The sequence below is a fragment of the Nocardia takedensis NBRC 100417 genome, assembly GCF_000308695.1.
Lineage (GTDB): Bacteria > Actinomycetota > Actinomycetes > Mycobacteriales > Mycobacteriaceae > Nocardia > Nocardia takedensis.
In genome coordinates, this window is sequence record NZ_BAGG01000260.1 from 1 (window position 1) to 56,622 (window position 56,622).

Genomic DNA, 56,622 nt, shown 5'->3' on the forward strand with positions numbered 1-56,622 from the left:
GCCAAATCGCGCTGACCCGCTATTTAGCGCGTCAGGGTCCGCACTCCCGGGCGGAGCATCCAGCGATACGGCGACCAGTTCCGGGCTTCCTGTTCGCCCCCTAGGGAGTTGAACGCGACGCCGCCACGGACAGTCTGTCGCCCGCACCCGCCCGCGCGATCTCCACCCGGGCCGACTCCGAGGCCGACCCGGGTGCGGAGATCGACCACTCTCAGGCGGCGACGGCGTGCCGGATGACGATGTTGCCGAGCGAGTTCCGCGCGTGCACGGTCACGATATCGCCGTTCTCGGGCACGTCGACCGGGGCGAGTTCGCTGCGCACCGATCCGGCGGCGGCGTCGGTCTCCAGGCGCACCGCGCTGCCGGGCGCGATCCCGATCTCCAGTTCGCCGGTTGCGGTCTCCACCCGGACCTCGCCGCGCACGACCTCACCGATGCGGATATCGCCCGTGGCGGCCTTGGCGGCGAACGTGTCGCTGATCCGCTCGACCACGATGTCGCCGGCGGCGATGTCGAATTCGGACGCGCCGAGTTCGCCGTGGCCGAGGATGCGGCCGAGTCCGGCGGCGGCCTTGATCCGGGAACCGGTGGGCACCTCGACGGTGACCTCGACCGAGCCGACGCCGCCGAACGGGGTGTAGTCGCGCCACTGGCGGGTGGTGCTCAGGCGCAGTTCACCGGCTTCGAAGTCGACCTGGAGCTTGTCGACGGCGCGCACGTCGGCGGATTCGGTCGCATCGGCGGGCCGGATGGTGACGACGGTGTCGGTGCGGTCGGTGGCGACGACGCGCAGTTCGCCCGCGGCCAGTTCGGCGGTGACGGTGATGGCGGCGGGGGTCTGGAAGCGGTGCATGTCAGTCTCCTCGTTCTAGCGGACCACGGTGGTCCGATCTTTCGCATTCCGGCTCGGGCGGGGCGTTCCGTTCCGGCCGATGAACTAACTATAAGTACAAATATACGTATACGCAAGAGTATGCGTATACGTAGAGGTCGAGGAAGCTTTTCGGGCCGGAGTCGAGGTCGACATGCTGTTCCCGCGCGACAGCACCTTCTTCGACCGACTCGCGGCCTTCGTCGACTACGAACCCGTCGAGGCGATCGACCTGCGGCTGCGCGGCATGATGGCGAGCCTGGGCATCGTCGCCGGACACCCGGACGACGATCGCGGCCACCACACATCCTCCACACGGACCTGGCCGGGTCTGCTCGCTCGCGCGGAAGATCGCTGAGGCCGGTTGACCGGTCGGTCACGCGGTGGATACGGTGCCGGGATGGAGGACGGCAATCGTCACGGAGGTGCGGCATGAGCCCCGACAGCGTCGACTTCCATTTCGATCCCATGTGTCCGTTCGCGTATCAGACCTCGGTGTGGATCCGGCGGGTGCGCGACGAACTCGGCGTCACGGTGAACTGGCGATTCTTCAGCCTGGAATGGATCAATCACGTCGAGGGCAAGAAGTTCCCCTGGCAGCGCGACTGGTCCTACGGGTGGTCGTTGATGCGGGTCGGGGCGGTGCTGCGCCGCCGCGACATGGCCGACCTGGACCGCTGGTATGCCGCGATCGGCGCCGAACTGCACGAACGCGGCGGTTCCCCGCACCGTCGGGAGGTCGCGCGAGAACTGCTCGCGGACCTCGGTCTCGGCGCGGACACCTTGGACGAGGCACTGGCCGACCCGTCCACCCACGACGAGATCCGCCGCGATCACACCCGGGTCACCGACGCGGGCGGTTTCGGCGTGCCGACCCTGTTCTTCGAGGACGGCCAGTGCCTGTTCGGCCCGGTGCTGGTCGATCCGCCGCAGGGCGCGCAGGCGCGGGCGCTGTGGCAGGTGGTCACCGGAATGGCCGCTCTGCCGGGAGTTTTCGAGTTGCAGCGCCCGAAGTCGCCCGCCGATGCCGCGCATATCGCCGAACGTCTGCGGCCCTATGTGCGCGGGCGGGACTGGGTCAGCATCGACCGGGGCCGAGTGATCGATCTCGACGCCGTAGTGAACGGAGAACGCGATGAGTGAACGCGAACGGGTCGTCGGCGCGCTGGTGGGCCAGTGGCGTGCCCTGCGCGAGTTGGTCGAGGGATTCGATCCGGCGCAGTGGGCCGCGCCGAGCCCGTGCCCCGGGTGGACGGCGCACGACGTCCTCGCTCACATCGTCGGCACGGAGTCGATCCTCGACGGCGCGCAAGCCCCCGAACCCACCGGGACGCCCGCACCGTACGTGCGCAACGAGATCGGCGCGCTCAACCAACGCTGGGTCGACCACTTCCGCGCTCTGTCGGACGCCGACCTGCTCGACCGCTTCGACACCGTCGTCGCCGCGCGCACCGCCGCCCTGACGGCGATGACCGACGCCGAATTCGACGCACCCTCCTGGACCCCGGAAGGGCCGGGCACCTACGCCAAGTTCATGCGAATTCGGGTGTTCGACTGCTGGACCCACGAACAGGACCTGCGCGAGATCGTCGCCCGCCCGGGCGGAACGGAGACCGAGGCCGCCGAGATCGCACTCGAGGAGATGGTCGGCAAACTCGGCTACATCGTGGGCAAACGCGCCGCCGCTCCCGCGGGTTCCACGGTGACCGTCATCTTGACCGGGCCGCTCGGGCGGACCGTGCCGATCGGGGTCGACGGTCGCGCCCGCGTCCTGGACGCCGCACCCGAGAACCCGACCGTCACCCTCACCTTGCCCGCGCCCGTGTTCGCCCGCCTCTACGGTGGTCGGGTGACGGTGGACGAGATCGCCGATTCGGTGCGCGTGCAGGGCGATCACCTGCTCGGTCACCGCGTGCTGGAGGCGTCGGCTATCACTATGTGACGCGGCCTCGGCGGATGACCGGCTCAGACGCCGGCGCTGCAGGCCGCGCGCCTCAGATGCCCGGCGCGACCGGGGCCGCGTCCTTGTCGCGGGCCGAATGCCGGGGCAGGAAGTACGCGGGGACCAGGATGACCGCGGTCAGGGCGAAAGCGATCCAGAACGCGTAGCCGAACGCGTCGGCCAGCAGCGGGCCGATCAGCGGCATGGCCTCCGGCGGAACGGTGCTGATCTGGTCGGCGCCACCGCCTCCCGCCGGAATGCCGCGCGCGCCGAGTTGATCGGTGAGCCGCTGCGTCAGCGCCGTCACCAGCAGGGCGCTGCCCAGCGACGCGCCCACCTGTTGGATGGCCGACAGCGTCGGGGCCGCCCGGGAGACGACGGCGTGACTCAGGTTGGAGTAGGCGGCGGCGATGGTCGGCATCATGACCGCGCCCAGCCCCATGCCGCGCACGAACAGCGCCACGCTGAGCCACCCGTAGGAGGTGTCGACGCCGACATGGGTGAACGGGAACGTGCCGATCAGCGCGATCACCACGCCGACGGGGACGACGTACCCCGCACCGATCCGGTCGGCGAGCCTGCCCGCGACCACCATGGCCACGATCGCGCCGAGCCCTTGCGGGGCGAGCAGGAGCCCCGCGCCGAGTGCGCCCTGCCCGCGCACGGTCTGGTAGTACAGCGGCAGCAGCAGCATGCCGCCGAACAGGCCGATGGCGACGAGGAAGACCGCGATCACGCCGCCCGCGAATCGCGGGTTGGCCAGCAGACGCACATCGATGATCGAGGTGGCTCCGCGCCGCAGGCTGTACCAGGTGTAGACGGCCAGTCCCAGGACGCCGCCGATCAGCCACCACAGCACGCCCCATTCGCTGAAACCGCCGTGCGCGCTGGCCCGGGACAGCCCGTAGAGCAGACTCACCAGACTTCCGGACAGCACGATCAGTCCCGGCAGATCGAGTCCGGCGCGTTCGGGCACGGTGTCGCCGTGCGGGAGCTTCCACACCGCCAGCGCGATCGCGAGAATGCCGACGGGAACGTTGACGAGGAAGATCCAGTGCCAGCTGGTGTATTCCACGAGCAGTCCGCCCAGGACCGGGCCGAGCACCGGCCCCAGCAGCATCGGGACGCCGATGATGCTCATGGCGCGGCCCAGCCGGTTGGGTCCGGCGGCGCGGGTGATGATCGCCTGCCCGGCGGGCAGCAGCATGCCGCCACCGAGACCTTGGAGCACCCGGAACAGGATCAGACTCTCGATCGACCACGCCGCCGCGCACAGCGCCGACCCGGCCACGAACAACGTCACCGCGGTGAGCCAGGTCGGTTTCGGCCCGAACCGGTCCATCGCCCACCCGGTGAGCGGGATGACCAGCGCCACCGCCAGCAAGTAGCCGGTGACCACCCACTGTGTCGTCGACAGCGGGGCCCCGAGTTCGGTGCTCAGCGAATCCAGCGCGACGTTCACGATCGTGGTGTCCAGGACCACCATGATCATCCCGGACACGATCACCAGACCGGTGACGATCACGCCGCGGTCGAGCTTGTCCGAGACCTTCTCGGTGGATGTGTCCATATCGGGCTCCAGTTCGTCGGGTCGAGACCGAGGACGTGAACCGCCGCGCTGCGGGCTCGGATCGCCGAAGTCGGTGCCGCCGGGTTGCCGCCACCACGGTAACCCGCTGATGCGCGACGCGGGGGTTCAGCTCGCGAGAACGGACTGTCCGATCACGGCCACAGCAGCGTCGAGGACCAGCCCTCGTCCGCGGCGCGCAGGTAGCGCAGACGCTGGTGACGTCGATCGGGCGCGCCCTGCCAGAATTCGACCTCTGCACTGACGGCGTTGATCGCGAAATGCCAGCCGTCGGCGTCGACGTCCTTCAGGATCAGCACCCGCGCCGACGGGTGCCCCGTCGGCGCCACCGTCGACAACGTCATGGCGTGCGGTTCGGTGACGCCCGCTTCGACCGCGGTCAGGAACCAGTCGCCGAACAACTCGACCGGATCCGCGGGCGCGGACACGGGATCGAACGGCGGCGCGGCGCCTTTCAGGACGGGCAACCCCCGCAGCACCGATCGCAGGTCCCCCCGCCGTCGACGATCGCGTCACCGTGCCCCCTCCCGCCGCCAGGCTGTCGCCGCGAGCCTATCGAGCCGCGACACCTCGCCCACACCCGCCCGATCAGGATTCGACGGCGGCGGGCAGATCCACCCACGCCCTACCGCCGGACCGCAGCGGCACCAGACCTCCGCCGAATCCGTGCGGCGGCGGGATCATTCGTCGGGCGGGTCGTTTACCCTGTTGGGGTCGATTCGGCGCGGTCCGGGTCGAATGATCCGGGTGTTCGGTGGGTGAAGGGCGAGCGATGGCGATGGCGGCGGTGCGGGGCGAGCGTTCGGCGCAGGCGGATCGAGTCGTCGCCGAGGACGCCGTCGATGGGGATCTGCGCGCGTTGTTCGGGCCCTCGGTCGCGGTGTTCGCTGTCCTGGAGGGGCCGGATCATGTGGTGAGGAGCGCGAATCCGGCGTTCTTCGCGGCGCTCGGCGGTAGCGTCGGGGCGCGGCAGGCCGAACTGATACCGGGGCCCGCCGGCCGAGACGTGGTCGCGGCCTTGGACGAGGTCTATCGCAGCGGAGAGGCGCGCGCCACCCGCGACGTGCCGGTCGGCGCGCCCACGCGAGAAGCGTTCTTCGACTTCGTCTACGAACCGTGCGTCGCCGCCGACGGGACGGTGACCGGCATCCGGGTGCTCGGTGTGGAGACCACCCGGATGAAGCACGCCCAGCGGTTGATGGCCGAACAGCGCACCTTGGTCGAGCAGATCGCGCGGCAGGCGCCGCTGGCCGAGGTGCTGGACGGGATGGCGCGCTGCATCGAGAACCTCACTCCCGGAGACGTTCTGGTGTCGGTGCTGCTGGCCGACGCCGACGGCCTGCACCTGCGGCACGGCGCGGCCCCGAGCCTGCCCGACTTCTACAACGAGGCCATCGACGGCATCGCCACCGGCGAAGGCGTCGGGTCGTGCGGGACGGCGGCGCATCGACGCGAGACGGTCATCGTCACCGATATCGGCGAAGACCCGTTCTGGGTGGAATTCCGGGAACTGGCGACGCGTGCCGGACTCGGCGCGTGCTGGTCCACACCGATCCTGGCCCGCGACGGCGCCCTGCTCGGCACCTTCGCCATGTATCACCGCGCGCCCCGGGTCCCGCACGACGGCGATCTCGCGTTGGCCAGGGTTTTCGCCGACACCGCGTCGTTGGCGATCGAACGGCACCGGATCGAGCAGGCCGAATCGGCCGCCGAAGCGCGCGCCGAGGCGGCCCGCGCGGAACTGGCCGAGGCGTTGCGGGCCGAACACGCGTTGCGCGCGGACGCCGAACGCCGGGCCGAGGCCGCCGCCGACCTCGCCGCGCGGTTGCGCGCCGCCGCTGCGGCGCAGGCCGCGAAACCGCATCCCGATCGCTGCCAACTCGGCGGCGACGCCGGGGGCGCGTCGGCGGCGGAGATCAAGATCGCCGACTCGTGGGGTGACGCCGCGTGGGGCTGCCCGATCCACGTCGAGGAAGCCATCCTGAGCGTGCGGTCGGTGTTCATCGCCGACGAGGAACAGGGCGGACTGGCCGCCTATCTCGCCCGCTGACCGCTCACGCCCGGACCGTGGACGGAAGTCCCGGCGGTGCGCAGGCGTCCGACATCGGTGATTCCAGCAACCATTGCAGGCGGACCGGCCCGGCGAGCCTGCCGGACGTCAACGGAGCCAAGGGAATCCACGCTGGGGACAGCGAGCCGGTCAGGCGTTCCGGACGATCGAATGTTGTCGGTGGGGTCTGCCACCATGACACCTATGTCGACACCTGATCCCCTGGCCCCGTTCCAGTGGCTCGACGCATCCCAGAGCCGAGTGGACCCGCTGGGCGAGATCTACAGCATCGGCTTCTTTCGACCCCTCGACCCGTCGGAGGTGGTGCGCCGCTTCAGCAGAGGTGACGACTCCAGTCGGGAGTCGGACTTCGAAGAGCTCAACCACAGGACGGCCGAATTCGTCCGCAAGAATGACAGCGCGCACGGAGGCGGTCACGTGGGCGTGTTCCGGGCCGGTGCGTGGAGCGTGGCCATCGAACCGGTCGAGTGGTGGATGACCGACCGCGAGGTGCTGGCCGAACTGTCGCGTGACTGTGAGGTTCTGGCGATCACCATCCACGGCTACGCCGATCACAGCCTCGAGTACGCGATCGACGGGACGACCGTGACCGGTCACCGACTGGAGCTACCGCATGACCGTTGGGGTAGCGACCCCGACCGGCTCAACGACCACATGCGCGAACTGGGCATGGACCTGGACGGAACCGACGACGACCCTGCCTATGACCCTGACGACCCCGAAGACGACTGGGACATCAGCTACACCTTTGTCGTGCCGAGAACTTTCGCCCTGGCGGAGAAGGTCACCGGAGTGACGTTCACGGCAGACATGCTGGACCAGCCCTTGCTCGTCGGACCTGTCGCTTTCCGGTGGTCACCTCCCGACCACACCACACCGCGTGACCCGGTGCGCATGCTGGTAAGGGGCACGCTGGTGGCGCCAGGTGGGCCGACCGCCGCCTCCGACGTGCCTGCACCGGGTGCTTCGCCGCGATGGCGACGCCGGTCCGTGCCGTCGTCGGTGAGCACGCCCATCCGCTCACGCTGCGCCTGATTCCCGAAGCCGCGTGAGCAGTCACGCGGGTTCGATGCGGTGGCGGCCGACGAGCAGGACGATCGCGAGTACCGGATAGACCAGGATGGGCAGCAGGGTTCCGGGATAGAAGGTCTGGTCGGCGAGGATCGCGGTGCCGGTGAGCAGGGTGAAATCGAACAGTCCGTGCAGGATCGAGTTGACGGCGTTGCCCCGGCTCACCCGGCGGATCAGGTAGAAGAAGTAGCCGGCGAGACTGACCATGATCGCCTGCGGCAGCGCGGAGACGCCGTGGGTGAGGCCGTTGGTCAGGTGCACCGCGCCGAATACCACGCTCGACCACAGCGCCACCCGCCCTTCGGTGAGCCCGTGCTCGCGGAACACCAGCACACCGATGCCGCGGAACATGCCTTCCTCACCCCAGCCGACGAACTGGGTGGCGATCAGCAGGACCAGCACATACAGCCAGCCCTTGTCCGCGAGCGCGGCGTAGTTGATCCCGCCGACGATGGCGACGACGAACACGATCGGGACCACGCGCACCCACCGCCGGGTCGGATGATCCTCGTGTAATACCGGTTTCAGCAAACCCAGGTAGCCGATGACGGCGTAGGTGAACACCAGCGCGACGCCGAGCGGAATGATCATGCCGTAGACGACCCCGCGGGTGGACAGGAAGTCGTCCTCGCCGGTCAGCCGCTCCATCAGGATGCCGCCGCCCTGAATGATCGCCAGATAGGCGATCACGACGGCGGCGAACAGGGGATAGGACAAGCGTCGCGACTTCTCCTGAACCACCGTCTCCACCTCACCAGTACTCATCCGGCAACCATAGGGACAACCAGGTTCCACCGCATGCCGAATCGTGGTGCGGGTAGCGAGGATCGCTCGTCGGTCGACTCTCCCCCTATAGAGGGGGACATTGTCACAGTGACGTGGCCGGCGCGTAGAAAGCGCGGCACATCAGCGAAATCCCACAACCGAGGTTCGGAGCCGAGCCGGCCGGAGCCCGGCATCACTACGGTCGGCGCACTTACCCTTCCGTGTGCATGAACCGAGCCCCTAGCCTGACCTCCGATAAGTGAACCTTATCGGAGGTCAGGCTTTGTCATCCTCTCGAAATCGTCGGCCGACACTTTCGTTTCGTTTGGTTTATACAAACCCAACGAAAGTGCAACGCAATGTCAGAAAAAGTGGGCTCGCCGGTACGGTCGTACCACTTCGGTGATTTCCGCTCGGCGGTCTGATTCGGGTCGCGCTACCCCCCGGGTAGCGTCGTCGCGGTGCTCGCCGGCGACGAATTCGGCGATCCCGTGCTGGTCATCCGCTCCGAAACCGATCACCGTCCCGCGAACGAGGTGCAGTGGGAATGGCGGACGGCGCGGTTGCCTCATGACGACGAGTACGTGACCGCGTTCGTGGTGTGCGCGATCGGTGCGGGTCGAGCAGACGGTGCGCACTTTCGGCGGCAACGGACTACCTGAGCTGGCCTCGCCGAGGAGTGGGCGGGGTGGATCGTGCTGCTTGTGCCGCAGTGTAGTCGTCGTCGCTGACGTGGTCCAGCCATGTGACGGCCTGGCCGGTGTGAACCGGACGTGGGCGCAACCGAGGGCGGTCTGCTCGTCGGGATCACGGATGCCGTCGATGTAGACGGCGCCGGTGAAGTAGTCGGCGGGCCCGGTCGCGGTCGAGCCGTCGCTCCTGCTGTATCGCACAACGTCCTCGTTGTCGTCGGGTTCGGGTGCCGGGCGTCTAGACCGTCAGCAGCGCCTTGATGGCGCGGCGCTCGTCCATGGCTCGGTAGCCTTCGGCTGCTCGATCGAGCGGGAGGGTGAGGTCGAAGACCTTGCCCGGGTCGACCTCGCGGTTCCAGATCAGGTCGATCAGCTCGGGGAGATACCGGCGTACCGGCGCCGGGCCGCCCGCGAGGTGGATGCCGGTGCCGAACAGCAGCTCGCCCGGGATGTTCACGTCATAGGAGACGCCGACGAAGCCGACGTGCCCGCCCGGGCGCGTCGAGTGGATCGCCTGCATCATGGCTTCCTGGGTGCCGACGGCCTCGACGACGCTGTGCGCGCCGAGCCCGCCGGTCAAGGCCACCACCTCGGCGGCGCCTTCCTTGCCTCGTGTCTCGACGATGTCGGTCGCGCCGAACTCGCGGGCCAATTTCTGGCGGTCGGCGTGGCGGCTGAACGCGATGATCTGCTCGGCGCCCATCTGCCGCGCGGCGAGGACCGCGAGCAGACCGACCGCGCCGTCGCCGACCACGGCGACCGTCTTGCCCGGACCGGCTTGCGCTGTGTCCGCGGCGAACCAGCCGGTGCCCAGAACGTCGGACGCGGCGAGCAGCGAGGGGATGAGGTCCGCGTCGGGTCGACCGGGCGTGGCGACCAGCGTGCCGTCGGCCAGCGGAATGCGCGCCCGCTCGGACTGGGTGCCGATCGCACCCATGATCGTGCGGTGCACGCAGTGCGATTGGTAGCCCGCGCGGCAGATCTCGCAGGTATTGTCCGACGCCCAGAACGATCCGACGACGAAATCGCCCACCGATACCTTCTCGACCTCGGGGCCGACCTGTTCCACCACACCGACGTATTCGTGCCCCATGACCTGGTGATCGACGTCCTGCACACCGCGATACGGCCACAGATCGGACCCGCAGACGCAGGTTGCGGCGATCCGGATGACGGCATCGGTCGGCTCGACGATCGATGGATCGGCACGGTCCTCGACCACGATCTCGCCCGGTCGTGTCATGACTACCTGACGCATGAGACGCACTCCTCTACTCGTAGTTGTGTCCGCCCGCACCTGATTTCGGGCAGGGTCGAACCGCGGACCGTAGGGCGGTCCGCTCGCGGGCTGGTTGCCTACTTCTCCGGTTTGAGCTGCTTCACCAGGGACCGGGCGATGATCGCGAGCCGCTCGGCTTCGGCGTCGTCACCGGCGGCGGCCGCGCGCCAGTACTCGATCTTGATCGTGACGTACTGCTGTCGGATCCCGATCAACCGCGCTTCTTCGGCCAGCCGTTCGGCCCGCTCGCTCAGCAGCGCGATCTGCTCGCCGGCGGCGGCCGTGCCGAGTTGTCCGTTCGTCACATAACGCCGCATGTCACCGACGGACATGCCGGTGGCGGCCAGACACGCGACGCCGACGAGCAGGTTGAGGTCCTCGTCGGTGTACACCCGATGCCCGCTGGTCGCTCCCCGGCCCACCGGCGCGATCACCCCGATCGACTCGTAATACCGCAACGTGCTGGCGGGAAGCCCGGTCACCGCCGCCGCTTCCTTGATCGTGTACGTGTGCTCGCCGATCTTCGCTGCCACCCCCTCCACCGTAGAAACTTCGAGCACTCGAAGTCAACGGAAGTTTCCGCAGGTCGGGGCACAGCATGCGGTGTGATGTGCGGCCCGGCCGGTGGCGAGATCCGGTCATCGGCCCGTTGTCCCTCCAGGTCGAGATCCGGGGCGGGAAGACAGGATCTCGGGCAGGGGTGATCGGCGGGGCTTGACCTTCACATCGTGGCAAGGTCTTCACTGGGTGCCGAGGAGGTGGTCCCGATGACTACGACACCGAGGAATCAGTACGACAGTCGCTTGCGCGACGCGCTGGGCGCCGTCGACTCCTCGACGCGGCTGCGGGCGGCGTTGGCGGCGGGCACGCGGCCCGATCCGGGGCTGCTCGAGGCGTTGGTGGAGCGGTGCGCGGTCGAGCCGGATTTCTTCGTCCGCGACATGTTGACGTGGGCGTTGACGCGGTTGCCGCGCGAACTGACGGTGCCCGCGTTGGTCGCGGAATTACAGTCGGGGTCCGGGCAGGCGCGGGCCCAGGCGCTGCATACGCTGTCCAAGATCGGGGATGTCGGCGCGTGGCCCGCGCTCACCGCGGCGGTGCTGCGCGATCCCGATGACGAGGTGGCTCGTAGCGCATGGCGGGCCGCTGTGGTGCTGGCTCCCGAGGCCGAACGGCCGTGGTTGGCCGAGGAATTGACGTCGCAACTCGGCCGCGGTGACGGCGAGATGTGGCGGAGTCTGAGTCGGGCGTTGGTCGCGCTCGGCGAGGTGGTCGAACCCGTGCTGGCCGACGCGCGCGTCAGCCCCGACCCCACCGTGAGCGCCCACGCCCGGGCGACGTCACGCATGCTGGCTGATCCGGACGGCACCGACGATCCGGTACTCGAGGAGGCGAAGAGAGTGGTCGCGTTGGGTCCGGAACGCGTGGCGGCGCTCGACCCGCACGGGGCGGGGCAGCATGCTGATCGGTGAGGTGGCGCGCCGCTCGGGAGTGAGCACTCGGATGCTGCGGCATTACGACGCGCTCGGGTTGGTGCGTCCCACGGGGCGCACGGTCGGCGGCTACCGCGAGTACGCCGACGCGGACATCCGGCGGATCTTCCACGTGGAGAGTCTGCGGTCGCTCGGGTTGTCGCTGCGTCAGATCGGGCGGGCACTGGAGGATCCGGCCTTCACCCCGTCCGATCTGGTGGCCGATCTGATCCGGCGCACCGAGGAACGGGTGCGCCGCGAACAGGAACTGCTGGCCCGATTGCGCGCGGTGGACGCCTCCGCGCCGACCGAGTGGGAAGGCGTGCTGGGCACCATCGAGTTGTTGCGGGCGTTGACTTCCCCCGATCCCGCCCGCCGACAGCAGGCCGTGCTCGCGCCCGCCGACGACGTGCCGGTGCCGTTGGAACTGCTGGCCGAGGCGGTGCTCGCCGAAGCCGACGCGAATGTGGCGGGCGCGCTGCGGTGGGCGTTGGCGCGCACGGGCGCCGACGGGGTGGCGGCGATGGCGGCCGCGCTGTCCTCCTCGGACGAGCACATTCGCCGTCGCGCGGTGCTGGCCCTGAGCGAGATCCCCGGGGAGGAGTCGAGCGCGGCGCTGGCGCCCGCGCTCACCGACCAGGACCCGGCCGTGCGCCGCCACGCCGCGCTCGCGCTGGGCGGGCGCGGCGTCACCGATGCCATGCCGGTGTTGCTGGGCATGGTGGTCGACGGAATCAACGATGTCGAAGCCGCCGAAGTGTTGGGCTCGCTCGCTTCGAACCACGGTTTCGAAGGCCCGATCGTGGAGGCGCTGTTCGAGGAACTCGACGCGCATTCGACGGCGGTGCGGATCCGGGTGGCTCAGGCGCTGGCCGAGATTCCGAGTGAGCACGCGCTGCGGGTGCTGCGCATGCTGTCCCGTGACGGTGACGCGACGGTGGCCATGATCGCGTCGGCCTTCGTCACCATGCGCGCACCCGACACCGACCCGGCCTCGTGAACCTCCCGGCTCGGGTCGGCCACGGCGCGAGGTCAGCCGCGCTGCTGGGCGGCGACCGCTTTGAGTTCGGCGAAGCGCACGATATTGCCCGCCGCGCCCCAGGTGCCTTCGGCCTGTTCGTGCACGAGCACCCAGACGCGCAGCGCGTCGGCTTCGCCCAGGCCCACCGCTGCCAGCACATCGGAGGTCACCTGTTGGACGAGTCCGGCCTTGCGACGATCCGACAGGGCGCCTTCGGGGACGGTGACGTCGACGCGGAAGCGGGGCAGTTCGTCACCCGCGCTCAGGAAGGAGCCTTCGGGGACTTCGTCGATGCGGCACCACGCCTGCGCGCGGAAGAACTCGGTGTCGGGCGCGCCTTCCCAGTGCAGCAGGGTCGCGGCGAGGGTCTTCTGGAGGTCGCGGCGGGATTCGGGCGCCACGATTCCGGCGGGCAGGGTGAGCTGGATCATCGGCATGGGAACTCCTCGGTTATAACGACCGTTATACAACGCGAACGCTACGCTATGACGATCGTGATAGGCAAGGGAGGTCGGCAGATGACGCAGGCGCGCGAGCTGATGGTGGCGGGTGCCGCCGACATGCTGCGGCGGCGCGGGCTCAACGCCACCACGGTGCGGGAACTGGCCAAATACTCCGGCGCGCCGCTCGGCTCGACCTACCACTACTTCCCGGGCGGCAAATCCCAACTCGCCGCCGAGGCGGTGGAATTCGCCGACGCCTACATCACCCGCATGCTGCGAGCCGAGTTGGCGGCGGGGCCGGTGGCCGGTCTGCGCTCGTTCGTGGCGCTGTGGCGCACGGTGGTACTCGACAACGATTTCCGCGCGGGCTGCCCGGTGCTGGCGGTGTCGGTGGAGGAGCAACCCGAGACCGACGACGCGCCCCGCCGCGCGGCCGCGGCGGCCTTCGACCGGTGGATCGACCTGATCGCCGGGTCGTTGCGGGAGCACGGCGCGCACGAGAGCGACGCGCACGCCACGGCGACCGCGATCGTCGCCGCGATCGAGGGCACGGTGGCGATGTGCCGGGCCCAACGCAGCACCGCCGCACTGGATCACACCGCCGACGCGCTCGAGGTCCTGGTGCGCCGAACACTCGGGGACGGGCATAGTCTGGACCAGAGCTGAACGGGTGTCGGACGGGGAGAGTCGGGTGTGCGAACAGGACGCCGTAGTGGTGGCGGTGCCGGAGGCGGTGCGCACCGAATTGCGGCGCGGGGTGGGCAGTGTCCTGGTGGACGCGGCGGCGCTGCGGTTGGTGCGGGAACGCTTCGACGACGACCAGGCCGGATCCCTGCGTCGCTACCTGGAGGCGTCGCAGTCGGCGAATACGTTGCGCGCCTACCGCACCGACTGGATCGCCTGGGCCGGGTGGTGCGCGAGCGAGGGTCGGTGCGCGCTGCCCGCCGATCCGCTGGACGTGGCGGTCTATCTGGCCGCGGCCGCCGACGCGCGCCGCGACAACGGCGACTGGGCGTTCGGCGCGGCCACTCTGGAACGCAAGTCGGCGGCGTTGGCGGCCGTGCACGCCGCCAACGGTCTGCCCGCGCCGACCCGCAGTGACGTGGTGCGTCTGACCTTGCGCGGCATCCGCCGCAGTCGCCGCACCCAGCCGACGCGCAAGCGCCCGATCCTGCTGCACACCTTGGACCAACTGCTGGGCGGTCTGCCGGACCCGGGGTGGCCGACCGAACCGGCCCGGCGTCGGGATCGGCTGGTGCTGTTGGTGGGGTTCGCCGGCGCGCTGCGCCGCAGTGAACTGGCCGCGCTGCGGGTCACCGACGTGCGGGTCCACCTGGATCACGGCACCGGCGACCCGATCCTGCTGATCCAGTTGCCCACCACCAAGACCGATCCCACGGGCACCGCAGAACAGCGTGTCGCGCTCCCCCGCGGCAAGCATCCGCGCACCTGCCCGATCTGCGCCTACGCCGACTGGGTGGCGTTGCTCGAGGTGCATCGCGCCCACGGTGACGCCGGTGTGCGCGCCCATCTCGCCTCCGCCGCCGAGCCGGCCCCGAAGATCCATCGCTGCCACGGCTTCTCCGGCACCACCCTCACCGATGCCGCGCTGTTCCCGACGATCACCCGACACGGTGGTCTGGGTTCCGCGCCGATGTCCGGCCGCGCGGTCGCCGAACTGGTCAAACGCTATGCCGCCCGCGCGGGTCTGGACCCGGCGTTGTTCTCGGGGCATTCGCTGCGGGCGGGTTTCGCCACCCAGGCCGCGCTCGGCGGGGCCAGCGACCGCGAGATCATGCGCCAGGGCCGCTGGTCCAATCCGCGCACGGTGCACGGCTACATCCGCACCGCGAATCCGTTGGACGACAACGCGGTCACCCGCCTGGGCCTGTGACGACGGTGGCCGGTCACGGGACCGGCGCGGGTTGCCCGACCCCCGCGGTCCACGCGCGCCAGGCGGTGTCCCAGCCGTCGCGGCCGCGGGCGGTGGCGCTGGGGCCTGCCCAGGCGATGTAGCCGTCGGGGCGGACCAGCAGCGCGGGGCCCGGGTCGGTGCGCCGGGCCTGGGCGAGGGTGGTGTCGACGGGGTCGGCGTCGTGTTCGCGGATCAGCAGGAAGCCGGGTGTGCGCTGCGACTCGGTGACCCGCCCCTCGGCCAGCGGCACTTCGGTGGCGCGGGCGCCGACCGACGGGTGTTGGCCGAGTCGGCGCGGATAGCGCAGGGTGACACCGGAGAAGCTGCCCGCGATGGCGTCGCGCACCGGGCCGATGTCCAGCAGCAGCGGGGCGAGCAGGTCGCGGAGTCGGCGGGCGAGCACGGGCCGCAGGGTGACCGCGCGCATCATCGCCCCGCTCTGCAGCACGGCGCGGCGACCGACCGGTCGACGCTCCCGGTCGTAGGTGTCGAGAACGGCGGGATCGGCTCCGGCGAGGACGAGATCGAGTTTCCAGGCGAGATTGGCGGCGTCCTGAATACCGGTGTTCATGCCTTGTCCGCCCATCGGGGAGTGCACGTGGGCGGCGTCCCCGGCGAGGAAGATCCGTCCGTGGCGGTAGTCGCGGACCTGACGTTCGTCGCAGTGGAACCGGGAGTGCCAGCTGATCTCACGGATGCCGACGTCGTGTCCGATGACCTCGGCGAGCACGCGGGAGATCTCGCCTTCCTCGACGGGCGCGGTGTCGGGCAGTTGACGGTGACGGTCCCAGGTGACCGACCGATACCAGCCGGGTCGGCGCGGGCCGTAGGGGGCGAGGAAGCCGAAGACGTCGCGGGTGCTGCCCAGGGTGAGTCCCGGCCCCGAGGGCCCGTCGGCGAGTCGGACGTCGGCCAGGACCACGGAGCTGAGCACGGATCTGCCGGGGAAGTCGATCCCGAGCAGGGCGCGGATCGTGCTGTGCGCGCCGTCGGCGGCCACGACGTAGTCGGCGCGCCAGGTCGACAGGTCGCCGCCGCCTTTGGGGCGGGTGCTGACGGTGACCCCGTCCGCGTCCTGGTCGATGCCGACGACTTCCGTTCCGCGTCGCACGGTCGCGCCGTGGTCGCGGGCGTAGTTCTCCAGGGCTTCGTCGACGACGGACTGCGCGAGGATCATCCCGTACGGGTAGCGGGAGGGCAGGTGGGACAGGTCCAACGCGGCGCCGGAGAACATCTCGATCCGGTCGGTGACGCCCGCCTCGGCGAGCAGATTCGCGGCCACCCCGCGACTGTCGAGCACTTCCAGGGTGCGGGCCATGGTCACGAAGGCCCGACTGGCGGGGTTGCGGGCGGGCCAGCGTTCCAGCACGGTGACCGAGCGTCTCGACCTGGCCAGATCGCCCGCGACGGTCATCCCGGTCGGCCCGCCGCCGATCACCAGGACCTCGACGCGGCGTTCAGCGGTGGTCATGGCGGTCCTCCGTCGCGTTCGAGGACAGCGGTCCGTTACGGGTCGAGGTGACGGCCATGGCGCTGATCCTTTCCGTGGTCCTTCGGGGGTCGCGCTGCACTCCACGATCGTCGCCGCGCGCGTATCGTGTCCAACGATGCTTTCTGCTGTCTGTCATCGCAGATGGAGATGGGTATGGACCTGCGTCAGCTGGCCTACTTCGTGGCCGTCGCCGAGGAACGCAGCTTCACGCGCGGCGCTCGACGCGAGCACATCGTCCAGTCGGCGGCCTCGGCCGCGGTGGCCGGACTCGAGCAGGAATTCGACACGGCGCTGCTGACCCGCGCGCACCGCACCCTGGAACTCACCGCCGCCGGACGGGTGCTGTTGGCCCACGCCCGGAGTCTGCTCGCCGAAGCCCAGCGGGCGCGTGACGACATCGGTCGACTCACCGGCGGGCTGAGCGGGACGGTCACGCTCGGCACCCAACTCTCGACGGGTTCGTTCGACCTGATCGCCGCCCTGGACGCCTTCCAGACCGAGCATCCCGACGTCGTGGTCCGATTGGTCCTGTCGGTCGGCCCGCTGACCGGTCACGCCGCCGCGCTGCGCGAGGGCCGTCTCGACCTGATGCTGCTACCCGCGCCCCTGCACGGCTCCGCGGTGCTCGGCCCGGATCTGGCCGTGGACACGATCGGCCGCCTGCGCTTGGGCCTGGCGTGTCGCGCGGACGACCCGCTGGCCGCCGCGCGTCGGGTGACCTGCGCCGATCTCGCCGACCGCCGGTTCATCGACTTCCCCGAGGGCTGGGGCAATCGCACCATCGTCGACAGCATGTTCGGCGAGGCGGGCATCGAGCGCGCCGTGCGTCTGGAGGTGGAGGACATCGCCACCGCGCTGGTGATGGTCGAGCGCCGACTGGGGATCGCGTTCGTCCCCGAGGAGGCCATCGCGGCCCGCTCCGGCCTCACCCCGGTCGATCTGGCGACCCTGCCCCAGACGACCGGGTTGGCGGTGGCGGCCTCGCGCGCCCATCCGCCCTCCGAAGCGGCCCTGGCCCTGCACCGCACGTTGCTCGCGGCCGGGAAGCGATCGACGCGACCGATGCGCTGAATTCGATCGTCCGGAAAGCGCCGGATCGGCGAATACCGCAGTGCCGCAACGGCACGAGGCGAAATCGACCTCCGAGGGCTCTACGACACGCAAGGCGCGATCGGCTGCGCCCAGCAGATCCTCACCGTGCGCCCGCGCTGAATCAGCTCGGGTCCGATTCCAGGGTCCCGGTGCGGGGCTCGTTCTCCCGCGCGCGCTCGAACTTCCACAGTTGCGCGCGGTAGGCCGGGTCGGTGGGGGCGGCGGCCGGGCGCACCTCGGGCGGGGTGGTGTCGCCGAGATAGGTGACCACGTCCAGCGGTGTGCCGTCGAGGTCGGGCCATTGGATCAGGAAGACGTCCGCGCCGAATCCGTCGACGGCGACCACCTGCCATTCCGACATCCGGTCGGTCCAGTCGACCCGGCCCGCGCCGTTGTCGAGGTAGCCGTCGCTGCGCTGGTTGAACAGGTTGTAGAGGCGGCGCACGGGACGGACCCGGACGGTCTGGGCGGGGTCGTCGGCGTCGGTCTCCAAGGTCGCGGTCCGCGCGGCGGGCTCGACGGTGAGGACCCGGTCGAGGTCGTCGAGGGGTCGGATGGTGAACAAGCCCGGGCCCGGACCCGCGGGGGCCTGGGCGTGGGTGGGCGTGGCCACGCAGACACCGATCAGCAGGGCCGCGGCCACCATCGAGACCAACGGCCCGCGCCGCGCGCGCGACCGGAGGGGCGGTGAGGCGCGCCGGTCGGGAATCGCGGGCGTCGACGGCTGTACTCGCGGGGCACCAGCTCGCACGACCTGACCTTTCTCGAGTCGATGGGTGACATCGAGTCTTCGGCGGCGACGGCTGCGCGGATGGGTGCGAACTCACAATGCGCCCCGAACGGGCGACGCGACACGGCCGGACCCCGCCGACGCGCCGAGAAACTTCGACTACCAGCGGTTTTGCCATCCGGTTCGGTCGCCGGTCGGTTACTGTTCCGCCGCCGCCCGAATTTCCGAACAGCTAGCGCTTCACTCCCGGTCCCTCGGCGTGGAATACCCACGGGCACAGCGAAATCACGACCCGTGTGCGGACACGCGCTGTGAGAGACCCGATACACCTGCTTCGGTGACGGATTCGCGTTTCGGGGCAATGCTGGTCGACATGTCCGCCACCGATCTGTCGACCCTCGAAGTCCCCGACGACGCCGCACGATGCTGGTCCACGCTGCGTCCCGAGTGCTACATCTTCGACCATCGGGTCACGGTGAACGTCGCGTGGTGGCGGCAGACCTTCGCCGCGCGGGGACTGCCGAATCCGCTGGTGGGCGAGTCCATCAGCCGCGGCGACCTGTTCGCGCTCGGCGCGCGGGCCGTCGAGGACCCCGACGCCGCTTTGACCTTGCTGTGGAACGCGGTGGCCTGGGGCAGCGGCCCTTCGGTGCGCAATGTGCGGACCCGCTTGGCCGCGGTGTGCGCCGATCCCCCGCATGCCGCCCGGGTCCTGTGCGACGCCGCGCGCCGGAGTCGCACCGACCCGGCCGGCGCCTACGGCCTGTTGCGTCCGGAGGATCGGCGCAACGCGATCAGGTCGCTGGGGCCGGCGTTCTTCACCAAATTCCTGTACTTCGCGGGCGCGGGGACGCCCGAGCATCCCTGCTGCATCCTCGACGCGCGCGTGGCCGCGACGTTGCGCGGGATGGGCTGGCGGTCGCTGCCGCGCACGAGTCCCTGGTCGGCAAGCGCTTACCAGCGCTACAACGACCTGCTGGGCCGCTGGCGTCTGGCGGCCGGGATCGAGCGCGCGGATGTCATCGAGCGCTGGCTGTTCGAGCGGGGCGGCGGCTGATCGTACTGGAGAGTCCCGACTCGAGGACCGGGTCCAAGCGTGCCGGACAGCCGAATCCGGTTCTCGCACATCGGCCCGGCGAGCGCCCCCGCTCATTTGGCGATCGATCCTCGGGTCGGCCGACGATCCCGGCGTTCGCCCGAATCCGTGCCGTCGAACGGAATTCGATGGGCGCACGAATCGGAATCCATGAATTCCGTTGACCGCACAGCACGATTCGACCGAAGATCGTTTATCGTGTCCGCACGGAAGTCCCTCGACGGAACTTGGCCGGGCGCGCGCCATTCACCTTTCCGCCGTTTCGATCGAGCGAATAGATGCGCGCCGGAGAAAATCGCCACGCAGACTTCCCGAAGACATGCCGTGCCGAATGCTGCGCTTCGTGGACAACCGTGGCAAACTTGTCGCGATCTCCAGTGACGCCAGTGAAGAACCGGGCGATCCGCGTACCGCCGCTCGCCCACCACGACGTACACATCCGATCCTCCCGTCGCAGATCGTGAGGTTTGCCTTGCCCAACCGGCGACGCCCGCCGTGTCGCTCCCGCACCACGGCACCGTAGGTCGCCCGACTCCACGACATCGCGCCACACGCCAGGTCCGTCCCGCGGCACACCGAGAGCTATTTTCTGGCTACTCACAGGTAGCTAGGTGTGTCTCCGCTGGTCCACGGCTTTTCGACGGAATACGGACACCACGACACGCCGGTCTCCACGCCCTCGGAAACACCCGCGACCACTCCCGCGCCCGCACAACGACATTCGTGAGGAAATCCGACTCCACCCGATCCCGATTCGGTAACGGCGGACGCTGAGCCGCCCGTAATCGCCTGCCCGGAACGGCGCGTGTGAAATTCCGCGACCATCCGGCTGATTTGTGCGCTCATTTGGAGGTACGTTTCTCACGGCCCCCCTGGTCGCACTCCTGCGATCAGTCCGACCAAGCCCGATGGACGGCGGTGCAGGCCCGGTCTTCACCTCCGCCGAGGCGGCCACCACGTTCGGCGCCCAGCGCACCGAGTGCTGGGTGGATGTAACGGTTGGAAGGAAGGTCATGAGCGCAGGTTTGTCCACGTCGCTTCCCACCCATATCGCTTCCTCGGATCTGCTGTCCACCGACCACGTCGGTGAACGTTTCCGCATCGCGATGGTCGTGCCGCCGTACTTCGACGTCCCGCCCAAGGCCTACGGCGGCGTCGAAGCCGTCGTCGCCGACCTGGTCGACGCGCTGGTGGCCCGCGGCCACGACGTCACCCTCATCGGTGCGGGCGAACCCGGCACCACCGCCAAGTTCGTGCCCGTCTGGGACCGCGCGCTGCCCGAACGCCTGGGCGAGCCGTTCCCGGAAGTGGTGCACGCGTTGAAGGTCCGCCGCGCGATCGAACGGATCGCCGCGACCTCCGGGATCGACATCGTCCACGACCACACCTTCGCCGGGCCGCTCAACGCCCCCGCCTACGCCGCGCTCGGCCTGCCGACGGTGCTCACCGTGCACGGACCGGTCCAGGACGACTGCTACACCTACTATCGCGAACTGGGCGAGGAGATCTCGCTGGTCGCCATCAGCGACCGCCAGCGCGAACTGGCCCCCGACCTGAACTGGCACGGGCGCGTGCACAACTCGCTGCGCGTCGAGAGCTTCCCGTTCCAGGCCGACAAGGGCGACTACGCGCTGTTCCTCGGACGTTTCAACGAGGACAAGGCGCCGCATCTGGCCCTGGAAGCCGCCCACGCCGCTAGAATTCCTCTGGTATTGGCGGGCAAGTGCAGCGAAGCGCCGGAGAAGGTCTACTTCGAGGAGAAGGTGCGTCCGCTGCTCACCTCGGACGACTACGTGTTCGGGCTCGCCGATGCCACGGCCAAGCGCAAACTGCTGGCCAACGCCCGGTGCTTGTTGTTCCCGATCCGCTGGGAGGAACCGTTCGGCATGGTGATGATCGAATCGATGGTCTGCGGCACACCGGTGGTCGCCCTGCGCGGCGGCGCGGTGTCGGAAGTGGTCGTGGACGGCGTCACCGGACGCATCTGCGAGGACCCCGGCGAACTGCCCGCCGCGATCGAAGAGGTCCGCGCGATGGACCCGGCCGCCTGCCGGGCCCACGTGGAGGCCAACTTCGGCGCCAACAGCATGGGCCGCGGCTACGAGCAGGTGTATTCGCGGTTGCTGCGCGCGCGTCGACGCACGTTGGTCGCGCGCACCGACAAGACCGTGCCGATCCGGACCGTGGCCAGTGAGCCCGTATGAGTTCCGATTCCGGGACCACACCCGCCTCCGCCGCGCCGAGCCCGGCTCCCCTGAACTCGGGTGAGCCGACCGCGCTCGGCGGCTGCGGGGGGTCGGTCACCCTCGTCGACGGCGGCACGTTCTGTCTGTCCAACCGGCTCGGCGATGTCGAGCCGGGCCGGCCGCACGGCCTGTTCTTCCGCGACGCGCGGGTGCTGTCACGGTGGGAACTGCTCGTCGACGGCAAACCGGCCGAATCGCTGTCGGTGCTGAGTCCGGAAGCGTTCACGGCGCGCTTCGTGCTGCGGCGGCCGCCGCAGTCCGGGCACGCCGACAGCACCCTGCTGGTGTTGCGCGAACGGCTCATCGCCGACGGCATGCACGAACGGCTGACCTTGGAGAACATGGGCCGCGAACCCACGGCGGTCAGCCTGGAGCTGCACGTCGAGGCCGATTTCGTGGACCTGTTCGCGGTGAAGGAGGGACGCGCGGGCCACGTGCGGGCCGACATCACCGTCGCCGAGACCGAACTGCTGCTGCACGACCGGGTCGACCGCATGCGCGGCATCTCGATCTCGGCGACCATGGAGCCCTCGGTGCTGCCCGGATCGCTGTCGTGGCGGGTGGTGGTGCCGCCCGGCGGGCGCTGGCACACCGACATCGTCGCCCATCCCACCGTCGGCAACCAGCACGCCCAGGCGCAGGCCGAGAGCCAGCGCCGCAGCGCCCCGTGCCGCAAGATCGCGGCCTGGCGCGACACGGCCACCAAGATCAGCGCCTCCGACGCCACCCTCACCCAGGTGCTGCGCCGATCGGAAAGCGATCTGGGCGCGTTGCAGATCCACGACGAGAGCGGGGAGGGCCGCCCGTTCGTCGCCGCGGGCGCGCCCTGGTTCATGACCTTGTTCGGTCGCGACAGCCTGCTCACCGCCTGGATGACGTTGCCGCTCGAGGTCGACCTGGCCCTGGGCACCCTGCAGCAGTTGGCCGATCTGCAAGGCGAGGACACCAACCCGCTCACCGAGGAGCAGCCCGGGCGCATCATGCACGAGATGCGCCGCGGCCCGGCCAGCGGTCAGGTGCTCGGCGGTGACACCTATTACGGCACCGTCGACGCCACACCGCTGTTCGTCATGCTGCTGGCCGAAGCACACCGCTGGGGCGCCGATTCCGAGGCGATCGCCGATCTGCTGCCCGCCGCCGACGCCGCGATGTACTGGATCACCGAATGCGGCGACCGCGACGGCGACGGGTTCGTCGAATACCAGCGCGCCACCGACCGCGGCCTGGTCAACCAGGGGTGGAAGGACAGCTTCGACGGCATCAACTTCGCGGCCGGACATCTCGCCGAGGCGCCGATCGCGCTGTGCGAGGTGCAGGGTTACGCCTACGCGGCGTTCCTGGCCCGCGCCCGCCTCGCGGAATCCTTCGACGACCCGAAGACGGCGGCGCTGATGCGTGAGCGCGCCGCCGAGCTGAAGGTCAAGTTCGCCGAACAGTTCTGGCTGCCCGAACAGGGCTGGTTCGCGGTGGCCCTGGACGGTCGCAAACGGCCCGTGGACGCGTTGACCAGCAACGTCGCCCACTGCCTGTGGACGGGCATCGTCAGCGACGAGCACGCGGGCGAGCTGATCCAGCGCCTGGGCACCACCGCGATGGACACCGGGTTCGGCATGCGCACACTGTCCTCGGCGATGGGCGCCTACAACCCGATGAGCTACCACTGCGGGTCGGTGTGGCCGCACGACACCGCCATCGGCGTCGCCGGCCTGCTGCGCTACCGCCACATCCCCGGCGCGGTCGACCTGGCCACCCGGTTGGCGGGCGGACTACTCGACGCGGCGTCGGCATTCGGCGGACGGCTGCCGGAGCTGTTCTGCGGCTTCTCCCGCGACCAGTTCTCGGTGCCCGTGCCCTATCCGACCTCGTGTTCCCCGCAGGCGTGGGCCAGCGCCGCGCCGCTGCTGCTGGTCCGCTCGTTCCTGGGCCTTGACCCCGACGTGCCCGGCCGCACACTGACCGTGCGACCGGTGATCCCCCGCGGCTGGGGCCGCATCCGGCTCGGCGATCTGCGCCTGGGCGAGGTCACCATCGATCTGGAGGCCGAGGCCGGGCAGGTCACCACCGCGCGCGTCCCCGACGAATGGAATCTGGTCACCCGCTGAATTCGCGACACCGACTCTCGAGGAGTGCACCGATGCAGACCTCACGGGACACCAGCGATCTGTGGAGCGCGCGCCACCGCGACTGCCACGCCGACCCTCTCGATCTCGATCCGGACCTGGCCCGCTTCCTGTGCGCCACGCACGCGGGCCACGGACCGGAATGCCGCCAATACCTCGCCGCGGCCGCGTTCTGCTACGGCCACGCGAGCGTCGTCACCTGAGAGCTCAGTTCATCGTCCACACCGCGAAGGTGAGCGCCGCGGCGAACAGCGTCCAGGCCAGGTACGGGATCAGCAGCGCCGCGGCCACCCGGTTGTGGCGCAGGAACAGCGTGAAGGTCACCGCGATCGCGGCGATCAACGCCAGGATCTCGGCGAAGGCCGCCCCGCGCAGTTCCGCGCCGAAGAACAGCGGCGTCCACGCGGCGTTGAGCACCAGGGCCACCACGTGCCAGGCGATCGGCGTCCGCACCGCGCGCCACGGTTCACCGCGCCACACCAGCCACGCCGACACCGCGATCAGCAGGTACAGCACCGTCCACACCGGACCGAACAGCCACCCCGGCGGCGCCCAGGCGGGGGTGTCGAGGCGGTCGTACTGCTCACCGGAGGACATCGCGGCGAGATTGCCGATCGTCGCGACCACCAGCACGGCCAGCAGCGACACCACCAGACCACCCGCCTGCGCCCATGGCGAATACGGCGAGCCGTGCGCCCACCCGGAATTGCTTCGCGCGGTTCCGGTCGTCATCCGAATCATCCTCTCGGGGTCGGTGTGCGTTCGCCGGCGAGGTACCCGAGAACTCGATGCGCAAACGATGCGCCCGACACCCGGTTCTCCCGGTGTCCGCTCACCGCCGCGCGCACGGTAGAAAGTAAGGGTCGAGATGCCCATACGGGCGCTCCGGCCACCACTCGTCGACGAAAGAAAGCTGATTGATGGCGAACTCCGCAGCGCGCGCACAGATCGGGGTCACCGGCCTCGCGGTCATGGGCAGCAACATCGCCCGCAACTTCGCCAAACACGGATACACCGTCGCCCTGCACAACCGCAGCATCGCCAAGACCGACGCGCTGCTGGCCGAGCACGGCGGCGACGGCGATTTCGTCCGGACCGAGACCATCGAGGAATTCGTCGCCGCGCTCGAGAAGCCGCGCCGCGTCCTGATCATGGTCAAAGCCGGTGACGCGACCGACGCCGTCATCGAGGAACTGGCCGCGGTCATGGAAACCGGCGACATCATCATCGACGGCGGCAACGCCCTCTACACCGACACCATCCGCCGCGAAGCCGCCATGGCCGAACGCGGCCTCAACTTCGTCGGCGCGGGCATCTCCGGCGGTGAGGAAGGCGCGCTCAACGGCCCCTCGATCATGCCCGGCGGCCCGGCCGAATCCTACGAATCCCTGGGCCCGCTGCTGGAATCCATCGCCGCCCAGGTCGACGGCACCCCCTGCTGCACCCACATCGGCCCCGACGGGTCCGGCCACTTCGTCAAGATGGTGCACAACGGCATCGAATACGCCGACATGCAGCTCATCGGCGAGGCCTACCACCTGTTCCGCGACGCCCTCGGCTTCGACGCCAAACAGATCGCCGACGTATTCACCCAGTGGAACACCGGCGACCTGGAGAGCTACCTGGTCGAGATCACCGCCCAGGTCCTGGCCCAGGTCGACGCCAAGACCGGCAAGCCCCTGGTCGACGTCATCGTCGACGCCGCCGAACAGAAGGGCACCGGCCGCTGGACCGTCAAGGCCGCCCTGGACCTCGGCATCCCCGTCACCGGCATCGCCGAAGCCGTCTTCGCCCGCGCCCTGTCCGGTTCGCGCGCCCAGCGCGAAGCCGCCCGCGGCCTGGCCTCGGGCACGCTGGCCGACAAGCCCACCGACGTAGCCCAGTTCACCGAGGACATCCGCCAGGCCCTCTACGCCTCCAAGGTGGTCGCCTACGCCCAGGGCTTCGACCAGATCGCCGCGGGCAGCGCCGAATACGACTGGAACCTGCACCCCGGCGACCTGGCCACCATCTGGCGCGGCGGCTGCATCATCCGGGCCCGCTTCCTCAACCGCATCAAGGACGCCTACGCGGAGAACCCGCAACTGCCGAGTCTGATCCTGGCCCCCTACTTCCGCCAGGCCATCGAGACCGCCATCGACTCCTGGCGGCGCGTGGTCGCCACCGCCACCCTGCTCGGCATCCCGGTGCCCGCCTTCGCCTCGTCGCTGTCCTACTACGACGCGCTGCGCGCCGAACGCCTGCCCGCCGCGCTCACCCAGGGCCAGCGCGATTTCTTCGGCGCGCACACCTACGAGCGCGTCGACGCCGAGGGCAAGTTCCACACGCTGTGGAGCGGCGACCGCAGCGAGGTCGAAGCCGGCTGACCCACCGCCGGGCCCGGTCCCGCCGGGCCCGGCGTCTCAGCCCGCCGCGGTCTCCGCGCGCGCGGTCAACCAGCGCGCCAACCATTGCACCGCGGTCGTGCCGTCGGCATCGACGACATAGTTCGCGTAGCTCTGATGCGCGCCGGACACCACGAACGCGACCGCGCCCAACGCCTCCTCGATCAACCCCGCGACCGCCTCCGCGTCCGCACCCGCCAGCACGCTCTCGGCCACCCGGCGCAGTTCCGCGCCCGCGACGCCGCGCACATCGTCCAGCGCGACCGTCACCACACCGGCCACCCGGGCACCCACCGCGGCCACCCGTTCGGCCAGCGCCGCCGGCGGTACTCCCTCGCCGAGCGCGGTGCTCAACGTCGCCAGAGCCTCACGCAGCAGCGACAAGTGATCGCTGAGCGCGCGCGTGTCCACCCCCGCCGCCACCCGCACGACCTGCGCGGCCAGCGACACCGCGCCGCTGGCGTCCGGGACCAGTCCCAGGATCCGCGACACCTCGAACAAATTCTCGTTCGCGGTGCGCAGCAAGGGATTCACCGCCTCGAGGACCCGCGAGAGCACAGCGGTCATCTCCCGCGCCACCGCGCCGACGTCGACGCCGGGCCGGATCAGCGACCCGAGTCGGGTCAACTCCGCGCCGATCGCCGGAACCTCGTTGACGAACCGCATCCCGGCGCCCGCCACCGCCGCGAGCCGATCCACCAGCACCGAGGGCCAGGCAGCCGCCAGCACCCGCCACGCCTGCCGCAACCGGACTTCCGACGACGCGGTCAGCACCTCGAGCAGCGGCGCGGTCGCCACCGCCACGGCGCGGGTCGTCTCGGGCGCGAAGTCGTCGCGATCCAGCACGGCCAGCGCGGTGTCGAGATCCGAACGATCCACCGCGTCCAGGATCTCGCCCGCCAGCGCGTACTCCGATCCCGCGGGCGCGTCGTGCAGCACCGTCCGCACGGTCTGATCGCGATCGGCCCACCGCGCCGAATCACGCAGCGGACGCAACGTCGCCGCGATGCCACCCGCCAGCACCGCGACCCGGGTGTCGTCACCCGCCCCCGCCGCGACGGTCAGCTCATCGAGCGCCCCGGCCAGCGAAGCCAGGCGCACATCCGCGAAATCCGAGGCCAACAGCGCGTCCAGGGCCGCGCCCGCCGTCGGATCACCGGTCAGATCCTCGACGCCGCTGGGCCGCGACAGCAACTGCCCCAGCGCCGAGAGCAACGGATGGGTCGCGGTGTCCGTCGCGCAATACTTGTCGCCCGACGCGCAGATCTGCGTGGTCACCGGCCCGAGCGCGCAGAACCCGCCCGCGCGCGGACCCGCCAGACCCGGACCGGGCACCGGCGGACCGATCAGCGTCTCGTCGGCCCCGCCCTGCCGAGGGTCCGCGATCAATCCCACCGCCAGCACCCGCCGCGCGGCGACCGGCGCGTCCCGACACCCGATGGTCGCGGCGAGATCGCCCATGGCGTCCGCGCCTTGGCTGTAGCCGGCCAATAAGAACGACGCCGCCGGACACCGCGCGGCGATCTCGGCCACCGCCGCGCTCGCCGCCGCGACACCGGTCGCCTTGCTCCGCGCATACGGCATCCCGTCGAAGGCCACCGCCGCGTAACCGGGGAACCGCGCCTCGAAACGGTCGCCGAACCGCGTGCGCAAGGCTTGCGCCGCCGGAGCGAGCAGACCGACCGGAACCCGGGAATCCGCCTCGGCGTCGGTCTCCCAGGTCCCCGGCAGGAATACCCCGGCCACCTCCGGACAGTGCTCGCGGTGCACCGGTTCGCCGACGGCCACGCCGGGCGCGATTGTCACTATCGCGCAGAGCACCACGAAAATCGCCCGCCCCAGGCGCGCACCGCGTGAGATCCGCATCCCTCGACTCCCGTCCTCGGCTCGAACGCCCGATCCCATTGGATCAGCGTCCCCACCCGAGCGGGAGTGAAATGCTCAAATTTCACTGCGGAAGGCGCACCCGCGCACCGCAACTCACCGCGACCCCCCCGACACCACCTCCGGCGACCGACCACCGTGATCCCACGTGATCGCCTCCACCGCCCGCACCAACGCCACCGCCGCGCCGTCCTCCGCATACGGCGGCGCCTTCACCAGATACAACGCCACCTCCCGCTCGATCGCCGACTGCACCCGCCCATCGGCCACCCACCCCTCGTGCAACCCGAACGCCGTACGCACCCCCGTCGCCACCAACACCACCGCACCCAACAACGCCACCACCAACGTCGGCAGATCCGTGACCGCCACCACCGGAATCGCCGCCGCCCCCGCCACCGTCGCCAACTCCGTCAACGCGTACGCGCGCCGATGCCGCCGCGAAGTCCGCCGATAGGACTCCCACTTCGCCGTCACCGGCACCGGCAACTCCTCGCCGTCGCGACGAGCCGTGCGCATCCAATGCCCCGAACCCCAAGGGGCGCGAATCCTCATGCCCACCATCATGGGCGATCCGCGCCCACCTGCCCACCGCTACGAATCGGCCACCGCGGGCGGCTCATCCACCGCCACCGCCGGAACCTCCCCCGACACCGCCGCCACCTCCACCAACGCCAACTGCCCCGAACACCCCTGACTCAACGACGACGCCGGCCTGTCCGCGGTCAACACATTCGGATTCCCGTGCCGACACGACGACGGATCCGCCGGATCCGGGTCGTACCAACTGCCCGTCGACAACTGCGCCACCCCCGGTCGCACCGCGTCGTCCACCACCAACCCCGCCAGGCACGACCCCCGATCGTTGAACACCCGCACCACCGACCCCGGGCGCAGCCCCCGCGCCGCCGCCTCCGACGGATGCAACCGCACCGGTTCGCGCCCCGCCACCTTCGACGACCGACTGAAATCCCCCACATCCAACTGACTGTGCAACCGCGCCCGCGGCTGATTCGCCACCAACTGCAACGGAAACCGCCGCGCCGCCGCCGCCGCACCCAACCACTCCGCGGGCTCCGACCACACCGGATGCCCGGGACAATCCGCGTACCCGAACGAGGCGATCGTCTCGGAGAAGATCTCGATCCGCCCACTCGGCGTCGACAACGGCGAACCCACCGGATCGGCCCGGAACTCCGCGCACAACACCTGCTCCGGATCCGGCACCGCCAACTCCAAAGACCCGGCGCGCCAGAACTCCTCGAAATCCGGCATGTCCGCCGACCGCCACCCCTCGTACAGATGCCGCACCCACTGCCCCGCGTCGCGCCCCTCGGTGAACGCCTCCCCGACCCCCAACCGACTCGCCAACTCCGCGAAGATCGCGAAATCGTCGCGCGCCGCGCCGTGCGGTCGCGTCAGCGCGGGCATCGCGAACAGCATCCGATCCCACTGCCCCGCACCGAGATCGTCGCGCTCCACACTCATCGTCGACGGCAACACGATATCGGCGTGCCGTGCCGTCGACGTCCAGAACGGATCGTGCACCACCACCGTCTCCGGCCGCTCGAACGCCGCCCGCAACCGCGTCAGATCCTGATGGTGGTGGAACGGATTGCCGCCGCACCAATACACCAACCGGACATCCGGATAGGTCAGACGGCGACCGTTGTAGTCGAACCGGTCCCCCGGATTCAGCAGCATGTCCGCGATCCGGGCCACCGGGATGAACCGGTCGATCCCGTTGCAGCCCTGCGGAAGCCGCGGCAGCGCCCGACGCGGATCGGGATCGCCGACCGCCGTCGTCGCCCCGTACCCGTGACCGAAACCGCCACCCGGCAGACCGATCTGGCCCAGCATCGCCGCCACCACCACACCCGCCCACAACGGCTGCTCACCGTGTTGCGCGCGCTGCAACGACCAACTCACGGTCAGCAACGTCCGGTGCGCGGCCATCTCACGCGCCAACCCGCGGACCCGCTCCGCCGCCACCCCGGTGATCGACTCCGCCCACTCCGCGGTCTTCGGCGTCCCGTCCGACTCGCCCCGCACGTAACGCAGAAAACGCTCGTAGCCGACCGTGTACCGGTCGAGAAACGCGCGATCCGCCAGCCCTTCGGCGTCCAAGGTGTGCGCCAGCGCCAACAGCAACGCGACATCCGTTCCGGGACGCGGCGCGATCCACTCCGCCGCCGCCTCCTCGGGGATATCGTCGCGCAACGGACTGATCGAGACGAACCGGCACCCGCGCGCCCGCGCCGCCCGCACCCACGACCGCGTGTCGTGCCGCGACGCACCGCCCACCCCGACCACCGAATTCTTCGGCGAGATCCCCCCGAAGGCCACCACCAGACCGGTGTGCCGGGCGATCACCGACTTCGCCGTCGAAGACCGCTCCAACCAGTCCATACTCCCGATCACGTGCGGCAACAGCACCTCCGCCGCGCCGAGACTGTAACTGTGCACGCTGCGCACATAACCGCCCAGACAGTTCAGGAAACGGTGCACCTGCGACTGCGCGTGATGGAACCGCCCCGCGCTCGCCCACCCGTAGGACCCGCCGAACACCCCCGCCGGACCGTACTCCCCGTAGACCCGACCCAGCTCACCCGCCAACAAGTCCAGGGCCCGTTCCCAGGACACCGCGACGAACTCCTCCGACCCGCGCCCCCGCCCACCCGGCCCGCGCTCCAACCAGCCCCTGCGCACATACGGCCGATCGACACGCGTGCGATGGTGCTGGGCCGACGCGACGTTCTCGATCAGGCGCGTCGGCTCCGGATCGCCCGGCCACGGCCGCACCGCCGTCAGCCGATATCCGTCGCTGTCGGCCTCGAACGCACCCCAGTGCGTCAGATGCGTCCTCACCCCCCCACCGTAGCGACCGGCCCGAGCACCGCCGCCGGCCGATTCCGGTCATAGCCATCCTGTACATGTCACACCCGGAAAGAGCCGTTGTCCGCGCGAGCGCGGAGTACCCTCACCGGAACGGCCCGCGCGCTGCGCCCGGGCCGACCGGAGTCACCGCGGCACTGGACCGGAGGACGACCGCCGATGAGCAGCAGTCTCGAGACCGAATACCTCGATCCCACCCCCTTGCGCGTCCGGATCGACACCCACGAGCACTTCTCCGAGCGAGCCCACAGCCCCACCGACGACGTCCTCGGCGCGCTGGACCTGTCCGGCGCCGAATACCTCGCCGACATCGGCTGCGGCGACGCCCGCTTCCTGGCCGCACTCCGCGCCGCGGGCCACCACGGCCCGTTGGTGGGCATCGACACCTCCCCCGCCATGGTCGCCGCCGCCGACACCCTGCCCGGCGTGCGCGGCGTCCTGGCCGACGCCGAACGGATGCCGTTCGACGACAACACCTTCGACGCCCTCACCGCCCGCCACATGCTCGGCCACGTCCCCGACCCGCGCGGCGCGCTCGACGAATTCCGGCGCACCACCAAACCCGGCGGCACCGTGGCCGTCGTCGTCAACCATCCCGTCACCTGCCCGCTCATCACCGAACTCGTCACCGCCCACGCCGACAGCTACGGCATCGACCAGGACACCACCTTCCGCGCCACCGTCGACTCCGCCACCCTCCCGCCCCTGATGGCCGAAGTGTTCGGCGCGGTCGCGGTGCACCGCTCCGACAACGCCCTCGTCTTCGACAGCGCCGAACCGCTCGTCCGCTTCGCCGAATCGCGCTTCTCCTTCCACGGCATCGCACCCGACCACCCCGATCGCGGCGCGATCCTCAAGGATCTGCGCGCGGATGTCGGTGAGTGGTTCGCCGCCGAGCCCGGGCGGGTGTGGCGGGATCCCAAGGGGTACGTGGTCGTTGCGGCTCGCGTCGCCGGAGTCTGACCGGTCTCCTTTGCTGGTTCCGTAGAAGATGAGCTCGCTTTGTGTCGGGGTTCCGGTAGTAAGGGCGCAGAAAACAACGAAGTTCGTGTAGCTGCTGGTCAGCATCGTCGTTCGACTCCGGGGCCGAGGAGGCTGGTGAGGTCGCGCATGGCCTGTGGCGATGGTTTGAAGTAGCGACGCAGGTTCTCGGGTTTGCGGTGGCGGGATTTGGCCATGAGTTCGAGCACGTCGGCCCCGGATTCGCCCAGGTGTGTGAGGCCGGAATGCCTGAGTTCGTGCAGGTCCCAACCGGTTCCGGTCCCGGTGGTCGCAGTGGCGGCGTCGAGCAGGTCGCGTGCTTGGTCGTAGGACAGCCGCGCCAGCCCGGTGTCGGGGCAGATGTCGCGGTCGGCGAGGTACTTGCCGGGTCCGGGGCGGCGGTGTGTGACGAACAGCGGGCCGGAGGTCCGGTCCTTGATCAGCCTGGGCAGTAGTCGGGCGGTGCCGGCGTCCCAGTACACGGTTTCGAGGACGTGTTCGTGGTGTGTGGCGCCTTTGGATTTCACCGGGCAGCTGCGCCCGGCCAGGTCCAGGTCTTCGATGTTGACTTGGAGCAGTTCGTCTGCGCGGGCGCAGGTTTCGTACAGCATCCGCCACAGGGTCTTCTCCCGGATGTGGAGGTCGCGGCGGGCGATGAGTCGGTCGATCGCGGTGCGTGAGCGGACTGGGGTGTCGGAGTCGGGCGGGGTCGCTCGGCGCGCCGTGGGGGGAATGGCCGGTGCGTCCCAGCCTTGTTCGCGGCACCAGCTCAGCCATTTGGCCACTGCGGCGCGGCGCGCGTTCCAGGTGTTGACTGCCGCGCTGCCCCACAGGGATTCGAGGACCGCGCCGATCTCGTCGTCGGTCACCGAAGCCAGGGGACGGCACGGTGTGCGCACCTCGTCCGGGGCGCGGCCGTCGAGCTGGTCGACGGTCTTCACGACCGCGATGCCGTAGGCGCGGCGGGTGTTTCGTGAGCGGATGGTGTCGAGGAACGCCTCGGCCGCGGTCCGTAGGGTCCGGGGCCCGGGCGTGTGGATCCGGTGCACCGTCGCGGTCATGTGTTCCCGCCTTCCCTTGGCTTGCCCCGGATAACGGGGCCGCTTCGCGCAGCGCCGCGACGGGGTCGCCGCAGGCCGGTTCCGACAATACCCCCGGATAACAGGCCGTTATCCGGGGGTAGGTGTCGGTTCGGGTCAGCTGCAGCAGTTGGGGTCTAGCACCAGGCACAGCGCGGCCAGGGCGTCGCGGCGGGCGCGGCGGACGAGGTTCATGCCGCGCCGCTCGGACTCGACCAGACCGGCCTTGCGCAGCTGCGTGAGGTGGTGGCTGACTGTGGATTCCGACAGTCCGACGGCGGCGGCCAGCTCGCCGCCGTTGTTCTCGGCGGCCGGGCTGCTCAGCAGCAGTGACATCAGCTTCACCCGCACCGGGTCGGCGAGGGCTTTGAGCCGTAGTGCGACCTCGAGGGCGGCGGCGTCGTCGACCGGGCCAGCTGCTACCGGCGCGCAGCACACCGGCGCGGACATGTCGATCACGGGCAAAGCCTTGGGCATGGGGCCACACTACCTACAGTATTGACATATGTCGAAAAGGTGGCAGACTCGGGGTCGCCCAGCTTCTTCGACATATGTCACACAACTGGAGGTTCTCATGTCCCGCGTGCAGCTCGCCCTCAATGTCGACGACCTCGAGCAGGCGATCGCGTTCTACTCGACCCTGTTCAACACCGAGCCGGCCAAGCGCAAGCCCGGCTACGCCAACTTCACCATCGCCGAGCCGCCGCTGAAGCTGGTCCTGCTCGAAAACACCGGCCGGGGCGGCACGATCAACCACCTCGGTGTCGAGGTCGAAACCTCCGAGCAGGTCCACGACGAGATCGCCCGCCTGTCGGAGGCGGGCCTGTTCACCGAGGAGCAGATCGCGACCACGTGTTGTTTCGCCACCCAGGACAAGGTGTGGGTCACCGGCCCGAACGCCGAGAAGTGGGAGGTGTACACCGTGCTCGCCGACACCGAGAACTTCGGCACCGCACCGGAATTCGCCACCGGCGACGCCGAAGCGGTGCAGGCGTGCTGCGGCACCGGCAGCGCGGCAGACGTTGAAGATACCGCTGGCGACTCGCCCGCGTGCTGCACCGGTGAGGCGAAGCAGAAGGCAGTCGCTGCCGGAGCAGACTGCTGCAGCTGATCCTGTCAGTCGTGTTCGGCGCGGTCGTGTGCGGCCGCGTCCGGCTGGTTCTGCTCCCCCGGTCGGCGCGGCGTAGATCAGTGCGGAAAGCTTCGCCGCCCGGTCCTGGTGGTCGGCGGGGAAGTGTGGGTGAGTGCGGTGAGTGCGGGGATGCCGATGGGTTCTTCGGCGAGTGCGGGGATGACCGCGTAGCGGTCGGTGTGGGTGGTGACCCGGTGGATCTGGTCGAGTTCGGCGGCGGCACGGCGGCGCAGGAGCGGGTCGGTGGGTGCGGCGGCGGCGAGGCTGTTGTCGATGATCCACGCCCACGGGTGGATGCCGGCGCGTTCTAGGTCGCTTTGCAGCTCGGCCGCCTCGAGGACGGGGGTGGTCTCGGGCAGGGTGACCAGCAGGACTTTGGTGGCCTTGGGGTCCTGCAATCGCATCAGCGGGGTAGTGAATCGGGTGCCGGGCGCCATCTGGCGCACGATGTCGCGGTGGTAGGAGCCGGTGGCGTCGAGCAGCAGCAGGGTGTGGCCGGTGGGTGCGGTGTCGATGACGACGAACCGGCGCCGGGATTCGGCGATGACGTGTGAGAACGCCTGGAAGACCGCGACCTCGTCGGTGCACGGGGAGCGCAGGTCTTCGGCGAGCGCGGCACGACCGCCGTCATCGAGGCCGGCGCCTTTGCCGACCATGACACGGGCACGGTAGTCGGCGACGGCCCGGGCGGGGTCGATGCGTGAGACCTGCAGGTGCTCCAGGCTGCCGGCGATGGTTTGGGTGAGGTCACCGGCGGGGTCGGTGGTCGACAGGTGCACGTCATGCCCACGCTCGGCCAGCGCCACCGCGACCGCGGCGGCCACGGTGGTCTTGCCGACCCCGCCCTTGCCCATGCACATGATCAGGCACGGCCCATCGGCTTCGACCTGGGCGATGAGCCCGGCCAACGGCGCATCGGCCACCGCCGCCACCATCGGCTGGACTGTCATCGCGGCGGTGGCGGGTGGGGTGGGATCGAACAGGGTCGCCAAGGCGTCGACACCGACGATGTTGGTGGCCTTGAGTTCGACCAGATCCCGCGGCAACTCACCGACGCTCGCGGGCATGGCCTCGACCGCGGCGCGCTCGCGCCGGCGCGTCGCGGCCACCAGCGGGTCGCTGGAATCGACGGTGTCGGGCAGCACACCGTTGATCACCACGTACTGATCGGCCAGCCCGACGGTGGCCAGTTCGCTACGGGTTCGGGCGATCTCGGCCAAGGTCGAGCGTGACGGACGTGCTACCAGCACCAGGCGGGTGCGGTGCGGGTCGGCCAGCGCGGCGACCGCGGCTGCGTAGACGGCCTTCTGTTTGTCCAGCCCTGAGAGCGGGCCCAGGCAACTCGCGTCGCCGCCGCCGGTGAGGAATTCACTCCAACTGCCCGGCAACTGCAACAGCCGGATGGTGTGTCCGGTGGGTGCGGTGTCGAACAGCACGTGATCGTAGCCGCTGGTCTCGTCGGTGAGCAGGGCGGTGAACTCGTTGAACGAGGCCACCTCGGTCGTGCACGACCCCGACAACTGCTCGGTCATCGACGCGATGTCGGCCTGCGGCAGCACATCGCGCATCGGCGCGAGGATCCGCTCCCGGTAGGCGGCCACGGCCTGCTCCGGATCGATCTCGAGCGCCCACAACCCCGCCACATCGGTGATCGCGGTCACCGTGTTGCCGACCGTGACGCCGAATACCTGCCCCACGTTCGACGCCGGATCGGTCGACACCAGCAGCACCCGCCGCCCTTCGCGCGCCAACGCCACCGCCGCAGCGCACGCGATCGAGGTCTTGCCCACTCCGCCCTTGCCGGTGAAGAACACGAACCGCGGCACACCGGCCAGAAACTTCATCTCACCCACCGTGCCCGACACCTCCACGCAGCCGACGCCCATTGACATGAACCTGTGTGTCTCATTCGATCGGACTCCCGCCGGGCGCGGCAGGGCCGAACGTCCCTCGTCCGGGTCGGCCGTCGCCCCTCACTTCGATATCTGCCGATATCGCCGCTCGTCGATACAGCCTGATCGGCGGATCGAGACCACCGCGGCCGAGTTGTGTGGACCGTCACCGGACGTTCACTTGCGTACTGATTCGATGATAGTCAATATCGATGCATGTCGAAATCAGAGTTGGTGGTGACGCCGGGACAGCAATGTGCCGCGCCGCCGCGGGTGCGTGAGCCACTATCGGCGCAGTCCGCGGCCGAGCTGGCGGGAGCGTTCAAGGCGCTGGCCGATCCGGTGCGGCTGCGGGTGCTCTCGGCAATCGCCGGCCGCGCCGGCGGCGAGGCGTGCGTGTGCGATGTGTCCGAGGGCATCGACGTCACCCAACCGACCATCTCCCACCACTTGAAAGTGCTGCGCGAAGCGGGTCTGCTGACCAGCGAACGCCGCGCGTCCTGGGTGTACTACCGGGTCGTCCCCGAGGCACTGCAACAGCTTTCGCAGCTGTTGGCCGATCAGTCCGGACTGGCGGTGACCGCGTGAGCGCCACCGACACCGTCCCCAGCTCTGCGGCCGTCGTCGGCAAGCTTTCCACCCTGGATCGGTTGCTGCCGGTGTGGATCGGTGTGGCCATGGCCGCGGGCCTGCTGCTGGGCCGGGTCGTGCCCGGACTGGGCGACGCCCTCAGCGCGGTGGAGATCGACGGTATCTCGCTGCCGATCGCGCTCGGGCTGTTGATCATGATGTACCCGGTGCTGGCGAAGGTGCGCTACGACCGCCTCGACACCGTCACCGGCGACCGGCGGCTGCTGCTGGGGTCACTGATCCTGAACTGGGTCGTGGGTCCCGCACTCATGTTCGCCCTGGCCTGGCTGCTGCTGGCGGACCTGCCCGAGTACCGGACCGGTCTGATCATCGTCGGACTCGCCCGGTGCATCGCGATGGTGATCATCTGGAACGACCTCGCGTGCGGGGACCGCGAAGCCGCCGCCGTGCTGGTGGCACTGAACTCGATCTTCCAGGTCGTGATGTTCGCGGTGCTGGGCTGGTTCTACCTGTCGGTGCTGCCCGGATGGCTCGGCCTGCAACAGACGACCATCCACATCTCGCCGTGGCAGATCGCGAAATCGGTGCTGATCTTCCTCGGCATCCCCCTCGTGGCCGGGTTCCTGACCCGCCTCCTGGGTGAGAAAGCCCGTGGCCGTGACTGGTACGAGTCGAAGCTGATTCCCCGGATCGGACCGTGGGCGCTCTACGGGCTGCTGTTCACGATCGTGATCCTGTTCGCCCTCCAAGGCCGCCAGATCACCTCCCACCCCGTCGACGTGGTGCGGATCGCGGTCCCGCTGCTGGCGTATTTCGCGATCATGTGGGGAGGCGGCTACCTCTACGGCCGCCTGGTCGGCCTCAGCTACGAACGCACCACCACCCTCGCCTTCACCGCGGCCGGCAACAACTTCGAACTCGCCATCGCCGTCGCGATCGCCACCTACGGCGCGACCTCCGGCCAAGCCCTCGCCGGAGTCGTCGGCCCGCTGATCGAAGTGCCCGTCCTCGTCGGCTTGGTCTACGTCTCCCTCGCGCTGCGCGCACGCTTCACCCCCACTTCAACAAGGGTGGGGCGGTGACCGCGACACCGTCGGTGATGTTCATCTGTGTCAAGAACAGCGGCAAGTCGCAGATGGCGGCCGCGCTGATGCGCCACCGAGCCGGGAACGAGGTGCGGGTGTATTCGGCCGGCACCCACCCCGGCCAAGCTTTGAACACGCTGTCGGTGCAGACACTGACCGAGGCCGGCATCGATGTCGGTGACGAGTACCCCAAACCCTTCGATCCCGCTCTCGCCGCACGCGTGGACGCGATCGTGGTCATCGGCCGCCAGGCCCGCCTCGACCCGCCACCCGGGCCGCGAATGCTGGTGTGGGACACCGACGAACCCTCCGAACGCGGCATCGACGGCATCGAGCGGATGCGACTGATCCGCGACGACCTCACCACCCGCGTCGCCGCCCTGCACTCCGAACTCGCACACCCACTCGCCGATCCCCGGAGAACCCCATGACCGACCACCCCGCCGCCCTGCCCACACAAGGGCATGCCAACCTCACCATCGATCAGCAACTCGCCCTCAAGACCGCCGCCGCGCGCCTGCACGACGAGTTCGCCGACACCTTCTCGGTAGAGACCATCGAGAAGTTCCTGCACTCGAGCTACGACCAATTCGCTTCCCGCGCCACAGTGTTGAACTACCTGCCGCTGCTGGCCGAACGCTTCGCCCGCCAGCGTCTGCAGGCCCTGGCCAAGGTCGAAGGAAAAGCCGTGTCCGGCAAACCCACCGTGCTGTTCCTGTGCACCCACAACGCCGGCCGCTCACAGATGGCGCTGGGCCACTTCACCCACCTCGCCGGCGACGCCGCCCTCGCCTGGTCCGGTGGCTCCGAACCCGGCGACCAAATTAACCCCGCCGCCATTGAGGCGATGGCCGAGATCGGCATCGACATCGCATGCGAATACCCCAAGCCCTGGACCGAGGAAATCCTGCGCGCCGCCGACGTCATCATCACCATGGGCTGCGGTGACGCCTGCCCCATCTACCCCGGCCGCCGCTACGAGAACTGGGACCTGCCCGACCCCGACAACCAGCCCCTCGACACCGTGCGCGCCATCCGCGACCAGATCGAAACCCGCGTCCGCACCCTGCTGGCCGAACTCGACATCCCCACCGCGTGAAAGGCCCCGCACCCATGACCACCAAACCCAGCGTGCTGTTCGTCTGCGTCCACAACGCCGGACGCTCCCAAATGGCCCAAGGCTTCCTCACCCACCTCGCCGGCGACCTCATCGAAATCCGCTCCGCCGGAACCGCACCCGCCCAGACGATCAACCCCGCCGGCAAAGGCGTCGACGCGGTCCGCCCCATCCGCGACCAGATCCGCACACACGTCGAAGAACTCATCGCCGAACTACTGCCCGCCCACCGCTGACCCCACCTGCGGGGCCCCAGTCAGAACAGGGTGTCGCGCACGCGCGAGGGCCGATATCCAGTCGGTTTGCGCTTCCAGCTGCCGCGCCCGGATCATGCCTTCGTGAGCGTAGAGCAGGTCCCGGCGCAGCGCGTGCAGGGATTAGCCCTTGTTCAGCTGGCGGGCGATCTTGCGGCGATACGCCGGGTCAGACAGATACCGAGCGGCGTAGATGGTGCGCCGCAGCGCCCCGTACTCCTTGAGCGCCGCGGCCAGCGCATTCTGCCGACCCGACGCCGACAACTTGCCGACCAGCAGCGACGCGATCGCGTGCCCGACCTTTAACGATCCGGCCAGCAGCAGATCATCGAGCAGGGCCTGCCGGTCCTCCCCGGATTTCCCACGTTCGGCGAGTTCCTGCTGCATCCGCCGTTCAGCCGCCCCGAACTTCGCCGAGATCGCCTGATCGAACAGCTGCACCACCTCATCACCGCCCGACCAGCAGCTACACGGACTTCGTTGTTTTCTGCGCCGTTACTACCGGAACCCCGTGTCCGCTACCAGTTTGATGGTCGGGTTTGCATGGTTAGATGCGCATATCTACGTATCGACTTGTTTTTTATGCAAGATCCGCCCGCGTTCCTCTTGGCCTACCGAGACCGTGTGGACCAGTTCAAGGAGCGATCATCGACCCCCTTCGCGACGTTCCCCTATCCCGGAGCGAAACCACGGAGCCGACAGCCTGTCCCCCGGTCCCACAGGAAAATCCGCGGCGACAGTCGGATCGCCGCCGTCCTCCCCCGGTTCGGGTCGACCGGATCTCGGCCGACCCGAACCGACGCGATCAGGTCCAGAGCACCGCCACGAGCACATTGACGATCGCCAACCCACCCGCCGCATGTGTCATCCATGGAATATCCTTGCCGCGCTTGGCATCCGCGCGCCCCATCTCCGCGAACGCCGCCACCAGCACCGCGATCGCCAACTTCACCCCGATCTTCGCGTTGTCCGGGTCCTTCCCCAGGGAATCGATCGCCGAGGCCATCCCGACCAGCACCACACCGGTGATGATCTGGGCCCGCGCACCCCACACCATCACTTCGGACACCTTCGGTTGCCCCGCCGCGTAGCCACCGACCACCGCCGCCATTCCGAGCAGGTGCGTGATCACAACCAGGTTGTACACAACGTCCATGTCCCGAGAGGCTAGCCGATTCGGACATCGACTACTACAACGTGTCGTAAATTTTTTTTGGGTACCGACCGGTACGATGCTTTGCCCCGGACAGCCGTGGCGCGGCGGCCGGGAGTCAGTGTGGCGGTTCGTCGCTGGACGAACGGGTTTGCTCTGCGCGGCGTCGGCGTTGTTCGACCGGGTCGGGGACGGGGACCGCGGCGACGAGGGTGCGGGTGTAGGCGGCCTGTGGGGCGCGCAGGATGCGGTCACGGTCGCCCTGTTCGACTATCGCTCCCTCGCGCAATACGACGATGCGGTCGGCCAGGCGGTCGACCACGGCGAGATCGTGGCTGATGAACAGGCAGGCCCAACCGCATTCGCGCTGGAGTTCGACGAACAGTTCGAGGACGGCGGCCTGCACCGAGACGTCGAGCGCGCTGGTCGGCTCGTCGGCGACCAGCAGGTCCGGGTCGAGAACGAGGGCGCGGGCCAGGCTGGCGCGCTGGCGCTGGCCGCCGGAGAGTTCGTGCGGGTAGCGGTCTTCGACGCCCGCGGGCAGGCGGACGTCGTCCAGTAGCGTGCGCACCCTCGACCTGATGTGCGCGCGGTCGCCCACCCGGTGCACGATCAACGGCTCGGCGACGCATTCGCCGATCGTCATCCGGGGATTCAGCGAACTCGCCGGGTCCTGGAAGACGAAGCCGAAGCGCCTGCGGAGGGGCCGCAGGCTGCGCTGGGAGAGTCCGGCGATATCGCGGCCCCTGATGCTGACGACGCCCGAGGTCGGTCGTTGCAGGGCTGCCACGCACCGGCCGATGGTGGACTTTCCCGAGCCGGATTCACCGACGAGACCGAGGGTTTCGCCGGCCGCGATGCTCAGGCTGACGCCGTCGACCGCGCGGAAACGCGGCCGCCCGAACGGGCCGGGGAATTCGACGACCAAGTCGCGGACTTCGAGTACCGGATCGTCTGCCCGCGAGGCGATCTCGGTGGCCCGCTCCGGTGCGGGCGGACGCGGCGCCCCGAGATGTGGCACCGAGGCGAGCAGGGTGCGGGTGTATTCGGCGCGCGGTCGCGCGAACAACTCGTCCACCGGGGCGGTTTCGACCACACGTCCGTCGCGCATCACCACGACGCGGTCGGCCAGATCGGCCACGACGCCCATGTTGTGGGTGATCAGCACGATCGCGCTGCCGATGCGGTCGCGCAGATCGCGCAGCAGCGCCAGGATCTCGGCCTGCACGGTCACGTCGAGGGCGGTGGTCGGTTCGTCGGCGATGATCACCTTCGGCTCGCACGCGATGGCGATGGCGATCATGACGCGCTGTTTCTGCCCGCCGGAGAGCTGGTGGGGGTAGTAGTCGACGCGGTGCGCCGGATCGGGCAACCCGACCGAACCGAGCAGTTCCACCGCGCGCGCCTTCGCGGCCCGTCTGCTCAGATCCGTGTGTGCGCGCAGGGCTTCACCGATCTGGAAGCCGACCGTGTAGAGCGGGTCGAGCGCGAGGCCGGGTTCCTGGAAGACCATCGACACCGCACCGCCGCGCAGTGCGGTGAGCTGACGTTCGTTCATCGCGGTGATGTCCTGGGAGCCGAGGGCGACCAGTCCCCGCACCCGCGCGGTGCCGGGGAGCAGCCCCATCGCGGTGCGGGCGCTCACCGATTTGCCCGAGCCGGATTCCCCGACGATCGCGAGTACCTCGCCCGGATGGACCTCGTAGGACACGTCGCGGACCGCGTGCACCGCGCCCGCGTCGGTCGCGAAGGTCACCGACAGGGATTCCACCGACAGCGCGGGTGTTCGCCGCTCGTCACTCATCCTCGGCCTCCCCCGCGTTCGGCGCGGCCGCGCGGCGGGTCCGCAGCAGCGGGTTCAGCACCTCGTTGAGGCTCTCACCGACCAGCGTCATACCGAGCACGACGAGCACGATGGCCGCGCCGGGAAAGACCGCCTCCCACCAGTAGCCGTTGGACACCGGCCCGATCGCCTTGTTGAGGTCGTAGCCCCATTCGGCCGCCTGGGTGGGTTCGATGCCGAAGCCGAGGAAGCCGAGCCCGGCCAGGGTCAGGATCGCCTCCGCGCCGTTGAGGGTGACGATGACCGGCAGTGACTGGGTGACGTTGGCCAGCACGTGCCGGAACATGATGCGCGTGGTCGACGCGCCCGTCACCCGCGCGGCGTCGACGTAGGGTTCGTTCTTCACCGCGACCGTCGCGTTGCGCACCACCCGGAAATACTGCGGCACGAAGATCACCGTGATGGCCACGGCGGCCGACAGCACGCCGCCGAACGCGCTCGACGCGCCGCCCGCGACGACGATGGAGACCACGATGGCCAGCAGCAGGGTCGGGAAGGCGTACATGGCGTCCATGAACACCACGAGCACGCGGTCCAGCCAGCGGCCGACATATCCCGAGACCAGGCCGAGCGGCACGCCGACGAACAGCGAGAGCACCAGGGACAGCGCGATCACCAGCAGCGCGGTCCGCGCGCCGAACACCACCCGCGAGAACACGTCCTCCTGGCGCACCGACGTCCCGAACCAGTGCTGCGCCGACGGCCCCTGATCGGGGATGAAGGCGACGCCGTCCGCGGATTCCTGCGCGAATCCGTAGGGTGCGATGAGTGGCGCGAAGATCGCCACGAGCGCGAAGACCGCGATCAGCGCGAGCCCGAATATCAGTGTGGCGCGCTGCAACCCGGAGGTCATCGACATCAGTCGCAGACCGGGGATGCCGCGCCCCCGGACGACGGGCGCGGGCGGTGCAGCGTCGGTGAGCATTTCGGGGACGGTCATCAGAACCTCACCCTCGGATCGATCAGGGCGACGAGTGCGTCGACGAGGAAACTCATCACGGCGACGACCACGGCGATGAAGGCGACGATGCCCTGCACCGCGATGAAATCGCGGGCCTTGAGGTATTCGGCGAGCTGGAAGCCGAGTCCCTTCCATTCGAAGGTGGTCTCGGTGAGCACCGCCCCGCCGAGCATCATGGCGATGTACATGCCCATGACCGTGACGATGGGGATCATGGCGTTGCGGGCGGCGTGGCGTCCGGTGACCTGCCGCGCGGTGAGCCCGCGCGCCCGCGCGGCGTCGACATAGTCGCTGCGCAGGGTCTGGATCAAGTTGATGCGGACGAGCCGGAGGAAGACGCCCGCGGTGAGCAGACCGAGCGCCACCGCGGGCAGCACCGCGTGTTTCAGCACGTCGATGAGATATCCGGTGTCACCGTAGAGGATCGCGTCGATGGCCAGGACATTGGTCTTCGGCGAGACGTGCTGGAGCTTCAACTCGACGTTCACGCTGGCTCGTCCCGACACCGGCAGCCAGCCGAGTTTCACCCCGAAAAGCAGTTTCAGCAGCAGGCCGACGAAGAACACCGGCGCGGCGTAGGCGAGGATGCCGAACAGGCGGATGCCCGCGTCGGCCACCGAATCACGATGTGTCGCCGCGTATCTGCCGAGCGGGACACCGACCGCGAAGGCCACCAGCAGCGCCCAGAAGACCAGTTCCAGGGTGGCCGCACCGTAGCTGGTGATGACCTCGCTGATCCGCCGGTGATCCTGCGCGACACCGAAATCGCCGTGCAGCAGCCCCGACAAGTACTCCCGATACTGGGTCAGGATCGGCCGATCCAGTCCGGCGTCGGCCTTGCGGATCGCGATCTGCTCCTGGGTCATCCGCCCGCCCATGGCGGCGCTGATCGGGTCGCCGATGACCCGCATGAGAAAGAACACCACCGTGACCAGGATCCAGGCGGTCACCGGAATCATGAGCAGGCGCACGCCCAGGTAACGCAGCAGTGCGCCGCGCCGCGATTCGCCGCCGCCGAACGCGGGAAGCCCGAACCGCCGGACCCTGCTCGGTGTGTCGACCGAGTCGGGTCCGGCGACCTCGGAGGTCACTTGCTCAGCACCGTGTAGCGGAATTTGAAGGACGGATCGAGGGTCTGCTCCATCCCCTGCACATCCGCGCCCGCGACACCGATCTGCTTGCCGGACAACAACGGAAGGATCGGCAGGTGGTTCTGCGCGAGGTCACGCTGCACCTGCCGGATCAGTTCCAGGCGTTTGGTCTCGTCCGGTTCGGTGGTCTCGGCCGTCAATTGCGCGGTGATGCCGGGATTCTCGAAATGGCTCTGGAGGAAGTTGTTGGGCGCGAAGAACGGGGTCAGGTAGTTGTCGGCGTCCGGGAAGTCGGGGAACCAGCCGAACTGGAACAGCGGGTAGCCGTCGCGCGCCCGTTCGCGCTGGTAGCTGACCCATTCGGTGGATTGGAGATTCACCCGGAACAGGCCCGTGCCCTCGAGTTGGGTCTTGATCGCCGCGTATTCCTCCGACGAACTGCCGCCGTAGTGGTCGGGGTTGTATTGCAGGTTCAGTTCCACCGGCGTGCTCACTCCGGCGTCGGCGAGGAATTTCGCGGCGGCGTCCTTGTTCGAGGCCGCGCCGTAGATGTCCTTGAACGGTTCGGCCGCACCCGGCATCCCCTGCGGCACCGACGAATACGCGGGCAGATAGGTGTTCTTGTAGACGCCCTGCGCCAGCGCGGGCCGGTCGATCGAGGAGGCGACGGCCTTGCGCACCGCCAGTTTCTGCTCGGGCGTCCCGCCCGGCATCGTGTTCAGGTTGAACACGATGTAGCGCAACTCGCCGCCCGGCCCTTCCAGGACCTTCACCTTCTCGCTCGTCCGCAGCGATTCGATGTCGGACGGGGTGAAGGAGCGGTAGCCCGCGTCGATGGCGCCGTTCTGCAGGTCGAGTTTCAGGTTGTCGGTGGTGGCGTAGTACTTCGCCGAGATGTTCGGCGTCTTCGGGGTGCCGAGAATGCCCACGTAGTCGGGGTTCGCGCGATAGTCGACCACTTTGTTCTTGTCGTAGGTCGCGATCGTGTACGGGCCGGAATATCCCTTGGCGCGCACGACCTCCTCGTCGGTCATCACCTTGTCCGCCGGATAGACCTGCTCGTCCACGATGGGACCGGCCTGGGTCGGCAGGATCGCCGGGAAGGTCTGGTCGTTGGCCACCTTCAGGGTGAATGCCACCGTGAGATCGTCCACGACGTCGGTCTTGTCGAGGTTGCCGAGCAGCGAGGCGGGTCCGTTCGGGTCGTTGATCCGCAGCATCCGGTCGAAGGAGAACTTGACGCTGGTCGCGGTCAACGGATTCCCGTTGGCGAATTTCAGGCCGGATTTGAGCTTGCAGGTGTACACGGTGGGTTGGGTGAACTCACACGACTGCGCCGCATCGGGTTTCGGCGTCGGGTCACCCGGCGCGAAATTCAGCAGATACGAATAGATCTGGGTCTCCACGACCAGGGAACCGTTGTCGTAGGCGGCGACCGGATCCAGCGAGAAGATCTTGTCGGTGGTGCCCACCACCAGGCTCGCGCCGCCCTCGTCGTCCCCGGTGCGGCCCGAACCGCACCCCGCGACCGACGATCCGACCAGTGCCACGAGTCCGATGGCGACCGCGGTCCGTGCAACCCTCATCATCCAGCCCCACTTCTCGAGCGCGCCGCACCGCGTTCTCCTGGATCACAGGGTCCGGCACGGACGCGGTGAATTCGGTATAGCTGGCGACCGTACCCACGAACCATTTCCGACACGTTGCGTTCCCGAAGAAAATTCACCGCTCGACGCGCCGCTGTCGGCGGTCGGCGGCACGCGGACGCAACCTGTCGGTCATATGCCCAGGAAGCGGCGCGCGTGTGCCGCTGTGACGTCTCGAGTAGGCCATGGCACAGGTAGGGACTCGGCCGCCTTCGTACCCGAATCAGCGCGGATCAAACATTCTCGCAGTACCGAGATACGCAGTCGCACAGCAGGTTCGAGTCTTCGGAGGACACCGCGAACCTGATAGGGCGGCAGTGCTGCGAGGCGTTGGTCACCCCTCCCCCAGACCGAGGTCGCGCCTGGCCAGACCGAGGAAACCATCGAGGAAGTCGGACACGGAACCCACCATGCCCTCGATAGCGGCGACCAGAGCGGGGCTGTCCGCACGCAGGGTTTCCTCCGAGCCGGGCGAACGCCCGAGGTTGCGCTCGATGAACGGATTCAGATGCTCGGTGAGGAACGGTCGATACTGATCGGCGCCGAATCGTTCCACGAACGGCATCATCTCGAGATCGCCGACCAGCAGGACACTGAAGGACATCCGCCACATCGCCAGACCCCTGTCGGTGAGCATCGCGCCCCGGTCGCGGATCTCCTCCCGATCCGGTGGCCGTTGATTCAGTCCCCCTTCCAGCCACGAGAGTTTTTCGAGATAGCCGAACAGCGAACCGGCGAAATCGGAGTAGACCTTCTGCCGATTCTCACGGATCGCCTGGGCCGTCTCCGCGCTTTCCTTCTGACGCGCCTCCGTGGTGCTGACATAGATGGCCGCGCCGGCCGAGACGCCGCTGGAAATGATCGCCGCGCACACCGCGGTGGCCAACGCGTAGCGCCCGCCGCGCGTCGCCGCCCTCAGATCGCGTCGCAGGTCGGCGTTCGTGGGTTCGGATCGTGGCGGTTCACCGCCGGGCGGGTCCGGTTGTCGTCGCGGTTCAGATGTCTCGGAATCCATCGGCGCACCGATCGGTCGACTGGAACGGATATCGGCATCGGCGTTCGTTTCGCACTCCGCGTCGGCGCGGGCCCGGAGACGCGGAACCCCCGTAGCGCCGCCGTCACCTCGCGACCGACTCTCGACGACGACCGTCCTCCGGGGCCGGGAGATACGACGCTAGCCGTATCCGGGACCGCCCGGTGGGGGATCGCCTAAAAAATCGCCTGTACCAGCAATGATCTCCCGAACCGCCCGCCGCTTCCCGGCCGTGTCGAGAAGCAGGCGCGGGAGTACGGTGGGATCAGCGGATCCGTCGCGGAAGGCGCGGATCGGCGCGGACGAACTCGACGCCGCGCACGTCGGCGACGGCGCCACCGTCACCGACGTGGCGATCGGCTGGGGATTCCTGCACCCGGGCCGCTTCGCCCAGGCCTACCGCAAGGCGTACGGACAACCCCCGCACACCACCCTGACCGGCTGACAGGTCCGGCGACCCCGACGAGGCTCAGGCCAGCGCGAAAGTCAGCAGCAGGGTCGGCGGGGAGGTCTCGCGCCACCACGAGTAGCCGAACCAGACCCCGGGTGTGATCTCGCGGATCTCGTCGTAGATCTGCGGGATCGGCGACAGTTCGTAGTTCAGCACCCAGGTGGGCGCACCGTCGGTGATCGCGGAATCGACGTACACCTGCGCGGGGAACCCTTCGATTCCCGCACCGGTCACCCGGTTCATCAGATGTCCGCCGTCAGGGCCGGTGTAGAAGGTCTTGCCGCGCCACAACGCCGGAGCGATCGAATGTATCGCGGCGGGACTGACCACCCACCCGTCAGTAGCCCCGGTGGGCGAGGCTCCGGGTCCGGCGGCGGCGAAGATCGCGTTCTGCTGGTCGAGCGAACACCGATGGCGCAGGGAATCCAGGGTCACCGCACTGTCGGCGGGGTCCACCACGCACCCTCGGCCGTGGTCGATCGCGGGAAGCACACCGGAATCGGCCGTCGCGGGCCGCGCCCCGACGAGAACTGCGGTGGCGAACGCCGAGGCCAGCGCGATGACCAGGCGTGCGGGGGTGATGCTCATCAATCCTCTTGCGGTATCCGGGCGTGCCGGGAGCGAACACAGTTGTTCGCCCCGGAACAGCAAACTTCCCCAGCAGTAACCGGCGCAAACGATCTCAAACCGTATCGCGCACACCGGTGTTCCCGGGTCGCGCACGCAACCCGGAGGGGTCATTCGATGACGGTCATGAAGGTCCACAGGAGTTGTTCGCGGTCGCGGGCGCTGTATTCGCGGTAGCCGTAGGGCTGGTCGACCGGTTCGTAGACGATGTCCGCGCCTGCGGCGGCAGCGTGGCGGTGGTGCGCGTCCACGTCTTCGACGACGATCGACATGGAGGCGGTGCAGGCGCCGACGGTGCTCGGTGAGGTCAGTCCGAACTGTTCGGAGACCGCGTGCAGCCAGATGACGCCGTCACCCGCGGTGACCTCGGCGTGGTGCGCGACTCCCTTGTCGTCGACGGTGACGCGTCCGGGTTCCATGCCGAAGACGGTGGTGAGGTAGTCGTGGGCGGCGGCGACGTCGCGGTAGACCAGGGTCGGGATGCGGCGTTGGATTCTGCTGTCGAGCATGGCCATGTCCTCCAGGGTGGCGAGCAGATCCCGGGTCGGGATCGTGCGGTGATCGGTGTGGGCGGTGACCATCGAGGTCAGCCGGCGCCGGAGACGGTGACCGACCGCGAGTCGGTGGTCGAGTTCGGCGGTGTGACGACCGAGGACGGCGAGCAGATCCCAGGACGGATCGTCGAGGGCGGCCGCCACCTCGTCCAGGTTCAGGCCGAGATCGCGCAACAGGCCGATGCGGTAGAGCCGTTGGACGTCGGCGGGCGCGTACAGCCGGTGACCGCCCCCGCTGCGCCCGGACGGTGTGAGCAACCCGATCTCGTCGTAGTAGTGCAGGGTGCGCACCGTGAGTCCGGTGGCCGCCGCCACCTCACCCACCTTGACGTATTCGTCTCCGCCGTTCGTCACGCGGATGACGCTACGACCTCACGCGACGTCAGGTGCAAGGCCCGCGAGCCGCGTGTCCGCCGCGGCGATTCCCACGGCTTCTACCGGATCACCCAGTCGGCGCGGCAGTGCCAGGGCGACGGATAGAATTCTGCGCATCACGTAGGTGGCGTCAGGGGGCGGCGCTCCCCACCTACGACCTTCGATCTCCTCGACGGATCGCCGTTGCACGTGTGGGCGACCGCGCCGGCCTTTGTCGGCCCTGCTGCCGTGCATCCGGGCATATTAGTCGGCAAGACCTGGCAGCCGGGCAGATCGCCCAGGATGACGAACCCACCTGCCGCAAACAGGGAGGTCTATACAGTCGCGAGGATGACTGGCACGTCGACATTCGTATTATCGAGATTTATAGCAGTGTGTTCTCACAGCAAATTGGCAGACCATACCATTCTGCTATAAACATTGGCATTCATCGCGCAACATCGGAATTCATCCTCGAAATCACCAGGACAAGATGACCGGAAGCTCAACGTGCTGATGTCCAGGGGGTGTGAACTGGATTCGGCTCGCAGGTCACGAGCCGAATCCGCTTGCGTCACCAGCCCGAGCCGGAACCACCTGATCCGGTGTTCGCGACGACGGTTCCGATGACCATCTGCGCGAGCCCGGCGATCAGAGCAAGAAATTCCACGGTGTCCTCCGACTTTCTCAGCGCCGACTGTCCGGCGTAGCGGTGACCATAACGCAACTTCCGTCTGAAAGAAAGGTTCTTCGTACTTTTGGTAACAGACAAACTTTCGAGTCGGGGCGGAGGTCTCGGCCGGGCTGTCTCCCGCACCGCGGACGGTGCGGGAGACAGGGTTACGGTGATTCGAGCCGAGCGGGGATCAGCCGTCCAGCAACCCGCGCATCTCGGTGATCTCGGCCCGCTGGGCGTCGATGATGTGTTGCGCCAACGCCTTCGCCTCGGCGTTCGCGCCGCGGTCGAGTTCGGTGCGCGCCATGTCGACCGCGCCTTCGTGGTGCTCGATCATTCCGGTCAGCCACAGTCGGTCGAACTCCGCGCCGCGGGCGGCCTCCATCCGATTCATCTGCTCCGCGTTCATCATTCCGGGCATCGGCACGTCGGGGGCGTGACCCATCCCCGCGTGGTCGGCGGCAGTCGGCGGGACGCGAGCACCCCACGCGCGCAGCCAGGCGGTCATGGTGTCGATCTCCGGTTCCTGGGCGGCCTGGATTCGGGCGGCCAGGTCCAGCACCCTCGGGTCGGTCGAGCGCGACGCAACGAGTGCCGCCATCTCCACCGCTTGGCGATGGTGCGGGATCATCTCCTGGGCGAAGGCGACGTCGGCGTCGTTGTGCACGCTCGCCGTCGGGCCGCCGGTGGAGGACACGGACGAGGACGGCGCCGACGAGGACACCGGCGAGGTGGTCCCCGAGTCGTCGGCGCATCCGGCGACGAGCACCGCCGAAGTCAGCACGATCAGCGCACCTGGAACAAGGCTCCTACGGGACATGAGTGAACTCCTGGGTTTCTGAGGTATCGAAAAAGGCAGAACGAACCGACGCCGCGCCCCGGAATGCACCGGGACCGGCGGGCGTCCATCACTGCCGCAACACGCACAGAACTGCCAAGCGACGCAGCGTCGGCGTCGGCGGATCACGCCCGAACCCCCGGGCGCACCTTCGACGCCACACCATCGCGCGCTCGTCGGGAAACCGCCAGGCCACCGCGAACACCAGCAGTATCAGGCCGGTGACGGCGGCCAAGATCGCCAGGCACAGGTGCAGCAGGTCGTGGCCCGCACCGTGCCCGCCCGGCTGCCGATCGACCACCGACGACGCGGCGACCGGGGATTCGGCAGGGGGCATCTCGACCCGGGAGACTTCGCAGCAACCGTCGCCGTGTCCCTTCTGCGCGGAATGCTCGGAGCCGGGGATGTGGTGCATGCCGAGGACGGCCACCGCCAAGGTGGCCAACAGCAAGGAACGCAGCAGCGTTCCGACACCGCCGGACAGCACACGACCGAGGTTAGCAGCGGCCGTCCGGCTACCGGTCCGCACCGCCGAGCGGCCCCGCGCCTCGGCGGACGGACGTGAGCCTGCCGTCCGCGATCTCGGCGACGCGGTCGACCAGGTCGAGATGGCCGCGATCGTGGGTGACCAGGACCGTCGCGCCGCCCCGGTCGCGGGTGAGCCGCGTGAGGAGGTCGATGACGGCGGCGCCGCGAACGTGGTCGAGGGCGCTGGTGGGCTCGTCGACCAGCAGGACCGTGGGGTCGTTCATCAGCGCGCGGGCTATGCCGACCCGCTGGCGCTGGCCGCCGGAGAGTCGGTGCGGGCGGCGGTCGGCCTCGGCGGCGAGGCCGACGGCGTCGAGCAGGTCCAGCGCGCGGGCGCGGGCACCAGGGCGACCGTCGATACGGGCCATGACCTGGAGTTGTTCGGCGGCGGTCAGCGCGGGTAGCAGGTTGGGCTGCTGGAAGACCAGGCCGATCTCGCGGCGGCGCAGGTCGGTGCGTTCGGCGCGGGTCAGGCCCGCGGTGTCGACGCCGTCGATGACGACGGTGCCCGAGTCGGGGGTGATCAGGGTCGCCGCGACGGCGAGCAGGCTCGATTTGCCGCTGCCCGAAGGGCCGACCACCGCGGTCACGCTCCCCTTGGGCACTTCCAGGCCGACGTGGTCCAGGGCGGTGAGGCGGGTGTCGCCGTCGGCGTAGGTGAGGGTGACGTCGGAGAGGGTGAGGGTCATCGGGTGCTCCCCAGGGCGGTCAGCGGATCGACGGAGGTGACGCGGCGGACGGCGAGCGCCGCGCCCACCGCGCCGAGCAGGATCATCAGCGCGGCCGGGCCGAGGACGGTCGCCGGGGTGAGGACGAACGGGACGGCGGTGTCGGCGAACAGTGCGCCGACCGCGACGGCGAGGCCCGCACCGAGCAGCGTGCCGCCCACGAGCACGATCGCGGCTTGGCCGAGGGCGTCGCGCAGCAGCCAGGTGGTGCTCGCGCCGAGAGCTTTGAGGACGGCGATGTCACCGGCGCGCTGAATGGTCCAGACGGTGAAGAACGCACCGACGACCAGCGCGGAGATGGCGAACAGGAAACCGCGCATCACTTGCAGCGAGGCGTTCTCGGAAGCGTAGGAGCCGATCGCGGACAAGGAGTCGGACTTGGTGACGGTCGAGGTGCCCGCGGCCCGGTCGGTCGCGGAGATATCCGCGTTCGCGGTGGTCAGGGCGAGTACGGTGGCGGCCGCGTCGGACGGGGGTGCGGTCGCGCGCCACACGTCCAGGGTCGTCCAGAGGACCGGGGTGTGACTGAAGTAGGACTCACCCGTGACGGCGGCCACGGTCAGGGTCCGGCCCGCCAGGGTGACGGTGTCGCCCGCGCGGATGGCGAGGTCGGCGGCGGCCGGGGCGGACAGGACGGCGGCGTGTTCGGTGAGGCGATCGCTGTCGGGCGCGAGGGTCGAGCCGGGGCGGACGCCGAAGACCGAGATCCCGGCGCTGTGGTCGCGCGCGGTCGCTCTGGTGGTGGTGATGCCCAGCGGTTCGGCCGAGGTGACGCCGGGGGTCGCGGCCCAGCGACGCCACTGGGTCTCGGTGATATCGGAGTCCGCGTAGGAGAGTTCTCCCCCGCCGCCGAACACGATCCGGTCGGCGGGCAGGTCGGTGACAGCGGAGATGTTCTGCGCGCCGAGTCCGGCGGTCAGTCCCGACAGCAGTCCGACCAGCAGGGTGATCAGCACGATGACGCTGGCCATCAAGGCGAAACGCCCCTTGGCGAAGACGAGGTCTCTCCAGGCGACGAACACGGCGGTCCTTTCCGGTTGACGATACGAGTCCAGGGTCGTCGCGGAATACGGTCAGGACATCCGACCGGCGACCGCACTTCGCCGGTCCGAAGGCGGCAGGCCGATTCCACCTTTCGACAGAGGCGGTCCGCGTGCGGGCTCCGTAGCCTGGATGTCCGTGAACGCCGACCGGACCGCCCCGACACCGCCCGGCCGGGTGCTGACCTGGTGCCTGCACCTGCTGTTTCTCACCCTGCTGGCCGTGGCGGCGGCACGCGCCGTGCTCGACGCCGAACCCGGGGCCGCGGCGATCGTCGCCGTCGCGGCGGTCTGCGCGCTGGTCTACGCGGCGGGGCCGTTCCTGGTCCGCACGCGGCGGACCGCGGCGGTGTGGCTGGGCGTCCTGGGGGTGACATGGTCGGCGCTGGTGGTGCTGACCGCCGACGGCGTGTGGGTGGCCTTTCCGCTGTTCTTCCTGGAGTTGCACCTGCTGTCGCGGCGGGTCGGTCTGGGCGCGGTGATCGCCACGACGCTGGTCGCGATCACCGCGTTCTCCGTCCACCAAGGTGTGTTTCGGCCGGTCGCGGCGCTCGGTCCGACGCTCGGCGCGGCCGTCGCGGTCGCGGTGGTGTGGGGTTATCAGGCGCTGTATCGGGAGAGCGAACAGCGCAGGCGACTGATCGAGGAGTTGACCGCGACCCGCGCGGATCTGGCGCGGGCCCAGCACGCCGCCGGGGTTGCGGCCGAACGGGAACGTCTGGCGCACGAGATCCACGACACCCTCGCGCAGGGCCTGTCGAGCATCCAACTGCTGCTGCGCGCGGCCGAACGCTCGCTGCCCGAATCGACCGACAACGCGGCCCGCTACGTGGATCAGGCGCGGCAGGCGGCGGCCGACAATCTGGCCGAGGCGCGCCGGTTCGTGGCCGCCCTCGCACCGCCGGCCCTCGACGACACCACCTTGGCCGACGCGCTGCGCAGACTGTGCGTCACCACCGACGCCCGGCACCGGACGGCGGTCGACTTCCAGGTGCTCGGAGAGCCGGAACCGCTGCCGACCGCACACGAGGTCGCGTTGTTGCGGGTCGGGCAAGCCGGCCTCGCCAACGTCGTCCGGCACGCCGAGGCCACCTCCGTCAGCGTCACCCTGCGGTATCTCGACGACCACGTGACCCTCGAAATCGCCGACGACGGTATGGGTTTCGATCCCGGACGAGTCGCGGACCCGGACCCCGGCGAAGGCGGGTTCGGTCTGCCGTCCCTGCGCGCTCGCACCCGGACGCTGGGCGGCTGTCTCACGGTCGACTCGAGTCCGGGCCGCGGCACCGTCCTCACCGCCCGCCTGCCGCGCTCCGCCGGCACACCCGGGGAGCGATCGTGACCGACGCGCCCATCCGCCTGCTGCTGGCCGACGACCATCCCGTGGTGCGGGCCGGTCTGCGAGCAGTGTTGGAGACCGAGCCCGGACTGCTCGTGGTCGCCGAAGCCGCGACCGCCGAAGCCGCGGTCGAGCGCGCCGCGGCGGGCGACATCGACGTCGTCCTGATGGACCTGCGGTTCCGCACCGGCATGACCGGGGCCGAGGCGACCGCCGCGATCACCGCTCGCCCCGGCGCGCCGCGGGTCCTGATCGTCACGACCTACGACTCCGACGCCGACACCCTGCCCGCCATCGAGGCGGGCGCGACCGGCTATCTGCTCAAGGACGCCCCTCCCGAAGACCTGGCCGCCGCGGTGCGGACGGCCGCCGCCGGGCGCACGACGCTGTCCCAGGCGGTGGCCGACCGACTCGTGCACCGCATGCGCCGACCCGATATCGCCCTGACCCGCCGCGAGATCGAGGTCCTCGCCCTGGTGGCGGACGGCTTGTCCAACCGGGCCGTCGCCGACCGCCTGCACCTGACCGAAGGCACCGTCAAATCGCATCTGGCCCGCAGTTACACCAAACTCGGCGTCGACTCGCGCACCGCCGCCGTCGCCGCCGCGACCGATCTCGGATTCATCCGCCGCTGAACGGCTCTCGGTCGGCGGGCGCGACTCGGCGCAGCAGATCGAAGAAGTAGGCGACGTGATCGGCCATGTCCAGTGACGTACGAGGCGTACGATCGCGTCCGGCAGTGCTTCGGAGCCGCCTTCGGCGGGCAGGTGTTCGGCTCGAGGAAGAGGAGTGCGAATGGCTGAGTCCACGAATCGGCTCGCGAACGTGAGTCGGACCGATCGGATCGCGCTGGGCAGCGGCGCGGATTTCTGGACCACGAAGGCGGTGGGGGCTGTTCCCTCGCTGGTCCTCACCGACGGCCCGCACGGGGTGCGCAGGCAGGCGGGCGCCACCGACCATCTCGGCTTGGCGGAGAGTCTGCCCGCGACTTGCTTCCCACCCGCCGTCGGCCTGGCGCAGAGCTGGGACCCGGACCTGGTGCGGCGGGTCGGGCGCGCCCTCGGCGCGGAGGCGCGAGCGCTCGGGGTGGACGTCCTGCTCGGCCCCGGCGTCAACATCAAACGCGACCCGCGCGGCGGACGCTCGTTCGAGTACTTCTCCGAGGACCCGACGCTGACCGGCGCGCTGGGCGCGGCATGGGTCGAGGGCGTGCAGAGCGTCGGCGTCGGCGCCTCGCTGAAGCATTTCGCCGCCAACAACTGCGAGACCGACCGGATGCGGTCCAGTTCGGATATCGATCCGCGCCCGCTGCGCGAGATCTACCTGCGCGCGTTCGCCCACATCGTGCGCACCGCGCGGCCGTGGACGGTCATGTGCTCCTACAACCGGATCAACGGCGTGTACGTGGCGCACAACCGCTGGCTGCTCACCGACGTGCTGCGCGGCGAATGGGGCTTCGACGGACTGGTGGTCAGCGACTGGGGCGCGGTCGTGGACCGGGTCGCCTCGGTGGCGGCGGGTCTCGACCTCCAGATGCCCGGCGACGGGGGGCGCGGGGACGCCCAGGTCGCCGCGGCGCTCGCGGCGGGCGCACTGGTTGAATCGGCGGTGGATCGGGCGGCCGAGGCCGTGGCGGCCTTGGCCGACAAAGCGACCCGAGGGCGCGCCCAAGGCACGCCGGCTCCGGACGAGCAGGCCCATCACGCCCTCGCCCGCGAGGTCGCCGGGCTCTGTATGGTATTGCTGCGCAACGAGAACGACCTGTTGCCGTTGACTCCCGGCCGGTCGCTGGCGGTCATCGGCGAGTTCGCCGAGGCCCCGCGCTACCAGGGCGGCGGCAGTTCGCACGTCAATCCGACCGCCCTGGACATCCCGTTGGCCGAGATCCGCGCGCTGGCCGCGCCCGGCACCGTCGACTACGCGCGGGGTTTCACCACCGACGACAGCGGTGACGCGCGGGCATTGCGCGAGGAGGCCGTGCGGGTCGCCGCGGCGGCCGAAGTCGCGGTGGTCTTCCTCGGCCTGGCCGCGAACCAGGAGTCGGAGGGGTTCGACCGCACCGACATCGAGATCCCGGCCGACCAACTCGATCTGCTCGCCGAAGTGGTTCGGGTGCAGCCGAATACGGTCGCCGTACTGGTCCACGGCGGTGTGCTGCGCCTGACTCCGGTGGTGGAACTCGCGCCCGCGATCCTCGACGCCGCGCTCTCGGGACAAGCCGGCGGCGGGGCGATCGCCGACGTGCTGTTCGGCGTGGTGAATCCCTCGGGCAGGCTCGCCGAAACGGTGCCGGTCCGACTCGCCGACACCCCCGCCTACCTCGATTTCCCCGGCGAACACTCCCACGTCCGCTACGGGGAGGGCCTTTACGTCGGCTACCGGTGGTACGACGTACGCGAATGGGAGGTCTGCTTCCCGTTCGGACACGGCCTGTCCTACACCGAATTCGCCTACTCCGACGCGACGGCCACCGCCGACGAATCCGGCCTGCGCGTGACGGTGACCGTCACCAACACCGGCGCGCGGGCCGGTCGCGAGATCGTGCAGGTCTACACCTCGG

At 69.4% G+C, this 56,622-nt stretch carries 55 protein-coding genes and 1 pseudogene (1 of these 56 only partly in view); 27 read left to right on the forward strand and 29 right to left on the reverse strand.

Going from position 1 to position 56,622, the window contains the following annotated elements; genetic code table 11:
* Positions 1-211: 211 nt before the first annotated feature.
* On the reverse strand, positions 212-853 hold the full coding sequence (locus ON30_RS32370) for a DUF4097 family beta strand repeat-containing protein (protein ID WP_040713850.1): 642 nt from the start codon (positions 851-853) through the stop codon (positions 212-214).
* A gap of 172 nt (positions 854-1,025) precedes the next feature.
* Between ON30_RS32370 and ON30_RS32375 the strand changes: the two genes are divergently transcribed.
* From ON30_RS32375 to ON30_RS32385, 3 genes are all read left to right on the forward strand, one after another.
* A complete protein-coding gene (locus tag ON30_RS32375; protein WP_040713852.1) occupies positions 1,026-1,229 on the forward strand; it encodes a hypothetical protein in 204 nt (67 codons plus the stop codon).
* Positions 1,230-1,303: 74 nt separating this feature from the next.
* The gene (locus tag ON30_RS32380; protein WP_040713855.1) at positions 1,304-2,014 is read left to right on the forward strand and encodes a DsbA family oxidoreductase; all 711 of its coding nucleotides are present in this window, start codon (positions 1,304-1,306) and stop codon (positions 2,012-2,014) included.
* Positions 2,007-2,813, forward strand: coding sequence for a maleylpyruvate isomerase family mycothiol-dependent enzyme (locus ON30_RS32385; RefSeq protein ID WP_040713857.1), 807 nt, complete (start codon positions 2,007-2,009; stop codon positions 2,811-2,813). Before ON30_RS32380 ends, ON30_RS32385 begins: the two co-directional genes overlap by 8 nt.
* A 52-nt stretch (positions 2,814-2,865) precedes the next feature.
* On the opposite strand, the gene ON30_RS32390 is transcribed toward ON30_RS32385, so the two are convergent.
* Together ON30_RS32390 and ON30_RS32395 are read right to left on the reverse strand one after the other, a co-directional pair.
* Complete coding sequence (locus ON30_RS32390; RefSeq protein ID WP_040713860.1) at positions 2,866-4,383, reverse strand: MDR family MFS transporter; 1,518 nt, start codon at positions 4,381-4,383, stop codon at positions 2,866-2,868.
* A 152-nt stretch (positions 4,384-4,535) separates the two neighbouring features.
* Positions 4,536-4,889 (reverse strand): pyridoxine 5'-phosphate oxidase C-terminal domain-containing protein, encoded by a 354-nt coding sequence (locus ON30_RS32395; protein WP_083911860.1) that lies wholly within the window; start codon positions 4,887-4,889, stop codon positions 4,536-4,538.
* A 266-nt stretch (positions 4,890-5,155) separates the two neighbouring features.
* On the opposite strand from ON30_RS32395, the gene ON30_RS32400 reads away from it, so the two are divergent.
* Positions 5,156-6,451, forward strand: a complete 1,296-nt coding sequence (locus tag ON30_RS32400) for a GAF domain-containing protein (protein ID WP_245554315.1) — start codon at positions 5,156-5,158, stop codon at positions 6,449-6,451.
* Between the two features lie 204 nt (positions 6,452-6,655).
* Positions 6,656-7,507 carry a DUF6461 domain-containing protein gene (locus ON30_RS32405; protein WP_174387626.1) on the forward strand — a complete coding sequence of 284 codons (852 nt, stop codon included), beginning with the start codon at positions 6,656-6,658 and terminating at the stop codon, positions 7,505-7,507.
* 21 nt (positions 7,508-7,528) lie between these two features.
* On the opposite strand, the gene ON30_RS32410 is transcribed toward ON30_RS32405, so the two are convergent.
* Positions 7,529-8,308: a CPBP family intramembrane glutamic endopeptidase gene (locus ON30_RS32410; protein ID WP_051030304.1), complete on the reverse strand. Its 780-nt coding sequence runs from the start codon at positions 8,306-8,308 to the stop codon at positions 7,529-7,531.
* Between the two features lie 461 nt (positions 8,309-8,769).
* Here ON30_RS32410 and ON30_RS39870 point away from each other — a divergent pair, with 461 nt between their 5' ends.
* A complete protein-coding gene (locus tag ON30_RS39870; RefSeq protein WP_040713866.1) occupies positions 8,770-8,970 on the forward strand; it encodes a hypothetical protein in 201 nt (66 codons plus the stop codon).
* Between the two features lie 268 nt (positions 8,971-9,238).
* Here ON30_RS39870 and ON30_RS32420 read toward each other — a convergent pair whose 3' ends face one another.
* Both ON30_RS32420 and ON30_RS32425 read right to left on the reverse strand, forming a co-directional pair.
* Positions 9,239-10,258, reverse strand: coding sequence for a zinc-dependent alcohol dehydrogenase family protein (locus tag ON30_RS32420; RefSeq protein WP_040713868.1), 1,020 nt, complete (start codon positions 10,256-10,258; stop codon positions 9,239-9,241).
* A gap of 98 nt (positions 10,259-10,356) precedes the next feature.
* Positions 10,357-10,812: a MerR family transcriptional regulator gene (locus tag ON30_RS32425; protein WP_040713961.1), complete on the reverse strand. Its 456-nt coding sequence runs from the start codon at positions 10,810-10,812 to the stop codon at positions 10,357-10,359.
* Positions 10,813-11,046: 234 nt separating this feature from the next.
* On the opposite strand from ON30_RS32425, the gene ON30_RS32430 reads away from it, so the two are divergent.
* On the forward strand, positions 11,047-11,751 hold the full coding sequence (locus tag ON30_RS32430; RefSeq protein WP_040713963.1) for a HEAT repeat domain-containing protein: 705 nt from the start codon (positions 11,047-11,049) through the stop codon (positions 11,749-11,751).
* The gene (locus tag ON30_RS32435; RefSeq protein ID WP_040713871.1) at positions 11,738-12,751 is read left to right on the forward strand and encodes a HEAT repeat domain-containing protein; all 1,014 of its coding nucleotides are present in this window, start codon (positions 11,738-11,740) and stop codon (positions 12,749-12,751) included. The genes ON30_RS32430 and ON30_RS32435 overlap by 14 nt, the downstream gene beginning before the upstream one ends.
* A 32-nt stretch (positions 12,752-12,783) precedes the next feature.
* On the opposite strand, the gene ON30_RS32440 is transcribed toward ON30_RS32435, so the two are convergent.
* Complete coding sequence (locus ON30_RS32440) at positions 12,784-13,209, reverse strand: tautomerase family protein (protein WP_040713874.1); 426 nt, start codon at positions 13,207-13,209, stop codon at positions 12,784-12,786.
* Positions 13,210-13,290: 81 nt separating this feature from the next.
* Here ON30_RS32440 and ON30_RS32445 point away from each other — a divergent pair, with 81 nt between their 5' ends.
* Entirely contained in the window at positions 13,291-13,881 is a 591-nt protein-coding gene (locus ON30_RS32445; RefSeq protein WP_040713876.1) for a TetR/AcrR family transcriptional regulator, read from the forward strand.
* Positions 13,882-13,906: 25 nt separating this feature from the next.
* Positions 13,907-15,109, forward strand: coding sequence for a site-specific integrase (locus ON30_RS32450; protein ID WP_040713879.1), 1,203 nt, complete (start codon positions 13,907-13,909; stop codon positions 15,107-15,109).
* 13 nt (positions 15,110-15,122) lie between these two features.
* Here ON30_RS32450 and ON30_RS32455 read toward each other — a convergent pair whose 3' ends face one another.
* The gene (locus ON30_RS32455; RefSeq protein ID WP_063719996.1) at positions 15,123-16,601 is read right to left on the reverse strand and encodes an FAD-dependent monooxygenase; all 1,479 of its coding nucleotides are present in this window, start codon (positions 16,599-16,601) and stop codon (positions 15,123-15,125) included.
* Between the two features lie 174 nt (positions 16,602-16,775).
* On the opposite strand from ON30_RS32455, the gene ON30_RS32460 reads away from it, so the two are divergent.
* On the forward strand, positions 16,776-17,693 hold the full coding sequence (locus ON30_RS32460; protein ID WP_040713968.1) for a LysR family transcriptional regulator: 918 nt from the start codon (positions 16,776-16,778) through the stop codon (positions 17,691-17,693).
* A gap of 142 nt (positions 17,694-17,835) precedes the next feature.
* On the opposite strand, the gene ON30_RS32465 is transcribed toward ON30_RS32460, so the two are convergent.
* A complete protein-coding gene (locus ON30_RS32465; protein ID WP_157184026.1) occupies positions 17,836-18,465 on the reverse strand; it encodes a hypothetical protein in 630 nt (209 codons plus the stop codon).
* Between the two features lie 316 nt (positions 18,466-18,781).
* Between ON30_RS32465 and ON30_RS32470 the strand changes: the two genes are divergently transcribed.
* From ON30_RS32470 to ON30_RS32485, 4 genes are all read left to right on the forward strand, one after another.
* The gene (locus ON30_RS32470) at positions 18,782-19,501 is read left to right on the forward strand and encodes an 8-oxoguanine DNA glycosylase OGG fold protein (protein WP_245554316.1); all 720 of its coding nucleotides are present in this window, start codon (positions 18,782-18,784) and stop codon (positions 19,499-19,501) included.
* A 1,052-nt stretch (positions 19,502-20,553) separates the two neighbouring features.
* Positions 20,554-21,744: a glycosyltransferase family 4 protein gene (locus ON30_RS32475; protein WP_051030313.1), complete on the forward strand. Its 1,191-nt coding sequence runs from the start codon at positions 20,554-20,556 to the stop codon at positions 21,742-21,744.
* Complete coding sequence (locus ON30_RS32480; protein ID WP_051030306.1) at positions 21,741-23,888, forward strand: amylo-alpha-1,6-glucosidase; 2,148 nt, start codon at positions 21,741-21,743, stop codon at positions 23,886-23,888. The genes ON30_RS32475 and ON30_RS32480 overlap by 4 nt, the downstream gene beginning before the upstream one ends.
* A 32-nt stretch (positions 23,889-23,920) precedes the next feature.
* Positions 23,921-24,109 (forward strand): hypothetical protein, encoded by a 189-nt coding sequence (locus ON30_RS32485; protein ID WP_040713884.1) that lies wholly within the window; start codon positions 23,921-23,923, stop codon positions 24,107-24,109.
* 4 nt (positions 24,110-24,113) lie between these two features.
* Here the strand turns inward: ON30_RS32485 and ON30_RS32490 are convergent, their stop codons facing one another.
* On the reverse strand, positions 24,114-24,638 hold the full coding sequence (locus tag ON30_RS32490; protein WP_040713886.1) for a TspO/MBR family protein: 525 nt from the start codon (positions 24,636-24,638) through the stop codon (positions 24,114-24,116).
* A 188-nt stretch (positions 24,639-24,826) separates the two neighbouring features.
* Between ON30_RS32490 and gnd the strand changes: the two genes are divergently transcribed.
* On the forward strand, positions 24,827-26,272 hold the full coding sequence (gene gnd, locus ON30_RS32495; RefSeq protein ID WP_040713888.1) for an NADP-dependent phosphogluconate dehydrogenase: 1,446 nt from the start codon (positions 24,827-24,829) through the stop codon (positions 26,270-26,272).
* Positions 26,273-26,308: 36 nt separating this feature from the next.
* Here the strand turns inward: gnd and ON30_RS32500 are convergent, their stop codons facing one another.
* From ON30_RS32500 to ON30_RS32510, 3 genes are all read right to left on the reverse strand, one after another.
* Positions 26,309-28,156, reverse strand: a complete 1,848-nt coding sequence (locus tag ON30_RS32500) for a cutinase family protein (protein ID WP_040713890.1) — start codon at positions 28,154-28,156, stop codon at positions 26,309-26,311.
* 114 nt (positions 28,157-28,270) lie between these two features.
* On the reverse strand, positions 28,271-28,729 hold the full coding sequence (locus tag ON30_RS32505; protein WP_157184027.1) for a DUF4231 domain-containing protein: 459 nt from the start codon (positions 28,727-28,729) through the stop codon (positions 28,271-28,273).
* A 39-nt stretch (positions 28,730-28,768) separates the two neighbouring features.
* Positions 28,769-31,042 carry a molybdopterin-dependent oxidoreductase gene (locus ON30_RS32510; protein ID WP_040713893.1) on the reverse strand — a complete coding sequence of 758 codons (2,274 nt, stop codon included), beginning with the start codon at positions 31,040-31,042 and terminating at the stop codon, positions 28,769-28,771.
* Between the two features lie 186 nt (positions 31,043-31,228).
* Between ON30_RS32510 and ON30_RS32515 the strand changes: the two genes are divergently transcribed.
* Positions 31,229-32,032, forward strand: coding sequence for a class I SAM-dependent methyltransferase (locus ON30_RS32515; protein WP_040713895.1), 804 nt, complete (start codon positions 31,229-31,231; stop codon positions 32,030-32,032).
* 98 nt (positions 32,033-32,130) lie between these two features.
* On the opposite strand, the gene ON30_RS32520 is transcribed toward ON30_RS32515, so the two are convergent.
* Entirely contained in the window at positions 32,131-33,111 is a 981-nt protein-coding gene (locus ON30_RS32520) for a tyrosine-type recombinase/integrase (protein ID WP_051030308.1), read from the reverse strand.
* Positions 33,112-33,246: 135 nt separating this feature from the next.
* Positions 33,247-33,606 (reverse strand): Rv2640c family ArsR-like transcriptional regulator, encoded by a 360-nt coding sequence (locus tag ON30_RS32525; protein ID WP_040713898.1) that lies wholly within the window; start codon positions 33,604-33,606, stop codon positions 33,247-33,249.
* Between the two features lie 97 nt (positions 33,607-33,703).
* Here ON30_RS32525 and ON30_RS32530 point away from each other — a divergent pair, with 97 nt between their 5' ends.
* Positions 33,704-34,240 (forward strand): ArsI/CadI family heavy metal resistance metalloenzyme, encoded by a 537-nt coding sequence (locus ON30_RS32530; protein WP_040713901.1) that lies wholly within the window; start codon positions 33,704-33,706, stop codon positions 34,238-34,240.
* Positions 34,241-34,317: 77 nt separating this feature from the next.
* Here the strand turns inward: ON30_RS32530 and arsA are convergent, their stop codons facing one another.
* Positions 34,318-36,105 (reverse strand): arsenical pump-driving ATPase, encoded by a 1,788-nt coding sequence (gene arsA / locus ON30_RS32535; protein WP_051030315.1) that lies wholly within the window; start codon positions 36,103-36,105, stop codon positions 34,318-34,320.
* 264 nt (positions 36,106-36,369) lie between these two features.
* Here arsA and ON30_RS32540 point away from each other — a divergent pair, with 264 nt between their 5' ends.
* Genes ON30_RS32540 through ON30_RS32560 form a run of 5 tightly spaced genes read left to right on the forward strand, consistent with a single transcriptional unit; the run spans position 36,370 to position 39,182 of the window.
* A complete protein-coding gene (locus ON30_RS32540) occupies positions 36,370-36,741 on the forward strand; it encodes an ArsR/SmtB family transcription factor (RefSeq protein WP_051030309.1) in 372 nt (123 codons plus the stop codon).
* Entirely contained in the window at positions 36,738-37,826 is a 1,089-nt protein-coding gene (gene arsB, locus ON30_RS32545) for an ACR3 family arsenite efflux transporter (protein WP_040713903.1), read from the forward strand. The genes ON30_RS32540 and arsB overlap by 4 nt, the downstream gene beginning before the upstream one ends.
* A 17-nt stretch (positions 37,827-37,843) precedes the next feature.
* On the forward strand, positions 37,844-38,260 hold the full coding sequence (locus tag ON30_RS32550) for an arsenate-mycothiol transferase ArsC (protein WP_051030316.1): 417 nt from the start codon (positions 37,844-37,846) through the stop codon (positions 38,258-38,260).
* Positions 38,257-38,928: an arsenate reductase ArsC gene (locus ON30_RS32555; protein WP_040713907.1), complete on the forward strand. Its 672-nt coding sequence runs from the start codon at positions 38,257-38,259 to the stop codon at positions 38,926-38,928. The genes ON30_RS32550 and ON30_RS32555 overlap by 4 nt, the downstream gene beginning before the upstream one ends.
* A gap of 14 nt (positions 38,929-38,942) precedes the next feature.
* Positions 38,943-39,182 carry an arsenate reductase/protein-tyrosine-phosphatase family protein gene (locus ON30_RS32560; RefSeq protein WP_040713909.1) on the forward strand — a complete coding sequence of 80 codons (240 nt, stop codon included), beginning with the start codon at positions 38,943-38,945 and terminating at the stop codon, positions 39,180-39,182.
* 21 nt (positions 39,183-39,203) lie between these two features.
* On the opposite strand, the pseudogene ON30_RS42150 reads toward ON30_RS32560, so the two are convergent.
* From ON30_RS42150 to ON30_RS32595, 7 genes and pseudogenes are all read right to left on the reverse strand, one after another.
* Positions 39,204-39,530, reverse strand: a pseudogene (locus ON30_RS42150) (Tn3 family transposase); the annotation flags it as partial.
* A 475-nt stretch (positions 39,531-40,005) separates the two neighbouring features.
* Positions 40,006-40,356, reverse strand: coding sequence for a hypothetical protein (locus tag ON30_RS32570; RefSeq protein ID WP_040713912.1), 351 nt, complete (start codon positions 40,354-40,356; stop codon positions 40,006-40,008).
* Positions 40,357-40,471: 115 nt separating this feature from the next.
* On the reverse strand, positions 40,472-42,157 hold the full coding sequence (locus ON30_RS32575) for an ABC transporter ATP-binding protein (RefSeq protein WP_040713914.1): 1,686 nt from the start codon (positions 42,155-42,157) through the stop codon (positions 40,472-40,474).
* Complete coding sequence (locus ON30_RS32580; RefSeq protein ID WP_373282669.1) at positions 42,150-43,136, reverse strand: ABC transporter permease; 987 nt, start codon at positions 43,134-43,136, stop codon at positions 42,150-42,152. The genes ON30_RS32575 and ON30_RS32580 overlap by 8 nt, the downstream gene beginning before the upstream one ends.
* Positions 43,136-44,146 (reverse strand): ABC transporter permease, encoded by a 1,011-nt coding sequence (locus tag ON30_RS32585; protein WP_040713982.1) that lies wholly within the window; start codon positions 44,144-44,146, stop codon positions 43,136-43,138. The genes ON30_RS32580 and ON30_RS32585 overlap by 1 nt, the downstream gene beginning before the upstream one ends.
* Before the next feature lie 98 nt (positions 44,147-44,244).
* Complete coding sequence (locus tag ON30_RS32590; RefSeq protein ID WP_040713916.1) at positions 44,245-45,837, reverse strand: ABC transporter substrate-binding protein; 1,593 nt, start codon at positions 45,835-45,837, stop codon at positions 44,245-44,247.
* Between the two features lie 391 nt (positions 45,838-46,228).
* The gene (locus tag ON30_RS32595) at positions 46,229-46,780 is read right to left on the reverse strand and encodes a hypothetical protein (protein ID WP_157184028.1); all 552 of its coding nucleotides are present in this window, start codon (positions 46,778-46,780) and stop codon (positions 46,229-46,231) included.
* A gap of 406 nt (positions 46,781-47,186) precedes the next feature.
* Here ON30_RS32595 and ON30_RS42460 point away from each other — a divergent pair, with 406 nt between their 5' ends.
* The gene (locus ON30_RS42460; protein WP_040713920.1) at positions 47,187-47,372 is read left to right on the forward strand and encodes a helix-turn-helix domain-containing protein; all 186 of its coding nucleotides are present in this window, start codon (positions 47,187-47,189) and stop codon (positions 47,370-47,372) included.
* 24 nt (positions 47,373-47,396) lie between these two features.
* Here ON30_RS42460 and ON30_RS32605 read toward each other — a convergent pair whose 3' ends face one another.
* From ON30_RS32605 to ON30_RS32630, 6 genes are all read right to left on the reverse strand, one after another.
* The gene (locus tag ON30_RS32605) at positions 47,397-47,966 is read right to left on the reverse strand and encodes a hypothetical protein (protein WP_040713921.1); all 570 of its coding nucleotides are present in this window, start codon (positions 47,964-47,966) and stop codon (positions 47,397-47,399) included.
* A gap of 149 nt (positions 47,967-48,115) precedes the next feature.
* The gene (locus tag ON30_RS32610; RefSeq protein WP_051030310.1) at positions 48,116-48,913 is read right to left on the reverse strand and encodes a MerR family transcriptional regulator; all 798 of its coding nucleotides are present in this window, start codon (positions 48,911-48,913) and stop codon (positions 48,116-48,118) included.
* 866 nt (positions 48,914-49,779) lie between these two features.
* Entirely contained in the window at positions 49,780-50,409 is a 630-nt protein-coding gene (locus ON30_RS32615; protein ID WP_040713927.1) for a DUF305 domain-containing protein, read from the reverse strand.
* 88 nt (positions 50,410-50,497) lie between these two features.
* Positions 50,498-50,914, reverse strand: a complete 417-nt coding sequence (locus tag ON30_RS32620; RefSeq protein ID WP_040713929.1) for a DUF6153 family protein — start codon at positions 50,912-50,914, stop codon at positions 50,498-50,500.
* Between the two features lie 28 nt (positions 50,915-50,942).
* Positions 50,943-51,644: an ABC transporter ATP-binding protein gene (locus ON30_RS32625; RefSeq protein WP_040713932.1), complete on the reverse strand. Its 702-nt coding sequence runs from the start codon at positions 51,642-51,644 to the stop codon at positions 50,943-50,945.
* Positions 51,641-52,705 (reverse strand): ABC transporter permease, encoded by a 1,065-nt coding sequence (locus tag ON30_RS32630; protein WP_040713935.1) that lies wholly within the window; start codon positions 52,703-52,705, stop codon positions 51,641-51,643. Before ON30_RS32630 ends, ON30_RS32625 begins: the two co-directional genes overlap by 4 nt.
* A gap of 157 nt (positions 52,706-52,862) precedes the next feature.
* On the opposite strand from ON30_RS32630, the gene ON30_RS32635 reads away from it, so the two are divergent.
* The 3 genes from ON30_RS32635 to ON30_RS32645 form a co-directional block, all read left to right on the forward strand.
* Positions 52,863-54,065 (forward strand): sensor histidine kinase, encoded by a 1,203-nt coding sequence (locus tag ON30_RS32635; RefSeq protein ID WP_245554317.1) that lies wholly within the window; start codon positions 52,863-52,865, stop codon positions 54,063-54,065.
* Entirely contained in the window at positions 54,062-54,697 is a 636-nt protein-coding gene (locus ON30_RS32640; RefSeq protein WP_040713941.1) for a response regulator, read from the forward strand. Before ON30_RS32635 ends, ON30_RS32640 begins: the two co-directional genes overlap by 4 nt.
* Before the next feature lie 160 nt (positions 54,698-54,857).
* Positions 54,858-56,622: the 5' portion of a glycoside hydrolase family 3 C-terminal domain-containing protein gene (locus ON30_RS32645; RefSeq protein WP_040713944.1), read on the forward strand. 455 nt of this gene lie beyond the right edge of the window; 1,765 of the gene's 2,220 nt are visible here — the first part of the coding sequence; the start codon lies at positions 54,858-54,860; its stop codon lies off the right edge, out of view.

Coding starts and splice junctions, on each gene's coding strand:
- ON30_RS32370 (WP_040713850.1), bottom strand. CDS start 853: ATGCACCGCTTCCAGACCCCCGCCGCCATCACCGTCACCGCCGAACTG.
- ON30_RS32375 (WP_040713852.1), top strand. CDS start 1,026: ATGCTGTTCCCGCGCGACAGCACCTTCTTCGACCGACTCGCGGCCTTC.
- ON30_RS32380 (WP_040713855.1), top strand. CDS start 1,304: ATGAGCCCCGACAGCGTCGACTTCCATTTCGATCCCATGTGTCCGTTC.
- ON30_RS32385 (WP_040713857.1), top strand. CDS start 2,007: ATGAGTGAACGCGAACGGGTCGTCGGCGCGCTGGTGGGCCAGTGGCGT.
- ON30_RS32390 (WP_040713860.1), bottom strand. CDS start 4,383: ATGGACACATCCACCGAGAAGGTCTCGGACAAGCTCGACCGCGGCGTG.
- ON30_RS32405 (WP_174387626.1), top strand. CDS start 6,656: ATGTCGACACCTGATCCCCTGGCCCCGTTCCAGTGGCTCGACGCATCC.
- ON30_RS32410 (WP_051030304.1), bottom strand. CDS start 8,308: ATGAGTACTGGTGAGGTGGAGACGGTGGTTCAGGAGAAGTCGCGACGC.
- ON30_RS32420 (WP_040713868.1), bottom strand. CDS start 10,258: ATGCGTCAGGTAGTCATGACACGACCGGGCGAGATCGTGGTCGAGGAC.
- ON30_RS32430 (WP_040713963.1), top strand. CDS start 11,047: ATGACTACGACACCGAGGAATCAGTACGACAGTCGCTTGCGCGACGCG.
- ON30_RS32435 (WP_040713871.1), top strand. CDS start 11,738: ATGCTGATCGGTGAGGTGGCGCGCCGCTCGGGAGTGAGCACTCGGATG.
- ON30_RS32440 (WP_040713874.1), bottom strand. CDS start 13,209: ATGCCGATGATCCAGCTCACCCTGCCCGCCGGAATCGTGGCGCCCGAA.
- ON30_RS32445 (WP_040713876.1), top strand. CDS start 13,291: ATGACGCAGGCGCGCGAGCTGATGGTGGCGGGTGCCGCCGACATGCTG.
- ON30_RS32455 (WP_063719996.1), bottom strand. CDS start 16,601: ATGACCACCGCTGAACGCCGCGTCGAGGTCCTGGTGATCGGCGGCGGG.
- ON30_RS32460 (WP_040713968.1), top strand. CDS start 16,776: ATGGACCTGCGTCAGCTGGCCTACTTCGTGGCCGTCGCCGAGGAACGC.
- ON30_RS32475 (WP_051030313.1), top strand. CDS start 20,554: ATGAGCGCAGGTTTGTCCACGTCGCTTCCCACCCATATCGCTTCCTCG.
- ON30_RS32480 (WP_051030306.1), top strand. CDS start 21,741: ATGAGTTCCGATTCCGGGACCACACCCGCCTCCGCCGCGCCGAGCCCG.
- ON30_RS32485 (WP_040713884.1), top strand. CDS start 23,921: ATGCAGACCTCACGGGACACCAGCGATCTGTGGAGCGCGCGCCACCGC.
- ON30_RS32490 (WP_040713886.1), bottom strand. CDS start 24,638: ATGACGACCGGAACCGCGCGAAGCAATTCCGGGTGGGCGCACGGCTCG.
- gnd (WP_040713888.1), top strand. CDS start 24,827: ATGGCGAACTCCGCAGCGCGCGCACAGATCGGGGTCACCGGCCTCGCG.
- ON30_RS32500 (WP_040713890.1), bottom strand. CDS start 28,156: ATGCGGATCTCACGCGGTGCGCGCCTGGGGCGGGCGATTTTCGTGGTG.
- ON30_RS32505 (WP_157184027.1), bottom strand. CDS start 28,729: ATGAGGATTCGCGCCCCTTGGGGTTCGGGGCATTGGATGCGCACGGCT.
- ON30_RS32515 (WP_040713895.1), top strand. CDS start 31,229: ATGAGCAGCAGTCTCGAGACCGAATACCTCGATCCCACCCCCTTGCGC.
- ON30_RS32520 (WP_051030308.1), bottom strand. CDS start 33,111: ATGACCGCGACGGTGCACCGGATCCACACGCCCGGGCCCCGGACCCTA.
- ON30_RS32525 (WP_040713898.1), bottom strand. CDS start 33,606: ATGCCCAAGGCTTTGCCCGTGATCGACATGTCCGCGCCGGTGTGCTGC.
- ON30_RS32530 (WP_040713901.1), top strand. CDS start 33,704: ATGTCCCGCGTGCAGCTCGCCCTCAATGTCGACGACCTCGAGCAGGCG.
- arsA (WP_051030315.1), bottom strand. CDS start 36,105: ATGAAGTTTCTGGCCGGTGTGCCGCGGTTCGTGTTCTTCACCGGCAAG.
- ON30_RS32540 (WP_051030309.1), top strand. CDS start 36,370: ATGTCGAAATCAGAGTTGGTGGTGACGCCGGGACAGCAATGTGCCGCG.
- ON30_RS32550 (WP_051030316.1), top strand. CDS start 37,844: ATGTTCATCTGTGTCAAGAACAGCGGCAAGTCGCAGATGGCGGCCGCG.
- ON30_RS32555 (WP_040713907.1), top strand. CDS start 38,257: ATGACCGACCACCCCGCCGCCCTGCCCACACAAGGGCATGCCAACCTC.
- ON30_RS32560 (WP_040713909.1), top strand. CDS start 38,943: ATGACCACCAAACCCAGCGTGCTGTTCGTCTGCGTCCACAACGCCGGA.
- ON30_RS32570 (WP_040713912.1), bottom strand. CDS start 40,356: ATGGACGTTGTGTACAACCTGGTTGTGATCACGCACCTGCTCGGAATG.
- ON30_RS32575 (WP_040713914.1), bottom strand. CDS start 42,157: ATGAGTGACGAGCGGCGAACACCCGCGCTGTCGGTGGAATCCCTGTCG.
- ON30_RS32580 (WP_373282669.1), bottom strand. CDS start 43,136: ATGACCGTCCCCGAAATGCTCACCGACGCTGCACCGCCCGCGCCCGTC.
- ON30_RS32590 (WP_040713916.1), bottom strand. CDS start 45,837: ATGATGAGGGTTGCACGGACCGCGGTCGCCATCGGACTCGTGGCACTG.
- ON30_RS32605 (WP_040713921.1), bottom strand. CDS start 47,966: ATGAGCATCACCCCCGCACGCCTGGTCATCGCGCTGGCCTCGGCGTTC.
- ON30_RS32615 (WP_040713927.1), bottom strand. CDS start 50,409: ATGTCCCGTAGGAGCCTTGTTCCAGGTGCGCTGATCGTGCTGACTTCG.
- ON30_RS32625 (WP_040713932.1), bottom strand. CDS start 51,644: ATGACCCTCACCCTCTCCGACGTCACCCTCACCTACGCCGACGGCGAC.